Origin of the sequence: uncultured Kriegella sp. (assembly GCF_963975415.1) — a bacterium.
Lineage (GTDB): Bacteria > Bacteroidota > Bacteroidia > Flavobacteriales > Flavobacteriaceae > Kriegella.
The window spans coordinates 57,672-115,342 of record NZ_CAXBGN010000012.1; the positions used below are offsets into that span (position 1 = coordinate 57,672).

The 57,671-nt window shown below is 40.2% G+C and carries 50 protein-coding genes and 1 tRNA gene (2 of these 51 cut by a window edge); 36 read left to right on the forward strand and 15 right to left on the reverse strand.

Annotated elements, in window-relative coordinates; all coding sequences use genetic code 11:
- From AACZ88_RS20065 to AACZ88_RS20105, 9 genes are all read right to left on the reverse strand, one after another.
- A protein-coding gene (locus AACZ88_RS20065) for a glucoamylase family protein (protein WP_339714371.1) crosses the window boundary here: on the reverse strand, nucleotides 1–771 show its 5' portion. It extends 621 nt beyond the left edge of the window; only the first 771 of its 1,392 coding nucleotides appear in the window; the start codon lies at nucleotides 769–771; the stop codon falls past the left edge of the window.
- A gap of 99 nt (nucleotides 772–870) precedes the next feature.
- Nucleotides 871–2,673: a LamG-like jellyroll fold domain-containing protein gene (locus AACZ88_RS20070; RefSeq protein WP_339714374.1), complete on the reverse strand. Its 1,803-nt coding sequence runs from the start codon at nucleotides 2,671–2,673 to the stop codon at nucleotides 871–873.
- Nucleotides 2,674–2,691: 18 nt separating this feature from the next.
- Nucleotides 2,692–4,230, reverse strand: coding sequence for a RagB/SusD family nutrient uptake outer membrane protein (locus AACZ88_RS20075; RefSeq protein WP_339714377.1), 1,539 nt, complete (start codon nucleotides 4,228–4,230; stop codon nucleotides 2,692–2,694).
- 11 nt (nucleotides 4,231–4,241) lie between these two features.
- Nucleotides 4,242–7,277: a TonB-dependent receptor gene (locus AACZ88_RS20080; protein WP_339714380.1), complete on the reverse strand. Its 3,036-nt coding sequence runs from the start codon at nucleotides 7,275–7,277 to the stop codon at nucleotides 4,242–4,244.
- 263 nt (nucleotides 7,278–7,540) lie between these two features.
- Complete coding sequence (locus AACZ88_RS20085; protein ID WP_339714382.1) at nucleotides 7,541–10,297, reverse strand: Two component regulator three Y domain-containing protein; 2,757 nt, start codon at nucleotides 10,295–10,297, stop codon at nucleotides 7,541–7,543.
- 141 nt (nucleotides 10,298–10,438) lie between these two features.
- A complete protein-coding gene (locus tag AACZ88_RS20090; RefSeq protein ID WP_339714384.1) occupies nucleotides 10,439–11,506 on the reverse strand; it encodes an aminoglycoside phosphotransferase family protein in 1,068 nt (355 codons plus the stop codon).
- A 21-nt stretch (nucleotides 11,507–11,527) separates the two neighbouring features.
- Nucleotides 11,528–12,415 (reverse strand): sugar phosphate nucleotidyltransferase, encoded by an 888-nt coding sequence (locus AACZ88_RS20095; RefSeq protein WP_339714386.1) that lies wholly within the window; start codon nucleotides 12,413–12,415, stop codon nucleotides 11,528–11,530.
- 185 nt (nucleotides 12,416–12,600) lie between these two features.
- Nucleotides 12,601–13,470: a PIG-L family deacetylase gene (locus AACZ88_RS20100; protein ID WP_339714389.1), complete on the reverse strand. Its 870-nt coding sequence runs from the start codon at nucleotides 13,468–13,470 to the stop codon at nucleotides 12,601–12,603.
- 154 nt (nucleotides 13,471–13,624) lie between these two features.
- Nucleotides 13,625–14,821, reverse strand: coding sequence for a hypothetical protein (locus AACZ88_RS20105; protein WP_339714392.1), 1,197 nt, complete (start codon nucleotides 14,819–14,821; stop codon nucleotides 13,625–13,627).
- 224 nt (nucleotides 14,822–15,045) lie between these two features.
- Here AACZ88_RS20105 and AACZ88_RS20110 point away from each other — a divergent pair, with 224 nt between their 5' ends.
- From AACZ88_RS20110 to AACZ88_RS20130, 5 genes are all read left to right on the forward strand, one after another.
- A complete protein-coding gene (locus tag AACZ88_RS20110; protein ID WP_339714394.1) occupies nucleotides 15,046–16,323 on the forward strand; it encodes an NAD(P)/FAD-dependent oxidoreductase in 1,278 nt (425 codons plus the stop codon).
- Between the two features lie 242 nt (nucleotides 16,324–16,565).
- Nucleotides 16,566–19,214 carry a HEAT repeat domain-containing protein gene (locus AACZ88_RS20115; RefSeq protein WP_339714396.1) on the forward strand — a complete coding sequence of 883 codons (2,649 nt, stop codon included), beginning with the start codon at nucleotides 16,566–16,568 and terminating at the stop codon, nucleotides 19,212–19,214.
- Between the two features lie 281 nt (nucleotides 19,215–19,495).
- Nucleotides 19,496–20,653, forward strand: a complete 1,158-nt coding sequence (locus tag AACZ88_RS20120) for a homogentisate 1,2-dioxygenase (protein ID WP_339714399.1) — start codon at nucleotides 19,496–19,498, stop codon at nucleotides 20,651–20,653.
- Between the two features lie 194 nt (nucleotides 20,654–20,847).
- Nucleotides 20,848–21,399, forward strand: coding sequence for a nitroreductase (locus AACZ88_RS20125; RefSeq protein ID WP_339714402.1), 552 nt, complete (start codon nucleotides 20,848–20,850; stop codon nucleotides 21,397–21,399).
- Nucleotides 21,400–21,479: 80 nt separating this feature from the next.
- Nucleotides 21,480–21,662, forward strand: a complete 183-nt coding sequence (locus AACZ88_RS20130) for a hypothetical protein (RefSeq protein WP_339714404.1) — start codon at nucleotides 21,480–21,482, stop codon at nucleotides 21,660–21,662.
- A gap of 220 nt (nucleotides 21,663–21,882) precedes the next feature.
- On the opposite strand, the gene AACZ88_RS20135 is transcribed toward AACZ88_RS20130, so the two are convergent.
- Nucleotides 21,883–22,398: a DUF456 domain-containing protein gene (locus tag AACZ88_RS20135; RefSeq protein WP_339714406.1), complete on the reverse strand. Its 516-nt coding sequence runs from the start codon at nucleotides 22,396–22,398 to the stop codon at nucleotides 21,883–21,885.
- A 147-nt stretch (nucleotides 22,399–22,545) separates the two neighbouring features.
- On the opposite strand from AACZ88_RS20135, the gene AACZ88_RS20140 reads away from it, so the two are divergent.
- The 17 genes from AACZ88_RS20140 (at nucleotide 22,546) to AACZ88_RS20220 (ending at nucleotide 37,759) form a co-directional block, all read left to right on the forward strand.
- The gene (locus AACZ88_RS20140) at nucleotides 22,546–22,839 is read left to right on the forward strand and encodes a hypothetical protein (RefSeq protein WP_339714408.1); all 294 of its coding nucleotides are present in this window, start codon (nucleotides 22,546–22,548) and stop codon (nucleotides 22,837–22,839) included.
- Nucleotides 22,840–22,944: 105 nt separating this feature from the next.
- The gene (locus AACZ88_RS20145; protein ID WP_339714410.1) at nucleotides 22,945–23,310 is read left to right on the forward strand and encodes a BlaI/MecI/CopY family transcriptional regulator; all 366 of its coding nucleotides are present in this window, start codon (nucleotides 22,945–22,947) and stop codon (nucleotides 23,308–23,310) included.
- On the forward strand, nucleotides 23,307–25,253 hold the full coding sequence (locus AACZ88_RS20150) for a TonB family protein (RefSeq protein ID WP_339714413.1): 1,947 nt from the start codon (nucleotides 23,307–23,309) through the stop codon (nucleotides 25,251–25,253). The genes AACZ88_RS20145 and AACZ88_RS20150 overlap by 4 nt, the downstream gene beginning before the upstream one ends.
- Before the next feature lie 130 nt (nucleotides 25,254–25,383).
- Nucleotides 25,384–26,538, forward strand: coding sequence for a tetratricopeptide repeat protein (locus AACZ88_RS20155; protein ID WP_339714415.1), 1,155 nt, complete (start codon nucleotides 25,384–25,386; stop codon nucleotides 26,536–26,538).
- A gap of 416 nt (nucleotides 26,539–26,954) precedes the next feature.
- The gene (locus tag AACZ88_RS20160; RefSeq protein WP_339714418.1) at nucleotides 26,955–27,431 is read left to right on the forward strand and encodes a hypothetical protein; all 477 of its coding nucleotides are present in this window, start codon (nucleotides 26,955–26,957) and stop codon (nucleotides 27,429–27,431) included.
- A 123-nt stretch (nucleotides 27,432–27,554) separates the two neighbouring features.
- Nucleotides 27,555–28,109, forward strand: a complete 555-nt coding sequence (ruvC, locus tag AACZ88_RS20165; protein WP_339714421.1) for a crossover junction endodeoxyribonuclease RuvC — start codon at nucleotides 27,555–27,557, stop codon at nucleotides 28,107–28,109.
- 112 nt (nucleotides 28,110–28,221) lie between these two features.
- Entirely contained in the window at nucleotides 28,222–28,599 is a 378-nt protein-coding gene (locus tag AACZ88_RS20170) for a four helix bundle protein (protein WP_339714424.1), read from the forward strand.
- A 37-nt stretch (nucleotides 28,600–28,636) separates the two neighbouring features.
- On the forward strand, nucleotides 28,637–29,797 hold the full coding sequence (gene hemW / locus AACZ88_RS20175) for a radical SAM family heme chaperone HemW (protein ID WP_339714426.1): 1,161 nt from the start codon (nucleotides 28,637–28,639) through the stop codon (nucleotides 29,795–29,797).
- Between the two features lie 16 nt (nucleotides 29,798–29,813).
- On the forward strand, nucleotides 29,814–30,566 hold the full coding sequence (locus AACZ88_RS20180) for a cyclase family protein (protein WP_339714429.1): 753 nt from the start codon (nucleotides 29,814–29,816) through the stop codon (nucleotides 30,564–30,566).
- A gap of 39 nt (nucleotides 30,567–30,605) precedes the next feature.
- Nucleotides 30,606–30,965 (forward strand): DUF4260 domain-containing protein, encoded by a 360-nt coding sequence (locus AACZ88_RS20185; protein ID WP_339714431.1) that lies wholly within the window; start codon nucleotides 30,606–30,608, stop codon nucleotides 30,963–30,965.
- Nucleotides 30,958–31,587 (forward strand): DUF4230 domain-containing protein, encoded by a 630-nt coding sequence (locus tag AACZ88_RS20190; protein ID WP_339714434.1) that lies wholly within the window; start codon nucleotides 30,958–30,960, stop codon nucleotides 31,585–31,587. Before AACZ88_RS20185 ends, AACZ88_RS20190 begins: the two co-directional genes overlap by 8 nt.
- Nucleotides 31,588–31,665: 78 nt before the next feature.
- Nucleotides 31,666–31,989, forward strand: coding sequence for a Dabb family protein (locus AACZ88_RS20195; RefSeq protein WP_339714437.1), 324 nt, complete (start codon nucleotides 31,666–31,668; stop codon nucleotides 31,987–31,989).
- Nucleotides 31,990–32,000: 11 nt separating this feature from the next.
- Nucleotides 32,001–32,555, forward strand: coding sequence for a GNAT family N-acetyltransferase (locus AACZ88_RS20200; RefSeq protein ID WP_339714440.1), 555 nt, complete (start codon nucleotides 32,001–32,003; stop codon nucleotides 32,553–32,555).
- Complete coding sequence (locus AACZ88_RS20205; protein ID WP_339714443.1) at nucleotides 32,545–32,901, forward strand: MmcQ/YjbR family DNA-binding protein; 357 nt, start codon at nucleotides 32,545–32,547, stop codon at nucleotides 32,899–32,901. Before AACZ88_RS20200 ends, AACZ88_RS20205 begins: the two co-directional genes overlap by 11 nt.
- Nucleotides 32,902–32,948: 47 nt before the next feature.
- Entirely contained in the window at nucleotides 32,949–34,718 is a 1,770-nt protein-coding gene (locus tag AACZ88_RS20210) for a DNA mismatch repair protein MutS (protein WP_339714446.1), read from the forward strand.
- A 104-nt stretch (nucleotides 34,719–34,822) separates the two neighbouring features.
- The gene (locus AACZ88_RS20215) at nucleotides 34,823–35,824 is read left to right on the forward strand and encodes a metal-dependent hydrolase (protein ID WP_339714449.1); all 1,002 of its coding nucleotides are present in this window, start codon (nucleotides 34,823–34,825) and stop codon (nucleotides 35,822–35,824) included.
- Between the two features lie 111 nt (nucleotides 35,825–35,935).
- Nucleotides 35,936–37,759 (forward strand): DUF5060 domain-containing protein, encoded by a 1,824-nt coding sequence (locus AACZ88_RS20220; RefSeq protein ID WP_339714451.1) that lies wholly within the window; start codon nucleotides 35,936–35,938, stop codon nucleotides 37,757–37,759.
- 79 nt (nucleotides 37,760–37,838) lie between these two features.
- Here the strand turns inward: AACZ88_RS20220 and AACZ88_RS20225 are convergent, their stop codons facing one another.
- The 3 genes from AACZ88_RS20225 to AACZ88_RS20235 form a co-directional block, all read right to left on the reverse strand.
- Nucleotides 37,839–38,939, reverse strand: coding sequence for a DUF4407 domain-containing protein (locus AACZ88_RS20225; RefSeq protein ID WP_339714453.1), 1,101 nt, complete (start codon nucleotides 38,937–38,939; stop codon nucleotides 37,839–37,841).
- Nucleotides 38,940–39,130: 191 nt separating this feature from the next.
- Complete coding sequence (locus AACZ88_RS20230; protein ID WP_339714456.1) at nucleotides 39,131–41,791, reverse strand: M56 family metallopeptidase; 2,661 nt, start codon at nucleotides 41,789–41,791, stop codon at nucleotides 39,131–39,133.
- Between the two features lies 1 nt (nucleotide 41,792).
- On the reverse strand, nucleotides 41,793–42,158 hold the full coding sequence (locus AACZ88_RS20235; RefSeq protein WP_339714459.1) for a BlaI/MecI/CopY family transcriptional regulator: 366 nt from the start codon (nucleotides 42,156–42,158) through the stop codon (nucleotides 41,793–41,795).
- A 307-nt stretch (nucleotides 42,159–42,465) separates the two neighbouring features.
- Between AACZ88_RS20235 and AACZ88_RS20240 the strand changes: the two genes are divergently transcribed.
- A complete protein-coding gene (locus tag AACZ88_RS20240; RefSeq protein ID WP_339714462.1) occupies nucleotides 42,466–43,044 on the forward strand; it encodes a PhnA domain-containing protein in 579 nt (192 codons plus the stop codon).
- Nucleotides 43,045–43,090: 46 nt separating this feature from the next.
- On the opposite strand, the gene AACZ88_RS20245 is transcribed toward AACZ88_RS20240, so the two are convergent.
- Together AACZ88_RS20245 and AACZ88_RS20250 are read right to left on the reverse strand one after the other, a co-directional pair.
- Nucleotides 43,091–43,381: a hypothetical protein gene (locus tag AACZ88_RS20245; protein WP_339714464.1), complete on the reverse strand. Its 291-nt coding sequence runs from the start codon at nucleotides 43,379–43,381 to the stop codon at nucleotides 43,091–43,093.
- 90 nt (nucleotides 43,382–43,471) lie between these two features.
- Nucleotides 43,472–44,860 carry a dipeptidase gene (locus AACZ88_RS20250; protein ID WP_339714466.1) on the reverse strand — a complete coding sequence of 463 codons (1,389 nt, stop codon included), beginning with the start codon at nucleotides 44,858–44,860 and terminating at the stop codon, nucleotides 43,472–43,474.
- A gap of 372 nt (nucleotides 44,861–45,232) precedes the next feature.
- On the opposite strand from AACZ88_RS20250, the gene AACZ88_RS20255 reads away from it, so the two are divergent.
- The 13 genes from AACZ88_RS20255 to AACZ88_RS20315 all read left to right on the forward strand — a co-directional run.
- A tRNA-Leu gene (locus AACZ88_RS20255) sits at nucleotides 45,233–45,314 on the forward strand.
- A gap of 184 nt (nucleotides 45,315–45,498) precedes the next feature.
- Nucleotides 45,499–47,187 carry a hypothetical protein gene (locus tag AACZ88_RS20260; RefSeq protein WP_339714468.1) on the forward strand — a complete coding sequence of 563 codons (1,689 nt, stop codon included), beginning with the start codon at nucleotides 45,499–45,501 and terminating at the stop codon, nucleotides 47,185–47,187.
- An 839-nt stretch (nucleotides 47,188–48,026) separates the two neighbouring features.
- On the forward strand, nucleotides 48,027–48,371 hold the full coding sequence (ssb, locus tag AACZ88_RS20265; protein WP_339714470.1) for a single-stranded DNA-binding protein: 345 nt from the start codon (nucleotides 48,027–48,029) through the stop codon (nucleotides 48,369–48,371).
- An 80-nt stretch (nucleotides 48,372–48,451) separates the two neighbouring features.
- The gene (locus tag AACZ88_RS20270) at nucleotides 48,452–48,832 is read left to right on the forward strand and encodes a DUF6876 family protein (protein ID WP_339714473.1); all 381 of its coding nucleotides are present in this window, start codon (nucleotides 48,452–48,454) and stop codon (nucleotides 48,830–48,832) included.
- Nucleotides 48,833–48,843: 11 nt separating this feature from the next.
- Nucleotides 48,844–49,041 carry a hypothetical protein gene (locus tag AACZ88_RS20275; protein WP_339714476.1) on the forward strand — a complete coding sequence of 66 codons (198 nt, stop codon included), beginning with the start codon at nucleotides 48,844–48,846 and terminating at the stop codon, nucleotides 49,039–49,041.
- Nucleotides 49,042–49,471: 430 nt separating this feature from the next.
- Nucleotides 49,472–49,852: a BfmA/BtgA family mobilization protein gene (locus AACZ88_RS20280; RefSeq protein ID WP_339714479.1), complete on the forward strand. Its 381-nt coding sequence runs from the start codon at nucleotides 49,472–49,474 to the stop codon at nucleotides 49,850–49,852.
- Between the two features lie 11 nt (nucleotides 49,853–49,863).
- Nucleotides 49,864–50,895 (forward strand): MobB family relaxase, encoded by a 1,032-nt coding sequence (mobB, locus tag AACZ88_RS20285; protein ID WP_339714482.1) that lies wholly within the window; start codon nucleotides 49,864–49,866, stop codon nucleotides 50,893–50,895.
- 3 nt (nucleotides 50,896–50,898) lie between these two features.
- A complete protein-coding gene (locus AACZ88_RS20290; protein ID WP_339714485.1) occupies nucleotides 50,899–52,482 on the forward strand; it encodes a type IV secretion system DNA-binding domain-containing protein in 1,584 nt (527 codons plus the stop codon).
- A 150-nt stretch (nucleotides 52,483–52,632) separates the two neighbouring features.
- Nucleotides 52,633–53,250 (forward strand): recombinase family protein, encoded by a 618-nt coding sequence (locus AACZ88_RS20295; protein WP_291785916.1) that lies wholly within the window; start codon nucleotides 52,633–52,635, stop codon nucleotides 53,248–53,250.
- 123 nt (nucleotides 53,251–53,373) lie between these two features.
- Nucleotides 53,374–54,951, forward strand: a complete 1,578-nt coding sequence (locus AACZ88_RS20300) for a class I SAM-dependent DNA methyltransferase (protein ID WP_339714494.1) — start codon at nucleotides 53,374–53,376, stop codon at nucleotides 54,949–54,951.
- A 103-nt stretch (nucleotides 54,952–55,054) separates the two neighbouring features.
- Nucleotides 55,055–56,074 (forward strand): type IV toxin-antitoxin system AbiEi family antitoxin, encoded by a 1,020-nt coding sequence (locus tag AACZ88_RS20305; protein ID WP_339714497.1) that lies wholly within the window; start codon nucleotides 55,055–55,057, stop codon nucleotides 56,072–56,074.
- Nucleotides 56,049–56,906: a nucleotidyl transferase AbiEii/AbiGii toxin family protein gene (locus AACZ88_RS20310; protein ID WP_339714500.1), complete on the forward strand. Its 858-nt coding sequence runs from the start codon at nucleotides 56,049–56,051 to the stop codon at nucleotides 56,904–56,906. The genes AACZ88_RS20305 and AACZ88_RS20310 overlap by 26 nt, the downstream gene beginning before the upstream one ends.
- Nucleotides 56,907–57,671, forward strand: the 5' portion of a protein-coding gene (locus tag AACZ88_RS20315; RefSeq protein WP_339714503.1) for a restriction endonuclease subunit S. It continues 354 nt past the right edge of the window; only the first 765 of its 1,119 coding nucleotides appear in the window; the start codon lies at nucleotides 56,907–56,909; its stop codon lies beyond the right edge, outside the window.

Genomic DNA, 57,671 nt, shown 5'->3' on the forward strand with positions numbered 1-57,671 from the left:
CCATCCCTTTTCATAAACCGATTTTTTTATGGGATGTGTGGGAGAGGCAGCCGCTAAAATATACATGATGAGTGCTTCGTTATATCCGCCCACTGGGAAGTTCATATCCCACCCATAGTTTGGCGACCAATGCCAGTATAGTACATCTTCTCCTCCTTTGGTGTACCAATCCCATTCTACTTCCTCCCAAAGTTTTTGTATGTTCTCAGCCAGTAGTTTTTCGCGTTCATTACCGTTTTTGAAATATTCACGAACGGTCAGAAGTCCCTGTATTAAAAAGGCCGATTCGACTAAATCGCCACCGTTGTCTTTTTCACTAAATGGCGCAGTTTTTCCTGTTGGCATGAGCCAATGTGGCCATGCGCCATGGAAACGGTCGGCTTTTGATAAAAATTGGACGGCCCTTTCGTAACGTTCAAGGGCCTGTTTTTGCGTTATGAAGCCCCGTTCAATACCAACGAGAATAGCCATAAGCCCGAAGCCGGATCCTCCAATGGTAATGATGTCTTTGTCATGGCTAGGATAAATATTATCCATATGTAACCGTTCCCGAGCTAGTCCGGAGACCGGTTCGGCCCCGTCCCAGAAATAGTCAAAAGTTTCGCGCTGTATTTTGTCCAATAGTTGCGTATCTGTCATCAATGTTTTTGACGGATTTTCGGCGGAATCGGCAACTTTTTTATCTGAGGTTTTGCGATTTTTGCACCCTGTTATGGAGGAAGCAACGATCAACAAAACCAAACTCAAAGCTATCTTAACTGTTTTCTTCATTTTGTGATTTTTAGCGATGATGTAGGGCCATGGGCAATGAGCACAAATTCTGTAATCTATTAGTACTCTGGTCATGCCGATTATATCTGAATCATACACTTAGTTCGTGTTCATAATGGCCTGAACTTCGGCCTGCGATAATTCTTTGTTGTACAACCTTAACTCGTCTATAAAACTTAAATCGGATAGATGTCCCCATTGGCTAAACCTGGGTGCACCAGAGCCAATGGAAAGTAAGTCGGCGCCAGTCCAGTCGATTCCCGAAAAAGTTCCTTCCGATACGACATCGCCGTTAATGTAGACTGCAGCTTTGGTATCAGAGATCGTAAAGGCCAAGTGTACCCAATCAGTGACCGTTGTGGGGTCAAGGGCGGCTGAATCACCACCATCGAACCAAGATTCCCCATCTCCGGTTCCTACATTTAATTTAAACACTTGTCGTGTGGCATTGCCTTCCCTAAAGAATCTGAAGCCGCTGGTACGTAGGTTTTGAACATCAGGATAGTTTTCATTTTCAGTGTCCTCTGGCCCCAGCACTAAAATACCTGCACGATCGGGATCGGCACTCATTTTATACCATAAGGTAGCACTAAACGCATCGGTCGTAATTGAGCCGACTTCATTAGCGGGAAAAGTCAGATAAGAATCTGCTGCTCCGGCAAAGGCATTAGTGCCGGATGCACTTTCCCCTGCAAAACCGAGGCTGCCAACGGTCGTTAGTTCGGTGTCTCTAAAGCGTTCTGTATAATCACCGTCAAAAGGCATATAAAACATTTCCCCATCAAAGGTGGGTGGATAGGAGGAAACAAATAAACCCGAATCATCTGACATGATTTGTTGTACCTCTTGTTGCGTAATCGCCCGATTGAAAATACGCAGTTCATCCATAAAACTGCTATCAGACCAATGGTTCCATTGGGTGAAATTCGGGGCGCCCGACATAATGGAGAGCACATTGCAATCGGCCCAGTCAATACCAGAAAAAGCTCCTTGGCTGACTACTTGTCCATCGATATAAACGACAACCTCGGCTCCGGATATGGAGAAAGCCATATTTACCCATTCGTCTGTGGCGGGGTCAACATCGGCAGCCTCCCCGCCATCAAACCAATTACCTTCGGTGCCGGATCCAGCATTGAGCTTGAAACGTTGTTTTCCTCCCGCATTTTCCCTGAAAAATCGAAATCCTTTAGAAAGATCGTTATTCGTGCCGTCGATTAAGGGCGGACTCATGACCAAAATTCCGGCACGGTCGGGTACGGCGTTGATCTTGACCCAAAAAATGGCACTGAATTCAGGAGATTGCAATCCGTTGGTCGGAAAAGTCAAATACGAATCTGTAGCCCCGGCATAGGCACTTGAGCCATTTAAGGCATCGTCGGTGAAACTCGGGGCGCCGGTTACCGCAGCGGTCTGGAAACTGATAAGGTCTGTATAATTTCCGTCAAAGGGAAGGTAAAAGATTTCTCCGTCATACTTTTTAATGTAAGGTGGTTCCTTGGCGAAATTTACGGTTGAGGTAGTTACTTTGCCATCTAGGTCAGTAGCTGTGACCGTAAGTTCATGCGCGCCATCGGCAAGTTTGTCATATACTAAATCGTCTACTAAAACACGACGGTAATCTTTAAATCCTCCATCGTAGCTGCCGATATTCTTGCCATCTAAAGTAACATTTATAGAGCCTACCTCAATGTCATCGGTTACTTCGAAATCAACGGTAAGAGAGGTTATTGTTTCGAGTACTTTTATTGTGCTGCCTTCGGTTGGGGCGTTTATTTTTACCTGTGGCGCCGAGGCATCCGCACCCGGAGTAACTTCCGTTATAGGGTCAATGCCCTGATCACAACTATAGTAAAGTAGGGCTGCCATCAAAACAAACAGGATATTCTTAAAGTTTTTCATCTTTTGAGTATTAGTTAGTTAATTGCCAAGTATGGGGAATTGATCTATTTGAGGCTGCGGATAGGGGAGAAAGGCTTTACTTTCCGAGAATGTTCTGCCGTCATAGCTCAATTCTCCCAACCTTCCCAAACGCAGCATGTCGTAGTAGCGTTTTCCCCACTCCATACCAAGTTCAGCAAATTTTTCGTCCACTATATCGTCTAGTGTCACGCTTGTCAAAGCGGGCATATTTGCCCTTGACCTCACCAGGTTAACGGCTTGAACTGCGGTCATAGCAGAGCCTGAAGCACCCTGTGTCAAGGCCTCTGCATACATTAATAAGATTTCCCCATACCTGATAAGATTGTAGTTTTTGTTGCTGCCATAGTCCGTTCTGCCAGATATCAATTGATTTGAGGGTAAATAGTGCTTGCCACTTGCAAAAAATGCTCGGGCATAGTCGTTTATAACATCACCATCACGTGTTGTATTGGAGACGAAACTTGGTACGGTCGCATAGGCGGGGTCGGTCTGAAGTTCTGCGATACCCCTGTCGGTAAACAATACGGAAGTCTCTAAACGTACTGTTTCTCCGCGATCCAACATAAATTTGATAAACTTTAAACTAGGTTCGTAAAACCCCCACCCACTAGCCGATCCATCGATGGCCGGTGTCCAATTTTGTGGGCCATAAGGAGCGTATAAATGGGCAAAGCGATCGCCTTCTCCTTGGTTGAAATCAGAATATTGCAAGTCTAGAATACTTTCATCGCTTAGTTTTCCGGGTGTCTTAAAGAGCTCATAAAAATCGGGGAAAAGGCTAAACCTGCCCGAATTGATAATTTGTCCCGAAGCGTCGGCTACTTCTTGATAATTGCCCAGTTCTTGGTTGGCCAATGCTTTAATGGCCAAAGCGGTATACCGCGTAACGCCTCCAGGAAGATCTGCACGTTCGTTGGGGCGCATATCAGGGAGTAAAGGAATAGCTTCGTCCATTTGGGTGGAAATGTGCTGCATTACCTCACTTTTGGTGGGCAACGTTTCCACTTCTAAAAGCAGCTCGGTATTGGAAGATTCCGAAATAAAAACATTACCGTAGACCTGTGAAATTTGAAGGAGCATCATAGCCCTGAGTACTTTGATCTCGGCGATATATTGATTGCCTAAAGCAACATTGGCTTCATTGGCGAACTCTTGAAACCTACCAATCTGTTCCATGGCGGTATGCGCTGATATGATATCGGCATAGATGTTTTCCCAAAGTGAGTTGACCATCCAATGGTCTTTGCTGTAGTTGAATTTATCCATTTCGGTAAATTCCGGCTGGTCTCCGAGTCCGCCGGAATTGACATCATCACCGCGAACGGATATAATGAGGGGCTGCTCCCAACCTCTAGAATAAAAGGCTTCGTAGGCCCCAACTGCCGAAAGCTGCATTCCAGAGGCATCGGTAAAATCGGTTCCTCCGGCAAAATTATTGTTCAATTCAGGTTCGTCCAATTTATCGGTGCACCCTATAATGGCCAGTGTCGATATGATCAACACAAAACAGACCTTAGTTTTCTCAAAAAGTTTCATAGTTTTCTTTTTTATATTTTAATATTTACTCCGATGGTATATACCGCAGGTATAGGGTAAGTCTCATTATCAATACCATTGGGTACTTCGGGGCTAAAGCCATTGTAATTGAAAATAGTCAGTGGTTTTTCCGCTGTAATGTAGATGCGGGTTCTAGGGATTCCGTTTTGGTCTCCTTTTTTATTAAGGGTATACCCAAGGGTGATATTCTGTATTCTGAAAAAATCACCATCTTCAATAAAGAAATCGCTCAATCTTTGGTTCCAGCCTTTTCGTATTCCTGCCGAGGAAGGATAGCTGTTGCTCGTGCCTTCGCCATGCCATCGGTTAACGGCAAAGTCGCGGTCCCAGTTGGTGTCGTTGGTGAATATGACCTCACCGCGCTTCCGGTTCAGTATTTTATTTCCTCCTTGTCCCAATGCGGCAGCAGAAAAATCCCATCCTTTGTAATCGAATCCTAGATTAAACCCGAAGGAATAGGAAGGCAGGTATGAGCCCAACACCACTCTGTCATCATCGGTGATGCCATCGATACCATCTTGGTCCTTGAACTTAAGGTCACCCGGAACGATAGGTCTGTTTGCAGCAATTTCTATCTGGGCCGCGGGATCGGCGGCAATTTCTGCTTCATTTTGGTATACTCCCGCAACTTCGCGCCCGTAAAATGCGAAAATAGGTTGGCCTACTATTGACCGCTGTCTGAACTCTGCCGAACCTGCATCGATATGGGGTGCACCATTAAGGTCTAGAACTTCATTATGAAGCGTGGCAAGATTTCCTCCGACGTTGTAGCTAAAATCTTCGGAAACTTGTTTGGTCCAATTTAGGGCCAATTCAAAACCGGAATTCCGAATTTCACCCACATTTTGTCTTGTAGCATCGGGAATCAGCGGTACTTCAACGGGTATAACGGCATCTTTGGTATCCCTGACATAATAATCGGCTTCCAAAGATAAATTGTTATTAAAAAGACGCGCGGAAATACCTGCGTTCACCTCTTCGGTAACTTCCCATTTCAGAGCCGTAAAATTACTACTGGTATTGACTCCGCTGAACATGGTGTCACCAAAAGCGGTAGTTACTACACTCGAGGTAATCGACCCTTCACTTGAGGGAACTTTATCGTTCCCCAATTTACCCCAGCTTCCACGTAACTTTAAAAAATCGAAGACGCCATTGGCTTCCATGAAGTTCTCTTCCGATAGCACCCAACCTACACCTACCGTAGGGAAATAACCCCATTTTTCCTGGTATTTGTTGGTTCCGTCTGCCCGATACGTACCGTAGAGTAGATACCTGTTGTCATAGTTATAGGAGACTCTTCCGAAAAAGGATAGACCGTATTCCCTACGACCATCGTCGCCAACATCATCTTGTACAATGGTCTGTGCTTGATCCAGATAGTAAGCTTCTTCGCCGGATAATGGGAAATTCAATCCCTTGGCTTCCAATTGCTCATAGGACTCGTCTCGGAAGGATGTTCCTCCCAAAAGTGTAAGGTTGTGTTTTCCGAAGGCTTCGATATAAGTCAGGGTATTGTCCCAGATTTGATTTGAATACGTTTCGTTTCTTTTGATCAGCTCAGAATTTTCACGTTGAAACCCATTTCCTATGAAGTAGGGGAGCCGAACTTCCCTCCGCTCAACTGTTTCGAAATTGTGGTTGTACGCCGTTTTAAAATTTAATTTGTTGGGAATAATATGCACTTCGGCATAAAAATTAGCCAAGACATTTCTAATCTTCGATCGAAGTTCGCTGTTGTCCATTATAGGAAACGGATTTTGACCGCCGCGATACCCTAAATCTTGTGCATTGGCATAATTTGTTGGGAAGACATTAGGGTCTTGGGCAAGCTGTTCGTCAAAAACCGGAAGAATGGGAACGGCAAAATAAGCACGGCGCCAAGCAGAGTTTTCAGCATCGAACCGGGTAGCATTACTTATCACCACGTTTCCACCAATAGTCAAACCCTCATTTACCTTAAAATCTATTTTACTTCTCAGGTTGAATCGTTCATACTCGTTCTTCATTTTTAAAATACCTTCTTGGCCAAAATAATTGGCCCCAATGGCATAGGTTGCATTTTCGCTCCCTCCCGTGACCCCTATACTGTGATTTTGAATTAGGGCAGGTCTCGTTATTTCATTGTACCAATCTGTATTCACATTAGGTACATTAGGGTTGATGCGACTTCTACCATACCGTTGCATCGCATTTTGAATAAATTGATTGTCGGGTTCGGATCCCGATTCGAGGGCAAGGGTTGTGAATTGCTCCGAATTTGCCAGTTTCAACACATTTTGTGCCACTTGATAACCAGAGTAACCATCATAGGTTATTTCCGGTTTTTTATTGTAAGCCCCTGATTTTGTTTCAATAAGTACTACGCCATTCGCGGCACGTACGCCATATATTGCCGCTGCAGAGGCATCTTTCAATACCGAAATGGAAGTGATATCCGCGGTATTTAAGAAATCAATGTCATCGAAGAACATTCCGTCAACGACATACAAAGGTCCTGAGGCATCTGAATCATAGGATCCGATTCCGCGTACACGTATGGTGGGTGATTGACCGGGGCCACCACTGTTTACGACCTGCAAGCCTGCCACCTTACCTTGTAAGGCTTGCATTGCTTGTCCCGTTGGTGTGGCGGCCAATTCCTCTGCTTTTACGGTAGTGATTGAAGATGTCAAATCTTTTGACTTCATTTCGCCATAGCCAATAACAACCACTTCGTCGAGTGCTTGGGCATCGGCTACTAGCGTAATGGTTAAGGTCGTTTGCCCTTCGATCGGAATTTCTTGGGAAGTGTACCCAATATAGCTAATCGCAAGGGTACCTCCGGACGGTACATTGTCTAGGGTGAAATTACCGTCAAAATCGGTTTGGGTTCCTGTAGTAGTGCCTTTTACTATAACCGAAGCTCCTGGTAATGGACCTTGGTTATCCGATACGGTTCCAGAAACCGATATGCCGTCTTGAGCATAAATGGTTATTTGGAGCAGTAAGAAGCATATCGGTAAAAAAATGTTTCTTATTTTCATAATTGTTCAATAATTGAGTTATAATTTTATTGAGTTGTTAGATGTGATAGCAAGATATTAAATAGGGAGGGTGAAGTAGTTGCTGTAGCCTACATAAAAATTACATCAGCTTATTCATCTATTCAAACTGCCTATAGACGGGACTTTGCAGTAGTACATCTGCCCGTTCCTTTTAAATTTTTAACAAAGTGATGTAGTAATGATGTAGTCGTATAAAGCTATGGAAATGAGATAAGTGGGCTGCTTGTGAGAGTTGGGTCCGCCTATTTGAACTTAATTAGGAAGTTTGATAGGTTTTGCGAGCTGTCAATACCTAGTTTTTTCCTTAAGCGATAGCGATGTATTTCGACGCCTCTTATGGTGATGGCCATGAGTGGTGCAATTTCTTTACTAGACAGGTTCATCTTGAGATAGGCACAGAGCTTCAGGTCTTTTGGTGTTAAGTTTGGGAATTGGCTTAACAGATTTTCAAAAAAATCGTCATGGAGCTCTTTAAAATTCAATTCAAAATTCTTCCAATCCTTATCTTCATTAATAGAGCCTTCCAGCTTTTTCATAAAGGAACGATAGCGTTGTTGGCTACCAAATTTATCTTTGTTCATTAGCAATATGTTCTTTAGCTCGAGGATCAATTGGTTTTTTTTGGCCATGTTCATGGTAGTACTTGCCAACTCTTTTTGTTTTAACCTTATTTCCTTGGCTAGTTTTTCCTTTTCAAGATTGGCTATATGTTCGGCCCGTTCACGCTCTAGTTGTTGTTTTAGTTTGTTGTGCCGACGTTCCAACTTTCGTCGATTGTATAGCCTTACCAGTAAAATCAAACCAACAAATGCCAAGAAATAAACTACAAGACTCACTTTTGAGAGGTACCAGGGCGGAGTAATTTCAAATGAGACCAGCTTGGGAGACGACTTTTTGTTGTTCATGCCAACAGTGAAAATGCTTAAGAGATAGTCGCCATGAGGAAGATTCTGAAAGGTTATGGCTCCCTTGTCAAGGTAGGATGACTGTGTTTTTGCTCCTGATAGTTCATAGTAATATCGCGGCCGAATAAGGCTGGGAGCCGCTATCTGCAAAACGATGTCTTGCGAACGGCCAAAGGGTATTTCAATATGTTCGACATTAATGTCATACGAGTGTTCTTTATCTTTAAAATATTGGAGGGTTGGAGTAGGAAGGGAAAATCTATCAAGTGTTTCGTTAAGCTGTGAAAGGTTAATTCGGGCAAAACCGTCGCTCAATGTCAAATAATATATCGAATCGTTCAATGCAAATATATTCTTGGCATCAGGAACTAACCGCTCTTGTAAATTGGGTTCCGATATAAAAATGGTATTGTCTTTTAAATCAGTAAAACTTATTTCTTTGTCACCTTCATTATCATTAAACCAAAAGAAATCACCATTGTGGCTTATAAGCTCTTCAAAATTATAGGGTTCGAATTCTTTGAAAATCGCTATTTTTTTTAAAATAGGGTCATACTTGTACCAAGTACCCTCACTTTGAACCACAATTTGGTTTTTTATATTATAAAGTTTTATGTTGTAGTCATTTGGAATTACATCTGGCCCAAATTCTTGAGTTTCGATGATTTCATCATAAGTTTCGTTCAACTTGAATCTGAACAAACCTTTATACGGATGCGCACCCCATAAGACGTAATCATCTTCGAAACACAGTTGTTTTACAGGAAAGGAAATTTTTTTTATTCGGTCTACGCGCCAAGACGTGTTACTGTCCCTTGTGTATTTGGCTATTCCGGTATAGGTGCCTTGTAAAAAAGTATTCTGTTGTTCGGGTACCCTTACCCACTGATAACCCCCAGCTATTGGAGAAATTTTCTCCAAAACATCCCCACGTACTTTAAAGGTTCCCGTATTATGACCAGCGAGCAAATCACCATCCATAGTTTCCAAATCCCATACGTGGCCTTGCGAACCTTCGACAAAGCGCAAAGCATTGTTTTCAAAGAAATAAATTCCCGTATTACTGCCTAAATATAGCACGCTATCGTTTATGGCCATATCGTAAACTGTTCCTAAAGCGCCACTATGATCTGTGAAATAGCTCAAGGGTGTGTTTATTCTGATGCGGTCTAAACCGTTGTCAAGACCGACCCATAATTGCTCTTTAAATTGGGTCATTGATAATACTGTGTTGTTTTGCAGTCCGGTCTCGCGATTCAGATTTTTTGTTTTTTTGTTTTTTTGATGGTATAGATATATACCATTTTTGATAGTGCCAAAAGCAATTTCGCCAGAGTCAAGTGGGAGCATCTTATTGAGTTGGTATTGTCTAAGAACATTGTTTATTTCTTCGTCCCATACGGTAAATTTACCATCCTTTAACAGAAAACAACCATGCAGTTTTGTTCCAACGAGCAGCCCGTCTTGAAAGGGTATAACGTCGATCACGGCCTTATTGGTTAATAGGGCGTTGTCATTCACTGGCACAAGTTTTTCGTTTTGGAACCGAAAAAGTCCAATATTGCTTGCAGATACCAACACTTCATTATTGTGAATCGTGACATTTGTGATTACCTGATCTGTATCCCAAACTGTGATTCTGTTATTTTTATAGTGATAAATGGTGGAAAACGATCTGAATATAATGGCATCACCAAAGGGTACTATTTGCCAGAACTCCTCATTCGTAAATTCGTGATCTTCGATGAGGTGGGTAAGGGAAGTATACTCGAATAGTCCGACCTGGTTTTTTGTCCAATAACCAAATTCTTCATACGATCCTGTATATATTTTGTTTCCAATTGAGACTACTGATCTGACGATGGTATTGTTGGGTAGCCGATTCAAAATCCATTCTTCACCGTTGTAATACAGGAGGCCTTGGCTATTGGCTACAAAAAGCTCCCCGTTTTGATTAACAGTTACGCCCCAGTTTTGACTCGCGGCGTTGTATTCGAATATTTTATGGTTGTAAATGGGAGGCAATAAATCTTGACCCCATAATGAAGATGTGACGGAAACAAAGAAAAAAATACAACCCAGATAAAATTTCATCAAACAAAAATGGTGGATTTATGTAATACAATATCCAAAGAAGATACAAAAAACAATTTTGCTCCTTTTCAAAAATAAAAAACTGAAGATCCAAAAATTTCCGGTATATGGCCGACTTTCGTGAAAAGGTAGGTTAAACCGCTATTTTCCTCTGGCAGTTAACTTTCGCGATACTGTTTCCTCCATATACGTCACTTTGTCCAAGGCTTTCTTTGAGAAATCGAACAAGCTCAAACACCTGTCTAAATTCTGATTCTCATAGGCAACTTTGTAATATACGTTTCCCATAAGGTAGTCTGTGAGCGCTCTCAAGCCGTGAATAAATGGCATAAATACTGCTCCTAAGGGCAATGTATTTATTTCTTCTTGAGTTAAAAAGGGCTCAACACCGGCGATTCCATCAACGAAGGCCTCGAACAATGTATTTTCAAAAGTTATTTTTTCGAATTGCTGCTCATCTTCAGGAGCTGTATTGACAATGGTACGTACAGCATCCCCGAAATCATAATAGAAATATCCCTTCATAATGGTGTCCAAGTCAATCAGGCAAAGCGCTTGATTCCCTTCTTTTTTAAAGAGGATGTTGTTGAGTTTGGTGTCATTATGACATATGCGGACGGGAATCTTTCTTTTTGAAAATTCGAGCAACAAAGGCAACGTTTCTTGGGCGAAGATGATAGCTTTTTCAGCCGTATTTTTCCTTTCCTCAGCGGTAGTCAACAAGGCGGATTCGAATTGATTCTTTCGAAGGCTTAAATCATGAAATTTAGGAATTGTATCAACAAATTCATCATAAGGTGCTTTTTCCAACAGCTGATGAAATTTACCTACTATGGTTCCCGCTCCTGAAGCTATTTTGGCCTGTGTTGTCGTGTCATAGGCGGTTGTGCCGTCGATATAGGTCATCAGCCGCCAATAATTCTCATCAATTTTGGTAAAAGTGCTTCCTTCTGCGGTTTCGACCAAGGTAATACGCGTGTATACCTGATCTTGTAAAAAATCAAGTGCGGTACCAATGTTCTTCATTAGACCCGTGACGTTTTCAAAAACAATATGGTTGACCCGCTGTAGAATAAAAAGGGGAGTCTCCTCGGCCATGACCAAAAACGTATCGTTTATAAAACCTTGGTTTATAGGTCTAAATGAATAGTCTTTTTTCTCAATTATAAAATGACCGAGAATTATATGTAAGTCCTGAGTGGTTTTCAATAGATTCGAATATGCGCTACGTTAATTCCACAAAGGTGTCTTGTAGCCGTTATTTTGGGTCATTTCTTGCAATTGATCAACAGCAAATTGACGATCTTCGGAGTACGTGACCCCAAACCAGTTGCTGTTTGCAGGTACAACACGCACATTTGCTTTGTCTTCTGCATACATATCTTGAATGACGATTGGTAGATACAATTCGGAGTTTTTGATTCGATCTTCATCTTTTAAAAACACCTCAAATTCATTTTCTACGTAATCAAAGAACGATGGGCGGCATACCCAAAAATTCATACTTACCAATTCTTCACCGCTAAACTCGAGCCCGGTATCGGTGTCTTTAACGACATTGCCTTGCTTTTCTAGCTTTAGTCGCTCATCTACCGATATAAAATTGTTGTCTCCGTCCATTTTACAAACTCCTCTGGAAACAGATCCGTATTCTGAAAGGGTATCTTTTAAGGTGTAACCCATTAAAGCAAATTCGGTATCATCGGTACTATTTTTTATGAAATTTGAAGCTGCTTCGAAGGCGCTCTTTCCATAATAATCATCGGCGTTTATAACTGCAAAAGGACCTTTGATGACATTGCGCGCCGACCAAACTGCATGTGCGGTGCCCCATGGTTTTTCACGTTGGCCTTCAAAGGTGGAAGATGCCGGTAAATCTGTAAGTTCTTGCGATACTACATCGAACTTCACACCCTCTGGTAATCTGCCGGCCATGTGTTCTTTTAAAAAATCAATATTTGCCTTTTGTGTAATGACTACGATGTGGTCAAATCCGTTCTCAATGGCATCATACATACTGAATTCCATTAAAAACTCACCTTGAGGACCAAGATCATCAAATTGCTTTAACTTGCCATACCTGCTACCTCTTCCGGCAGCCATTAAAAGTAGTGTCATAATTTTGATTTTAAAGGGGCAAAAATAGGTTTTTGAAGTTAAAAAACCAGTTTCTAGTGTTTTACTTGTGTAAAGTTTTCCATTTACCGATGATATCAGTGCCGTAAAAGAGTGCTCAAGTATGGGTTAATGCTTGATGAAACTCATTAGTTTTCTGTAAGAGAAGAAATCTTTAGCGAAAAAAGCTATGGATTTAACATTGGAAACAATCTTTTGAGTTCTTCCTCCGAGGGTTGCTTTCCATATTCACAAATTTCAAATCCTTCCACATGTTGCACTTCCGCCCCTTTCTGACCATACCATTTTTCTAGGGTTTTCAGCGCCGCTTCATTGGGTGCATCTTTACGCCAATTAGCTAACATTTTTAATCTGGCATCAGTTGTTTTGGGAACTTTATCCAAGGCACCCGACGTCCAGGGCAACCATTCGAAAAATTGCGATTCGTGCGCTGCCATCGCATAAATCTTCTGGTCGAATACTTTGTCAATATTGATGACAATATCAGGTTCGAACGGATTAGGTTTTTGAAAATGATCGGCCGAATACATAAAAACCGGGTTCGCTTTTAATGGAGGTACATCTTTTGCTATGTTGGGCACGATGACCATATAGGCCGCATCTTGGATCAATACGCCAGTATATCTGTGGTCTGGGTGGTAGTCGTTGGGTCTAGGGGCAATGACGATATCAGCTTGCCACTTTCTTATTTCCCGAATTACTTTTAACCTGTTTTCCAAGGTGGGCATCAATTCCCCATCGTGATTGTCGAGTACAGTATAGGTCACCCCAAATCGTTTGCCGGCCTCTTGGGCCTCTGCCAAGCGTATTTTGGCAAGTTCGTCGCCTCCCTTTATATGGTGTCCGGCATCTCCGTTGGTGAGCGATACGAATTTTACGTTATGGCCCATTTGTGAAAACAATATCGCGGTGCCTCCCGCATCGATATCGCAATCATCAGGGTGGGCTCCAAAAACAATGATGTTTAGTTTGTCTTCTTGTGACAAACCAAAAGAGGCAAATAGTAGTAGACAGAATAACAAAGGAGTGCGTATCATTACGGCATTTGGTTTTATGACGATTTCGTTATCTCAGGAGTCCTAATCTCTTGTTGGTTTAGACTATCCTCGAAAAGGTCATTTTATTTCGTATGAATTTACATTTTTTTGCGCAAAATAATAGTCAGCTTTTCGCTTAATTCGGAACAAGGGTTCAATTGCTTTGTGAAGTCCAGAATTTGTCATTTTCAGGAATATTTTTTTGTTTTCCGAATTTAAGAGGGTTAAAGCCCATTTTGGCAAAGAGGTACCAAACCGTCGAGGATACGGCTGGCGCCGTGTCAGCGTGGTCCCATAAAAGATTGGCACCGTAAGTGCTGCCGTAATTTGTGGTGTATGGGATGCCTTTTGCATCTTCCGTTATTGAACTGTTGATAAACGTTTTCTCTAGTTCCCTTATCAGCGCATTGGCTTTCTCGTTATTGCCTATTTCACTGTAGGCGGCTGCCATTTGCCCTGTTCCTTCTAGCCAGACCACATCTTTGTCCTCGTCAAAACAGTATCCAGAAACAGATTGTCCCGTTAGGGTCGACCATTGCGTTGTGAAAAACAGCGCCTCCGTTCTTTCAAGATTTATTTTGGGAAAATCCTCAAAAATCATTTGAGCCAGTGCATGTAAGTCAAGGGCATGCAAGTAGGTCGGGTTTTCGGGCCAGGAGGTAAATATACTCTTGGTTTCATGCCATCGATTCTTGAATAAATAAGAAAGAATATTGCTATGAAAATTATCAAACCCCTTTACGGCGTTGAATGCGGTAATAATGCCTTCGGTAACTTTTGGTATTGGGCTACCATCCTCATTTTGACCTCCCCACAGGCCTCCATCATCGTCTTGCAATGTACGGATCCAGTCTTCAAGGTTTCTTGCCAACCCTTGATATTTCTTGTTTCCCGTTGTTTGATGATAGTTGTTAAGGGCAATAAGTAACCAAGCATTATCACCCATCCAAGGGCGACTTCCATTTTTGCCGTTTTTATCACGAAATTGATAAAATCCGCCAGTACCGTTGCGTAATTCGCTATCTACCTTATTTTGGAAGAAGTCAAAAATACGTTCGGCCTTTTCGGTTTCCCCATTTTCAATGAACAGTAGGGCGGCAAGTGCATTGTCGTACAAAGAGACAAAATCGGAATGTTCCGTACTTGCCAGCAGACCATTGGGTAGCTGCATTTTTGCCAACCAATGGTATGATTCATTTTGCATCAAAGGTGACGCTCTTTCAATTTCTTCGGGTTGGTCGTTAACGGGAGTAGCCATGGGTTCGATGGAATGATTTTCAACAATGGCTTCTTTGGAACATGAAACAGAAAAAAACGTTATGGTAATGGCTAAAAGCAGGGTGGGGCGCATAAGTAATTGTGGTTTGGGGGGTCACAGCAATTTTTTAAAGCTAAGTACAAACTTGCGACTGCAGCCTGTTTTTACGATGAAAGGGTGGCAAGTACGGTAAGTTTCCTCCCGAAGACAATTAATCGTTTTTCTATGTTTTTAATCTATTGTTGTCTCTTCTGAATTCTTCGATTAAAGTTGCCGAAAAAGGGTTGAGATTGATTAATTTTGATTAAAATTTCTTCATGAATGTTCCTCACACCGACAAAAAAAGAGTTGTAATTATTGGGGGTGGATTTGCCGGGATTTCCTTGGCTAAAAAGCTTGGAAATCTTGATGTCCAGGTAGTGGTCATCGACCGGCATAATTACCACACGTTTCAACCTTTATTGTACCAGGTTTCGACCGGGGGGTTGGAACCCGATTCTATTGGGTATCCCATTCGTAAAATATTAAAACGGCTTAAAAATTTTCATTTTAGATTGGCGACCGTTGAAAGTGTTGATCCCCAAACACGTGAAATAGTTACTGATATAGGAAGTTTAACTTTCGATTATTTGGTCATGGCTACCGGAACGCGTACAAACTTTTTCGGAAATCAATCGATTCAAGATTATGCCATGCCGATGAAGAGTGTTCCCCAGGCCTTAAATATTAGAAGTTTGATGCTTCAGAACTTTGAGGATGCCGACGATAGCGAAGATCTGAACGAGCGAAAGGCGCTTTTGAATTTTTGTATTGTTGGGGGTGGCCCTACAGGCGTAGAATTGGCTGGGGCGTTTGCCGAATTGAAGCGAAATGTATTTCCCAAGGATTACAGGCACCTCAATATCGATGAAATGGAGATACACCTGTTCGAGGGTAGTGATCGATTATTGCCTCCCATGAGCCATCATGCCTCGAAGAAAGCGGCGGAGTTTCTTGAAAATTTAGGGGTGAAAGTCCATTTGAAAAGCATGGTCAAAGATTTTGACGGGAAACTATTGGAGCTTAGCACCGGGGAAACAATTGAAACTAAAAATTTTATTTGGACAGCAGGTGTTACAGGAGCCGCTATACCTGGTTTTGATACCTCCATTTTAATAGATCGGCTGAACCGCTACAAGGTGAACGAGTACAATCAGGTTGAAGGCTATGAAGGCATTTTTGCCATAGGAGACATTGCTTATATGGTTACCGACGATTACCCTAACGGGCACCCGCAAGTGGCTCAGCCAGCGATACAACAAGGCGAGCTATTGGCTGATAATTTAGAAAGGCTTCTTGAAGACAAGCCGATGAAAGTTTTTAAATATAATGATAAGGGAACTATGGCGACCGTTGGAAGAAATAAGGCAGTGGTGGACTTGCCAAAGCTTAAGTTCGGTGGATTTTTTGCATGGTTTATTTGGATGTTCGTTCATCTGATGGCGCTGGTAGGTTTTCGTAATAAAGTAATCGTGTTTTTTAACTGGGTCTATAATTATATAAATTATGATAAGGCTGCTCGTTTGATTGTCAGACCTTTTAAGCCGAAAAAGTGAGTTTTAAAGAGCTAATTATAGTGCTGGTGCCTTGCTGACAGTTCGATATTAAAAACCCTTAAAATTTGACTTCTCGATAGTATTTGGCAGTCTTTGCCGTGAAAATATTTCGAATAGGTATTCTAAAATTCGTTTATTTGCAATCCAAATAATAAATAGCTCTTATCCAAATTTAACCTAACGATCCTAGTTTTAAGGGTAGTGGCATAAATTTGTTCGTAAATAACAATAGTAGTTCAATTATGATTAAAAGATTCGGATTTTTTTTAGTGCTCGCCCTGGTTTTTGTGAGCTGTAAAGATGAACAGGTAAAATGTGTACCAAGTACTGTGGTTGTTGAATACCCTACAGATTCTGTGATAAATGCATTGAACTGGCCCAAAGATTTGGTGGTCAAAGGTTTTTCAGGGCCAGAACTTACTCCGAGTCCGGCTTGTATGGCTGTCGCCCCTTCAGGCGAAGTTTTTGTCGGGGTCGATATGATGGGCTCTCTGGGAAAAGAGATGGGAAAGGGCTTCATTAAGCGATTGGTTGATTGTAACCACGACGGAATCATGGATTCGTATACCGAGTTTGCGCAGTTGGACAACCCGAGGGGAATCTTACCCGTGGGTGATCAGGTCTTTGTGCTTCATACCACCTTTTCCGAAGGTACTAAGAAAGCCGATAATATGGATCTTGTGGTTTTTGATGATGTGGATAAAGATGGTATTGCCGATGGCCCTGCCAAAGTCTTGATTAAGAATGTCAGTAATTCAAAGTATTTACAAGATCGAGGTACCGACCATGCTACGAATGGTATTCAGATGGGAATTGACGGATGGATCTATATTGCCGTTGGAGATTTTGGATTCCATAATGCCACGGCCAGCGATGGAACAAAACTGACCCAATTGGGCGGAGGCATTTTACGAATACGCCCCGATGGAACGGGAATGGAAGTATATACCCATGGTTTGCGTAATATTTATGACGTGGCCATCGATCCCTTTATGAATATATTTACACGAGGGAACACCAACGACGGAGGTGGTTGGAATGTTCGGTTTATTCATCAAATACAATCCGCGGAATATGGGTACCCAGTACTTTTTAAACATTTTACGGAAGAGACTTTGCCGGCGTTGATCGATGTTGGCGGTGGATCGGGAACCGGGGCCCTTTTTATGAACGATAGTCGGTGGCCCGAAAAATATAATAATGTACCTATGATGGCCGATTGGGGCAGAAACCAATTGTATATACACCGTGTTGCCGAAGATGGGCCAAGTTTTACCCAAAGCGAAGAACAATTTATTCAATTACCACAGATAACCGATGTCGATGTCGATGCTTCCGGTACGATGTATCTTTCTGCATGGGATGGTGCCGGTTATTCCGGAAATCCTGATAAGGGCTATGTGGTAAGGGTTACCCCAAAAGGATTTTCGTATGAACCCTTTATCGATATTGAGGATGCTTCGATCAACGAATTGGTCGGTTTATTGAAAGCCAAAAACGCAAAGTCCCGTTTGAGTGCCCAATATGAATTATTACAACGCTCTGAAAGTGGATCAGCTTCAAAAGTGCTGCAGTTGGCACAAGATAGCGAACAATCTTTGGAAGTGCGTGCTGCTGCAATTTTTACTTATGCGCAACTTGCCGGCGAGACCGGTATAGAAAGTTTGGTAAGCCTTACCGAAGACACGGCGGTTCAACGTTTTGCATTACGTTCATTGGCAGATTTTAAGACAATGGCGGCAAAAGCCCCGATTCAGCCCTTTCTAAAGGGCTTAAAGTCTAGCGCTCCCGAAGTGCAGGCGGCAGCCATAATCGGTTTAGGGCGTTTGGGCAATGCCTTCGCAGCCAAAGAATTGTTGCAATTCAAGGTGCCGGATTCATTTGTGGCTCCGAAAATCAATACGGAAGGTCCGCATGCAACGCCGAATGCTGAAATTGTACTGCCACATTTGGCTGTAAAGGCATTGGTTGAATTAAATGCAGTAGACGAGTGCATTGCTGCATTGGGAACAGACCAAGAAGCGATGGCACTTTGGGCCATGCGTTATATGCATAGCCCAAAAGTAGTGGGCGCCCTTATTGAAGCTTCAGACAAATCTAATGATGAAGCATTCAATAAAAAGGTGATCCATACATTGGCACGAATCTATCACAAAGAAGCGCCCTACGATACCTCATGGTGGTGGAGTACCAGGCCCGATACCCATGGTCCGTACTATAAGACCGTTGAATGGGAGCAGTCACCGGTGATTCGGTCTTTCTTGGTGGGTCAGTTCAAGAAGATGGTTAGAAGTGATAAGCAGTTTTTTGCTGAGCTGAATAGTAAATATCGGTTAGGTATCGATGCTTTTGGAGAAGTAAAAGTTGAAAAGCCGAAGGAAGATATGCCTGTAGTTGATTTTGAAAAAATTAAAAATAAAAAGGGACAGATTGGTGAGGCGTCAATAGAAGATGTGATGTTGGCGTTGGCCAAGATTAAGGGGGATCCATCAAAAGGAGCCGAGCTCTTTAATGGTCAAGGTTGTGTTGCCTGTCATAGTATTTCTAAAGACCAAGTGATGAAAGGCCCTTTTATGGGGCAAATCGGGTCTATTATGAATAGGGAACAGATTGCAGAATCTATTTTAAAACCGAATGCATCGATTTCCCAAGGATTTTCAACGGTGCAGATTAGCACTAAAGATGGTGATAATTATGTAGGCTTCGTAACCAGTGAATCGGCGAATGATTTGACCATTCGAAATATTGTGGGAACTGCCACGGACTTGAAAAAATCGGATATCGCTGAGCGAAAGGAACTGGAAACCTCGATGATGCCGGCAGGTTTGGCGAACTCGCTAAGCTATGAGGAAATGGCCTCATTGGTAGCCTTTTTAGCACAACAGAAATAGGTTTTCCTTAATTTTAAATTAATCCAAAAACCTTTAGTATATTTGTGCGTTGTGTTGTGTCCCCACACGGGGATTGTGTAGGACAATCAAAAATTGTCCACCAATGAAAGGCTTTCCTTATGGGAGGCTTTTTTTGTGCCCGCCTGTTCCATAGTTCGGTATGATAATACCATTTATCATCAAATACCTAATCTGATGTTTGTTTGAACTTTTATTAGTCCTTGAGCTATTCTTTTAAAATAGTTGTAAATTTAAGGGAGAACAAAAAGTAATTCATCACTATGCCTTTATATCATACCTTGGGCAAAATACCCCCTAAAAGACATACCATTTTCAAGAAAGAAGACGGTACGCTCCATTACGAGCAATTGTTCGGAACAATAGGCTTCGATGGCATGTCTTCTTTAATGTACCATTTATATCGACCTACGCAGGTAAGGGATGTTGGTATGACTTTGGATGTCTCTCCAAAACCAGCTGTGGCGCATAACATCAAATCGAGATTGTTGCAAGGTTTTAGAATCAAGCCTGAAGACGATTATCTCGAAAGTCGAAAAATTGTGTTGTTCAATAACGATGTCCATATTGCACTTGCCGCCCCAAGAACATCGATGGGCGATTACTTTTATAAAAATACCGATGCCGATGAACTTTTATTTGTTCACAAAGGTTCTGGAACCTTAAAAACACTATTTGGTGAAATACCTTTTGAATATGGCGATTATATCCTTATTCCCCGTGGGGTGATTTATCAGATAGAATTTGATGCCAAAGAGAATCGTTTGTTGGTGACCGAATCGTACCATCCGATTTATACGCCTAAACGCTATCGCAATTGGTTCGGGCAGCATTTGGAACATTCGCCCTATTGTGAGCGCGATTTTAAACTGCCACAAAATTTACGTACATACGACCAAAAGGGCAAATTTTTGATAAAAGTTAAAAAACAGGGGCAATTGCATCATCTCGTGTATGCTTCCCATCCTTTCGATGTGGTGGGCTGGGATGGTTATAACTATCCATATGCTTTCTCCATTCACGATTTTGAGCCTATAACCGGGCGTGTACATCAACCGCCACCAGTGCATCAGACCTTTGAGACCAGTGCCTTTGTCGTATGTTCGTTTTGTCCGAGGTTGTACGATTATCATCCGCAGTCAATTCCGGCACCCTACAATCATTCGAATATTGACTCCGATGAGGTTTTATACTATGTCGATGGTGATTTTATGAGTCGAAAGAATATAGATCAAGGTTATATTTCGTTGCACCCTGCGGGTATTCCACATGGGCCGCACCCGGGTACATATGAGGCGAGTATCGGTAAGGCCAAGACCGAAGAGTTGGCGGTCATGATCGATACCTTTAAACCGCTGCAACTGACACAGGCAGCTTTAGATATCGACGACGGTAAATACTATCAAAGCTGGTTGGAATAAAAACAGTGGACAGTAAGTAAAAAGTCAATATTGGTGAAGTGAATTATCTTTTATATAAAAAAACGGTTTACGGTGGCGGTATGTCGTCTTTAATAGTATTCCACTTCCCTTATTTTTTCTTCTAATCTACTTGTTTTAGTGGAACCGGTAAAATGACTAATTTTGGTTTTTGAACAAAAAAAATCTAGCGAAAAATGATTTTCGACCTTATAAAAAATAGACGTTCCGTTTTTCCGGTACAGTATAACAACAAACCTATCGCAAAATCGGATATTGAGAAGATTCTGGAGGCTGCGAATTGGGCCCCGAGTCATAAAAAAACAGAACCATGGCGGTTTAAAGTACTTCAGGGCGAAGCACAGGCCAAGTTGGGTATGTTTTTGTCATTAAAATATATGGAGAACGACGCTAGCCCCAAAGAATTCAAGGTTAAAAAACTGATGGAAAACCCAAAACGAGCAGGTGCCATTATTGCGGTTTGTATGCAGCGTGATCCTAATGAATCTGTACCCGAATGGGAGGAAATAGCAGCTACTGCCATGGCCGTACAGAATATGTGGCTTTGTTGTACCGAAATGGGAATCGGCAGTTATTGGAGTTCACCCGGACTCATTAAATTCATGAATGAATTTTTTGATCTAAATGATGGTGAAATGTGTCTGGGGTTCTTTTATATGGGCTATTCTGATGAAGAGATTACAGAGCAGACCCGTACTCCAATAGAAAACAAGGTTGTTTGGATGTAATACTTTTTTGCCCCTTCCCTTTTCGAAGGGTGGTATAGTAGGTCCATCTTATAAAAGTAATTGCAACGGAATTCTAAACCATGGCAATTCGATTTCTGATCCGTCTGTATTTCCTATCTGATGATTGGCCCATGAATGGCCGCATTCATATTCGTAGGAAGCAGGGCAATAAAAAAGAATATCTAGAACCATCCCGTTGCGATTGGATAGGGGGGGGCAATAGAAAAATCGAGGCCATAAACTCCAGAATTCCTGTGATGTAAACGATTGCCAGTTTATAGGGTGTAAATTGGTAACAGCAATGCCATTCTTCAGGAAAAAATAAAATGGTTCATGGCTGTAAACAATATCATGGTCGACATGGTTATTCGCGCTGCACTTTTGCGAGAATAGTGCTTTGGGCCGCATTTAAATACCTGAAAGGATATTGCAGAAAATACGATGAGAACGGGTAGCGGTTTCATGACGACCTGATTAAAGGCTTTAGTTGAAATATGGGAACAAGGCGTATTTATAATCCCATGCCTTCGAAATGAACAATCCTAAAAAAATAAGGGCAACCATAAATTTCAAAAACGTACCGGTAATAAAGCCTAAAAATGAGCCGAATGCAGCTTTTGCTGCCGTTTTTTTATCCGACTTGTTAAGAAGTTCTCCAACAAATGCACCGATAAAGGGCCAGATAATGATTCCGAAAGGTCCGAAAACAGGAAAGATCAAGGCGATTAACAGTCCGATAGTGGTACCTATTATGCCTGATTTGCTCCCTCCAAATTTTTTTGTTCCTACTGCTGGAATAATATAGTCGAGTGCAAATACCATCAGGGCAATGCCCCCCGTGATGCCTAAAAGCAGCCAATCGTCAGGCACCGCATTGGTAAAGTACAACATCAAAAGGCCGATCCAACTTATGGGCGGACCTGGTAGAATGGGGAGAAAGCTGCCTAGAATTCCTGCGAGCATTAGCAGAAAGCCAAAAATCAGTAAAACGATATCCATTCGATATTTTTTCTGTTAGACGGGGTTTGCATGAATATGTTACAGCCTTAAAAGGCTTTCATTGAAATTTTATAACTAAAAAATTAGTTTAAACTAAAAAATTAGTTATATTAGTAGTGTCAATTTATAATTTTAAGCTAAATTATCATGATACAAAAAACGAATAGCGCCTGGAAGGCATCTTATTTAATAGTGCTGATAACTGCAATAGGAAGCTTGGTGTTTATTTCCAATGAAGCTCAAGAAAGTAAATTGCATACGAAGGCCATTGAAGCTATGGCCTTAGATGAGGTGGTGGTCGTAAGTTATGTTGATGTTAAGGCACCAGCGGAGGTAGTGCCCTTGAATGAAGTGGTTATAGTTGGTTATTTAAAAAACCCTATTATTGATGTTAAAGAGAGGGAGAATGAATCTTCAATTATAAAACCTAATTTGGAATAAGCAGGGAGATTCGGGCTGGCAAAAAGAATTAAAAATCAACCTTTGTACCCGATAGTATTAGAGTGAGTATAAAAAAAGGTTTCCTGCCTTTTAAAAGTATAAGATATGAAACAACTAACAAAAGCAGAAGAAGAGGTTATGCAGGTCTTATGGCAATTGGAGAAATGTAATGTGGCCGCCATTATTAACGAATTGCCCGAGCCCAAACCGGCCTATAATACGGTTTCGACCATTGTCCGCATTTTAGAGGACAAGGGTTTTGTCGACCACCAACAAGAGGGGCGGGGATACTTGTACTTTCCGTTGGTCAAAAAATCAGATTATAGCAACCAGTCCATCAACAAATTGGTCGACGGCTATTTTCAAGGATCCTTTAAAAGTATGGTTTCCTTTTTTATGAAAAAGAACGATATGAGCCTTTCTGAATTGGAATCGATTTTAAAGGATATCAAAAAAGAAGACAAACCATGACACCATATATAATAGAAGCCATCGCCATTCAATTGGTGTTCCTTGTCATTTACGACCTGTTCTTAAAACGGGAGACCTTCTTTCAATGGAACCGTTTGTATCTAATTGGCACCTATACGTTGTCGCTAGTACTGCCGTGGGTAAAAATCGAGGCATTAAAAACTACCGTGCCCGAAGAATACGATGTGTACCCCAAGTTTCTTTGGAATTTGGATGAGGTTGTCGTAGGCCCTACTACCACCGAAGGTTTCTTGAGTAACCTATCATGGAGTGAAATACTTCTTTTTGTTGGGATGGCCATTGCAGCCCTATTGTTCACCCATAAATTGTATAAAATTCAACAATTGCGAAGCAAGGGCAAGATTCAATATTTTCCGAATTTTACGCGTATCGTAGTACAGAATAGCCATTTGGCCTTTTCGTTCTTCAGATCCATTTTTATGGGCGATAAGGTACTCGAAAAAGAGCACGAAAGCATTATTCGCCATGAGTTGGTGCATATCGAACAAAAACATTCATGGGACCTGATTTTTTTTGAACTGATGCGTATCGGTAGTTGGTTCAACCCGCTGGTCTATATCTATCAAAGTCGAATTTCAGAACTGCACGAGTTCATCGCCGATGCAGAAGTTGCAAAAACCGATAAAAAGGAGTCTTATCAGCTGCTTTTATCTGAAGTCTTTCAGACGGAACACATTTCGTTCGTCAATCAATTTTTTAAATCATCATTAATCAAAAAACGAATAGTCATGTTACAAAAATCAAAATCAAAAGGCATTTGGAAGTTAAAGTATTTGGTTTTGGTGCCTATGCTTATGGGTATCTTATTTTATACTTCTTGTGAGACGGAGGAAAAAGAGGTTCAAGAACTTATTGAGGTCGTCGAAGATATAGACGTACCCTTTGCCGTAATCGACGAGGTTCCGATTTTCCCTGGATGTGAGGACGCTGAAGATCCTCGGGACTGTTTTAATAAAATGATACAAAAGCATATCAGCAAGAATTTCCGATATCCTGAAGAAGCTGCAATAAATGGTGTTCAGGGGCGAGTAAGTACTATGTTCGTCATTCAGAAAGATGGCAGTATTGGAGGGGTAAGGATGCGAGGACCGGATGAGGAACTTGAAAATGAGGCGGCGAGAATTATCTCCAAATTACCTCAAATGACTCCGGGCAAGCAAAAAGGTAAAGCCGTTCGCGTTCCGTTTTCCATTCCGATAACCTTTAAATTGACCGGAGGGGAGGAAAGTGCGGCAAAGGCAAATGATGCTGGTTTTGAGGAAGGTGTAGACGTGCCTTTTTCAGTTATAGAAGAGGTGCCTATATTTCCGGGTTGTGAAAATGCAGTCGATAAAAGGGCTTGTTTTAATCAAAAGATTCAGCGGCATATCAGTAAGAATTTCCGATATCCTGTAGAAGCTCAAGAGCAGGGTATTCAAGGTCGGGTAAGCATTCTGTTCGTTATTGAAGAAGATGGTAGTATCGGAGGAGTAAGAATGCGTGGGCCAGACAAGTTACTTGAAGATGAGGCAGCAAGAATTATCGCCAAATTACCGCAAATGACCCCAGGTAAACAAAAGGGCAATGCTGTTCGGGTGCCATTTTCTATTCCTATGACATTTAAATTGCAGGGTCCCAATGAAAATGAGACTTCGGAGGCGAATATTCGCAAAATTAACTCCGGTAAGATGCAAATCTTGGGCTATAGAAACGAGAATGGGGAAAATGCGGTGTATGGAACAATTACCGACGGTTCACAAGGGTTGCCTGGGGTGAATGTTTCCATTCAAGGAAGCTCGAAAGGTGCTGTTTCCGATTTCGATGGCAATTTTGCCATTGAAGCCCAAAAAGGAGATGTCATCGCCTTTCAGTATGTCGGCCTTCCCACGGCCAAACTTACCGTAACGGATCAACATAAGTATCGTGTTGAGACGGTAAGATAGCTTTTGGACTTTATTGAGAATTGAATTGACATCCTCAGCGCAGTCAAAGGAAAAGTAATCAATGGTTCTAAAGGTAGTTGGATAACGGATTAATACGGTTATGTCGAATACTATAAAAATCTCTTTAAAATTGAAGGTAAAGATTTTGAGAAAATTCATGTTTTTTACGGCGATATTCCTAATTTTTAAAGTCGCGGCCCAAACTTCGGTTTTTGTCACTGCCGATAGTCTTTATGCCTTGGGAGATTATACTCGGGCTATAAATACCTATGCTAAAGTCGGTTCGCAACAATCTGCCTTACAGATAGCCCGTGCCTATAATGCCGTGGGTAATTTTGATAAGTCGGTAGCGCAGTATGAAGGTATTCTTAAAGAACACCCGACATTGCAGATTGCCAGTTTTGAATTGGCGAAACTGTATCTTAAAACCAAACAGGCAGCAAAAGGTAAGTCGCTTTTTGAAAAGTTGTCTGAAGAAAATAACGGTAATCCAGAGTATCTTTATTATTTGGGGGAAGCGTTACAATTGCTTAAAAAAACAGATGAAAGTATTCTCGCTTATCAAAAAGCCGTAAGATTAGATACCACACACCTTCGTAGCTTGTTCCAATTGGGTAAATATTATGTGGCCCAAAGAGAGAAAGATTCCGTTTTGACCTATGTCGACATGGGACTGGAATTTTATGAAAAAGATGTTGCTCTCATAAACCTGAAGGCCTTGGCGTATTATAATAACGATGAATTTGGTAAAGCAGCACCTTGGTTTGAGCGATTGCTGGAGCTAGGTGAAACAAAAGAATATATTTATGCCAAGCTTGCCAATTGCCAGTACCATATGTGGGAATTTGAAAAAGCAAAGACTAACTATCATGTGTTATTGGAAATCGACGATTCGAATCCCGATTACTACTTCAATTTGGGCCATGTATTTTTTAAAGATCGGATGTTGGATAGCGCCCAGTATTATATAAAACTTTCAAAGGAAGTACAAGAGGTCAACTTCGCAAGGGAATATGAAAGTCTGGCACAGATTGCCTCCGTACAGGAAAAACCAAAGAAGGCGCTCAATTACTACATGTTGGCATTCAAGGAAGATCCCGATAATATGAGGGTCTTTTATCAGGTGTGTTTTCTTTCCGATCAACATCTCAAAGACCCTAAGGTAAAACTGGAGTATTATGAACGTTTTATCACAAAATTCGGAACCCAACAACGCTACTTTTCTGAAACGGTTTTAAAACGTATCAAAGAACTGAAACAAGAAATCCACTTCGCGAGCAATTGAAATGGTTTTTTTTGGCCTGTTTCTCTTTTAAATCGGATTTAATCGTTTAATCCTGGGATTTTATTTTAAAAGCAACCCTCCGTCCTGATTTAGGGTCAGGGCACCTCCCTTCGAAAAAGGAAGGAGCTATGCTTTGATAAAAATTTCCGTAGCTGTCCTTTTACTACAGAATGTTTGATTTATGGGCTCCCTTCTTTTTAATCGAGGGGTAGGCTTTCCCCCCGACAAGATCGGGGAGTTAAATTCTTAAGTCTTTATTTAACGCAAATAATTTACCAATCGGGTAGAATGTTCGATTGCTAGCTACATATGTTCGTTGCTAACATATTGATTCATAAGATATACGATTTTGCATTGGTTCCGTAACAGTCAAAGTCCCACAAAAAAATCGTAATTTCCGTGCAATTTTAGCGGTTATGCGAAAGTTTTTGATTTTACTAATGTTATGTGGTTTCACGTCCTGCGATTTTTTCGAATCAAAGGATGCCAAGACCCAAAAACTGGTGAACCAAGAAATGCTGAATATTGATTGGAACGATGTTGATCAGTACCCTTTATTCAGCGAATGTGATGAAACGGTAACCAAAGTCTTGCAAAAAAAATGCTTTGAAGAGACCTTGTTTCTGCATATTTTAAGTACGCTTCAAAAATATGAGTTTACGGTCGATAATGAGGTTAAAGACACCGTGTATGTTGAATTTATTTCCGAAAGTAATGGGGGTATAACCGTTTTGAATATTTCAAACAGTGAGATTTTTGGTGCGAGAACCTCTGAATTCAATGAGAAAATAGAACAAAGCCTAAATAGTCTTCCTCAATTGGAGCCAGCTTTGAAAAGGGGCATCCCGATACGCTCAAAATTCAGGATACCGATTGTAATCAATCCGAAATAATCGATTCTCAGTAGAGTTAAGTGTAGTTGTCGTGATGGCGGCATCACTTGATTCAAGTTTGAATTCAAAAGCAGAATATTTAGTGTTTCTAACACTTAACAACTAACAGCTAAAAACTAACAATTGTCCACAGAAAAAATCATATTAGGTATTGATCCCGGTACAACTATAATGGGTTTCGGTCTTATCAAGGTAGTTAACAAAAAAATGCAATTTGTTCAGATGAATGAACTGTTGCTACAAAAGTACGACGATCCCTATACCAAACTTAAGCTTATATTCGAACGAACCTTAGAGCTGATAGACACGTATCACCCCGATGAAATTGCAATCGAGGCCCCATTCTTTGGGAAAAATGTGCAATCGATGTTAAAATTGGGCAGGGCTCAAGGCGTTGCCATGGCAGCTGGACTCTCACGACAGATTCCGATAACGGAGTACCTTCCAAAAAAAATAAAAATGGCCATCACCGGTAATGGAAATGCAAGTAAGGAACAGGTGGCGAAAATGCTTCAAAATATGTTGGGGTTGAAATCGCTTCCTAAAAATTTGGATAGTACCGATGGCCTTGCCGCCGCCGTATGTCATTTCTATAATGAAGGACGGGTCGAGGTTGGAAAAAGCTATTCCGGCTGGGACGCTTTTGTAAAGCAGAACGGGAAAAGGGTGAAGAAGTGATCAGGAAGCAGTGAACAGTAAAAAGTGAACAGTAAACAGTGAACAGTGAACAGTGAACAGTGGTCAGTTTGCTGTTATAGTGTTGACAAGAGAATGATAAACTAAAAGAGCAGTGGACAAGAAGTATACATTTCAGAACTTATTGGCTTATCAAAAATCGGTTGATTTGGCAATGCAAATATTTGATATTACATCTGTATTTCCAAAGGAAGAAAAATACGCTTTGACAGATCAAATACGCCGATCATCTCGAAGTGTGTCCGCCAATATTGCAGAATCGTATGCTAAACGACTTTATCCGAAACATTTCATCAACAAACTTACAGATAGTGACGGAGAAAATTTAGAAACCCAATCTTGGCTTGAATTTTCTTTTAAATGCAAGTATATTGATGAAGCAATATATGGGAAACTTCTCGCTCAGAGCAAAGAAGTAGGCAAATTGATATTTTACATGATTAATAACCCCGAGAAATTTGGCTCAAAATAAAACTGTTCACTAATAACTATTTACTGATGACTTTTCGATGAGCGGTATCTACATCCATATTCCTTTTTGCAAACAGGCCTGTCATTATTGTGACTTCCATTTTTCGACGACTATGGGGAAAAAAGAGGCCATGGTTTTGGCATTGCAAAACGAGTTGGAGTTGCGAAAAAACGAGTTTGAAAACGAAGTGGTGGAAACCATTTATTTTGGTGGGGGAACACCGTCAGTTCTTGATTTGCATGAAATCAAAGCCATAATTGCTGCGGTTTATGAAAATTATAGAGTCGCTGAAAACCCCGAAATTACCTTGGAGGCAAACCCCGACGATTTGATTTTTACGGATACCGGGCGTAGCCAAGCTTTCAATGTCTTTGGTGCGTATCGAAATTTGGGAATCAACCGTTTAAGTATCGGTATCCAGTCATTTTTTGAAGAAGACCTGAAATTCATGAACCGTGCGCATAATGCTATCGAAGCGGTAAATTGCCTGAAGGAAGCAACGAAATACTTTGATAACATTTCCATTGATTTGATTTATGGAGTTCCCGGTATGACCAACGACCGCTGGGAACAAAATATTGAAAAAGCCCTGTCTTTTGATCTTTCGCATATTTCGAGCTATGCATTGACCGTTGAGCCTAACACGGCACTGGCCAGTTTTATAAAAAAAGGGAACGTAGTTCCTCTAGACGATGAAAAGGCCCAATCGCACTACGATATTTTGACAAGCCGTCTGGCCAAGGCAGGCTACGTTTGTTATGAAATTTCAAACTTTGGTAAACCAAACTATTTTTCGAAGAATAATACGGCTTATTGGCAGGGAAAAAAATATATGGGAATCGGCCCTTCGGCCCATTCCTATGATGGGAAGAACCGTGGATGGAATGTTCGAAACAATATCAAATACATAAAAGAAATCACCGATGGACAACTTCCCATGGAAGTGGAAACCCTTTCCCGAACCGACCGTTATAACGAATACATCATGACCGGGCTTCGAACCATTTGGGGCGTTTCTTTACTACGCGTTGAAAATGACTTCGGTAAAAATAGCCTTGAATACCTACATCAACAGACAAGAAAATATATTGAGCAAGACTTATTATATATTCAAGATGGCACGCTGTTGGTGACTAAAAAGGGAAAGTTTTTGACAGACGGAATCGCAGCCGACCTTTTTATGGTAAATTTATACTGAAACAAGTTCAGCGTAAATGATAGCAACAATAAAATATCGCAGCAAAAACCATCGAATTGACCTGTCAAAACCGTTAGATATTTCAATGCCGATGCGGGGAGATGAGGCCAATGTCAATGCTTGGTATGTACCGTCGCCAAAAATAGAACCCCACAAAGAAGGTGATTTTGTCGGTAAGGTTTCAGAAGGTGCGGCCATTAATTTTAATGATATTTGGTTTAATCCCCATGCGCATGGTACGCATACCGAATGTGTGGGGCATATTACCGAAGACTTCCACTCCATCAACATAAATTTGAATCGTTTTTTCTTTTATGCAGAACTCATCACCATTGCGCCCGAACGCTACCAGGGCGATTTAATCATTTCCCCGAAACAGTTGCAGTATGCCTTGGGGAATAAAAAAAGGGAGGCCGTAGTTATACGAACCCTTCCGAACTTAAAAGATAAATTAACGAGGCAATACGGTCATACCAACCCTCCTTATTTGCTGGGAACTGCAGCTCAACTTTTAGTTGACAAGGGGGTCGAACACTTACTCGTTGATTTGCCCTCGGTTGATAAAGAGAAAGATGATGGGGCATTATGGGCGCATAAAGCTTTTTGGGATGTCGAAGGCACTATGCGTAAAAATGCTACGATTACAGAGTTTATTTTTGTTGCCAATTCAATACAAGACGGCACCTATTTTTTGAATCTTCAAGTGGCCCCCTTTGAGAACGACGCGAGCCCCAGTAGACCTGTTTTATATGCTTTGGAAGACCAATGAATACCATTTTTAATTGCTTAAAATTTTAATAAACAAATCATGGGTGCAATTTTGAAATTGGAGGAGTTTATGATGTTCATGTTGGGAATATACCTGTTCGGCTTGCTAGAATATGAATGGTGGTGGTTCTTAGTTTTAATACTTGCCCCAGATATCGGCATGGTGGGCTATTTTTTAGGCAATACTATCGGAGCTTCGGTCTACAATCTCTTTCATCACAAAGGGGTGGCCATTCTAATGTATCTTGTAGGGGTATATCTTTCCGTATCTTTGCTCCAGTTGATCGGGGTCATTCTTTTTGCCCATTCCGCCTTGGATAGGACTTTGGGGTACGGACTTAAATATGATAAAGGATTTAAATATACCCATTTGGGTGAAATAGGAAATTCGGATGGATAGCATACCATTACTTATTATTGGGCTTATTCTCGGGGCCGTTCTCATGTACTGGTTGTTCTCGAGATTTCGTATAAAACAAAGCAAAGAGCGTACAGATCAGCAATCGATTGTTTTGCTGGAAAAAATCAGGAGTGTCTGCAAGTTAATATCTGTCGAGGGCGATTTTGCCGAAATCTATACATACGAGAATACCAAAAACGATTTTACAAACCTTTTCAGAAGTAAAAAAAAGGCCTTGTTGGTAATCAATGCCAAGGTGCATATCGGTTATGATTTTAAAAAGGTAAAAGTGCATGCCGATAAAGAGAAACGAAAAATTATTTTGGCCTATATGCCGAAGCCCGAGGTAATTTCGATCGAACCGGAAATTCAGTATTATGATATAAAAAGCGGAATGTTCAATTTTTTTTCTTCGGAAGATATTACCACTTTGAATAAAGAAGGCAAACAGCATATACTTAATAAAATTCCCCAAAGCGGTTTGATGGAAACGGCACGAAAGGATGCCTGGCAGGCCGTAATGATGATAGAAAAAATAGTGGAGACTATTGGTTGGAAATTAGATTATACAGCGCTTGAGGTGAGCGAAGAGCGCGAGAAACTTTTGGAAGAGAATTCTTGATAAAAACTGAAAAGAGGCGTAGTATTTTTATATTTTTGAAAATGACCCTATTAAACCCTGGTCGAAATTAAATAGAGCATGAGAGAATTTGATCCAACATTTGCCCATACAGTATTCTTCTGGTTACATAATCCAGAGCGTCAAGAAGACAGAAAAACGTTCGAAACTTCGCTACAGAAGTTTTTGAACAGTTCGAAATATGCCAAAACAAATTTTATCGGTACACCGCCCCAGGCGAGTAGAGACGTTGTCGACGGCTCTTTTACCTATTCGTTGATGGTCACTTTTGAATCTGCGGAGGCACAGCAAAAATATCAAGAAGAAGACGTACACAATACCTTTATAGAAGAATCAAGCAAGCTTTGGAGCAAAGTCATTGTCTATGATTCCCAGACCATTTAAAGCCGCTGTTTATGGTTGTTTTTAGAACTGCGACTCCTTCCGATATTGAAGGTATAGCGGGCCTCCATGTTACGAGCTGGCAGCAAAACTATAGGGGAGCATTTAGTGATGCGTTTCTTGATGCCGAAGCTTTAATTGAGCGACGGCTTGTTTGGCAAGAGCGTCTTACTTCTATCGAGCCGCGGCAGTTTATCAGCGTGGCCGAACATGAAGGTGCTATCGTTGGTTTTGTCTGTGCGTATTTAAATCATAGTCGGGAATATGGCACGCTGTTAGATAATTTACATGTAGCTTCTGAGATGAAGGGTATGGGCATTGGCAAAAGTTTAATGGCGTTGGTAGCAAATGAAAGCGAAGAGCGGTATCCGAATTCAGGTTTGTATTTATGGGTTTTGGAGCAAAATAAAAAGGCCCACGAATTTTATACGCACTTGAACGGTGAAAAAATCGAAACGGTTTCAGGAAACGATATTGGTGATCGTACGATATTAAAATCACGCTATTTTTGGAGCGATATAAAAACATTGCTGAAGAGGGTGAAAAAAGAATATAAGGGTGAACATTGAAGATTTCAGGGAATATTGCATTGCGAAAAAAGGGGCGGCCGAGGACTTTCCTTTTGACTCCGGTACGCTGGTGTTCAAGGTCATGGGCAAAATGTTTGCCTTGGCACCTTTGGAACGTATGCCCTTAAAGGTCAATCTCAAATGCAATCCTGAGCGAGCTATTGAATTACGTGAGTTGTATGACGGAGATATCACTCCCGGTTATCATATGAGTAAAAATCATTGGAATACACTGATGTTGGAGAACCTTTCGCCCAAATTGGTCAAAGAATTAATAGATCATTCCTACGACTTGGTTGTTGCCGGGCTGACCAAAAAGCTCCGTGCCCAATTAGATGCGCTTTAGAACGATGTAAACAGTGCTAGTTTAGCGCAACAACAATGAATTCCTAAATGAATAATCTTCACTCCTTTTATAACGATAAAATAACTTTATACGAATCTCAATTGGCTGTACTAAAAAAGCAATTGTTTGCCTCTAGCATGATTCGTTTGATTGTTTTTTGTATTGCGGCTTTCGCTATATACTTTTTTTTTGGTAGTCCTAAGCTAGTTTTGGGTATCGTTATTTTGGCAATAATACTTTTTTTGGCATTGGTTTCCAGACATACCAATTTGCAGTATAAAAGAGACAAATTATTGGCGCTTATTAAAATCAATTCCACCGAAATTCAGGTTTTAGACCGTAATTATCACCATCTTGCCACCGGCACTGAATTTAAGGATCCTGAACATTATTTCAGTCAAGATATCGACCTGTTCGGCAAGGGTTCTTTTTTCCAGTATTGTAATCGTACGGCATTGCCACAGGGTAGCGAAACTTTGGCTGCCTTGCTAAAAGAAAATGCCCTAACAGCCATTGATCAAAAGCAGCAGGCCATAATGGAACTGGCTAAAATGCCCGACTGGCGCCAGAATTTTAGCGCCATTGCATCTTTGGTCAAGACTGAAACGCCTTATACTGTCATTATCAAATGGATGAAGCAATACGAGTCTTTTGTTCCGGCGATAATGAAATTTCTGCCCATGCTGTTTTCTATCGCATCTGTGATTATAATAACAGGATATTTTATGGGTTGGATGCCTGGGTTGGTCCTGATCGGATGGTTTTTTCTTGGATTGGTCATTAGTGGAAGATTTCTCAAGAAAATAAATAAGCTGTCGAACGATACGGCTAAAATTCAAACTACTTTTCAGCAATACAAACAATTGATCGAAAAGTTGGAGGATACTGATTTTCAATGTGATTTGCTTGCCCAAAGGAGACGAACGATAGTTCAGGAAAATGGCAAGGCTTCTAGCGTTCTACATCAATTTTCCCGCCATTTAAGCGCCTTGGATCAACGTAATAATATCTTGATCGCCTTTTTTGCAAATGCCTTTTTACTGCGTGATTTGCAGCTTAGTTTTGCTATCGAAAAATGGGTCGGACAACACGGGAATGATATTGAGGCATGGTTCGAAACGATTGCCTTTTTTGATGCTTACAACAGCCTTGGAAATTTTGGTTACAACCATCCTGATTATACATATCCTCGTTTGGTCGAGTCTGGGGTGGTGTTAAAGTCGGAGGCTGCCGGGCACCCCTTATTGGACCCCCAAAAGAGTATTCTGAATGATGTCGAGATTGATGACGAACAGTTCTTTATTATTACTGGGGCAAATATGGCCGGTAAGAGTACATTTTTAAGAACCGTTTCCCTGCAAATAGTAATGGCGAATATGGGGCTTCCGGTATGTGCTTCCCATACGGAGTATCATCCTATAAAATTGATTACTAGTATGCGAACCACAGATTCCCTGACCGATGATGAATCGTATTTCTTTTCAGAGTTGAAACGATTGAAGTACATCGTAGACGAAATTCAAAATGACCGCTATTTTATTGTGTTGGATGAAATTCTAAAAGGAACAAATAGTACCGATAAGGCAAAAGGTTCGCGAAAGTTTGTAGAGCGTTTGGTGGCCTCGAAATCAACGGGAATCATCGCGACCCACGATTTAAGTCTCTGTGAAGTCGTCGAAGAGTTGCCCCAGGTCAAAAACTATTATTTCGACGCCGAGATTATTGACCATGAATTGCATTTTGATTACAAATTCAAAAAAGGCATTTGCCAAAATATGAATGCTTCCTTTTTGCTAAAGAAGATGGGGATTGTTTGAAACCGTGGTTGATAAGACAGGCGGCTTCCTTCGTTCCACATAATGGCGTCATTCAGAATGTAGCGAAGGAATCCGTGAAAGGCGCGACATAAATTTAAAAATTAATGGATTCATTAACTCAAATAGTATTAGGTGCTGCGGTTGGCGAGGCTGTTTTAGGGAAAAAAGTGGGCAATAAGGCCATGCTTTATGGCGCAATTGCGGGTACTATCCCAGACCTAGATGTATTGTCCCGCTATTTTACCGATACGGTCACGGCCATTGAGTGGCATAGAGGTTTTAGCCATTCCATTTTCTTTGCTATACTTTTTGCCCCTCTTTTTGGATGGCTGATTTCAAAACTGGAACGTAAACAGGATGCTACATGGAAAGATTGGTCATGGTTGATGTTTTGGGGGCTTTTTACGCACCCACTTTTAGATGCCTTTACTACTTGGGGTACACAATTGTTCTGGCCCTTCGATTTGCGATTGGCGTTTCAGAGTATCTTCGTTATCGATCCCTTGTATACCCTCCCTTTTTTGACACTGCTGATAATGTCCATGGTAAAGAAGAGAACCAACCCGAAGCGCGAACGCTACAATCGGTTAGGGTTGTCGATCAGTACGGGATATTTAGCGGCAACGGTGGTTCTAAAGGGAATGGCCTACCAACGGTTTGAAATGGCTTTAGAGGCACAGGGTATTGCTTATTCCGATATTGATACACGGCCCACACCTTTCAATACAATGCTCTGGACGGCCAATGTTGATACCGAAAATGCTTACCTTATCGCAAATTTCTCCTTCTTCGATAAAGAACCTATTTCATTTCAGGTATATCCGAAAAATCACCAATTATTAGGAGAACTGGCTGCAAACGACAAAGTGAAACGTTTGAAGGTCATTACCGGTGGATGGTTTACGATAACCAAAAGCGACGGTACACTCTTTTTTAACGACCTCCGGTTCGGGCCGATCAGTTTAGATCCCAATGAGTCAAAGTTCGCCTTTAGTTATAAACTCGTTGAAAAGGGGGAAAAGGTGGAAGTAGAAGAAATGCCCAAAATGAGGGGTGATGCAAAAAAACTGTTGCGCGAACTATGGCAGCGTATGTGGGGCAATTGAGTGCACCTTGATTTCTAAAAGTCGGCTGTCTTGAGTAAAGGAATAAAGAAGTATCTTGTTGGTGTTTAGTCTTTTTGTAGCGAACCGGTCATAATGAAACCATAGAAAATCATGAAAGAATTCAGCATATATGTTCTGGTACTTTTGCTCGTTTCCTGTGAGGGGAAAGAAAAGGAAGTCGTGCTCGAAACCTATCAGCAATGGCATACGGTGACCTTGCCATTTAATGGGCCTGAAACCAAGGAGAATGCGGATGATAATCCGTTTTTAAACTATAAGTTATCCGTTGAGTTTAAACATAAGAACAGCCAATACACCATTCGTGGTTTTTATGCGGCCGATGGCGATGCTGCCGAAACGAGTTCAGATTCCGGGAGCGTATGGCAAGTGCGGTTTACTCCTGATAAAGTAGGTGAATGGTCTTATGCTGCGTCGCTATATCATGGTGATTCTATCGCTTTAAGTACCGATTATAGTTCAGCGCAAGCAATCCATTTAAAAAATGCTTCGGGTAAATTTCAGGTTGTTCCTTCCAATAAAGAGAAACCTGATTTTCGTGGTCAGGGACGTTTGGTGCATAAAAACGGCCATTTTCATTTTAAGGATGCCAGCACCTATTGGATCAAGGGAGGAGCGGACAGTCCCGAGAATTTTTTGGCTTATGAAGATTTTGACGGAACCTATCGAATGCAAAGTTCGAATGACGACGGTGAAGCCAAAACGGACAACAGCATTCATAAGTATATCCCCCACCTAAACGATTGGCAAGTGGGAGACCCTACGTGGCAGAACGGAAAGGGAAAAGCGATTATCGGCGCGGTGAACTACTTGGCTTCGAAAGGCATGAACGCCGTCTATTTTTTAACATTGAATATTCTGGGCGATGGAAAAGATGTTTGGCCGTATCGAACGCCCGATGATTTTACCCGATTCGATGTCAGTAAATTGGAACAGTGGGAGATCGTTTTTCAACACATGCAATCTAAGGGCATTTTATTACATCTCGTACTTCAGGAAACAGAGAACGAAACCATGCTGGATCGAGGCGATACAGGGGCGTTACGACAACTTTACATAAACGAATTGATAGCGCGTTTCGGGCATCACCTTGCTTTGAACTATAATTTGGGAGAGGAAAATGGTTTTGCCGATTTTACGCCGATTGCCCAAAATGATGCGCAGCGCAGGGCGATGACCACATTTATAAAGAAAAGCGACCCCTATAATCATCCTGTTTTGCTGCATACCCATTCCCATGATCCCGCACGGGGAAATATTTTAGATTCCATTGTCGGGTTCGAAGAATTGGACGGGTTGTCATTACAGGTCGATAAACGCGAAGGAGCGGCTGAAGTCGTTGAAACTTGGAAGCGAAAGGCACGTGATGCGGGGCACGAATGGATGATTACCATGGATGAAATCGGCATGTGGCATACCGGTGCGGTTTCCGATTCGTTAGATGCCAATCACGACACCTTACGACGTTATGTTCTTTGGGGAACGCTCCTATCTGGAGCAGCTGGTGTGGAATGGTATTTCGGGGCAAATAACCGTTATCACGATCTTAATACGGAAGACTGGCGTTCACGTGACCGACTATGGGAATTAACGGATTATGCACTTGCATTTTTCAGGGATAATCTCCCTTACTGGGAAATGGAACCCGAACATGGTCTAGTTAATTTAAAGGATGCGTATTGTTTCCGGAAGCAAAACGAAGTTTATACCGTTTACATGCCTGATATTGGGAAATATACGATTGATTTGACAGAAGCAAATGGTGAATTCGCACTGTTATGGTTCGATCCTTTACAAGGTGGGGAATTACAGGAAGGATCTATCAAGGCCTTAAATGGCGGAAGCGTCCAAGATTTGGGCAATCCCCCGAAAACGGAAGCGGATCAAGATTGGGTTGCGCTTCTTAAGAAAAAGTAATTTTCCTTTTTTAATAATGTATTTGGTCGGGTACCTTATTCAGACGCTAACTTTATGGTTTCCGGTCGGTGCAGATAGACTACAAGCCTTTGACCTGAATTTCATAGAATTTATCGGCCTGCTTTTTCAAGAGTTCTTCGGCCTTTTGTTTTTTATAGGCATATACCAAATCTTCTTTGGCGATTTCGTTATATATCTTTTCATTTAAAGCTGTATCCGTAGCCAGAAGTTGTTCACGTTGGAATACTTTTTGGGTAACCCACGTTTTAAGAACACTTTCGGCATCTTCTTCCTTAAGGTCATATTCTCCTTTTGGTGCCAACAATTTGACAATAATCGGGGAAGTCTCGATGGCTAAAAACAACAGAAAAATAAAGAAGGATGGAAACCAAGGTAATTCGCCTAACGCGGTAATTCGGGCCATGAGTCCGTCAAAACCGTCGATAACAGGTTGGGCGTTTTTGACTTCCTCGGTATAAGTGGAATTCAACAAAGCGATTTGACTTTCAATTCCGATAATTTTTTGGTTGTTGGTCTCCCTCAAGCCCTCCAACTGGGCTAAGGAAGCGTCGTGTTTCTCTCTTTTTTCGGCATAAACCGGACCTTTTCCTAATAAAAAGGTGCCTTCCCGCCCTTCGGCTTCGGCAATATAGGTGTCGTAAAGTGCATTCGTTTCTGCTTCTTTGACGGCAATTTCGTTTTTTAATGAAGTAATGTCTTGTTGTAGTTTTTCGACTTCAGGGGTGTACTGTAGTGCCAATTGCTGCTTGTTGGCCAGGGTCATTTCATTTTTCTGATCAAGTAATACCTGATTTATTTCCTTTTCGAATATTTTAAGTTCCAAAGGTTTCGAGATGACGACAGCGATAATCACCGCTAAAATGATTCGTGGTGTAGCTTGCAGCAGCTCATTACCAAAACTGTTGCGCTTTTTAATTGTGGAAACAATAAAACGATCGAGATTAAAGATCAAAAGTCCCCAAATCAATCCGAAGAAAATAGCGGGATAAATAGTATCAAAAATCGTAAATAGGGCATAGCTGCTGGCAATAAAGGCCATAACGGCCGTAAAGAAAACGGTGGCTCCGATACCTACGTATTTGTTTTGCTCTCCTTGCGAGCAGGTGTCAAGAATAGACGTGTCCGCCCCGGAACAGCGGATGAAAAAACGTTGTAACATGATGTTCTGATTTGATTGATGATGAACATATGTGACGTTTTTTAAGAAGATTTGTTACACTAAAATGGAGATAGTTAGTTGAAATATTTAGTTATTGCGAGACACGAAGCAATCTGTTTGTCGGAAACAAAATGTTTTAGATTGCTTCGTGCCTCGCAATGAAGTATGCCAAGACACTTTACGTACCGTATTTAATTGGTCGATTTTTCAATAGGCTTTGACATTAAACCAGCCTCCACTGCCAAGTCAACATAATTGTCATAGTCGACCATCGTTTCTTTGTACAGTTTTTGAAGATTGGTGATTGTTCCTTTCTTGTGCTGCGTATAGTTGTTTACAGCTTTGCTGTAGGTGTTGGCTTTTGTATCAAATTCTTTAAAAGCATTTAAGAGTTTTTTGGAATGTTTTTCCGGGTTGGGAGTTTTATATGGTGGCGGTGGCGGTGGAATGGCCTGGCTTTCTTTCCCATCGGGAACTGCAACTGGCGGGGGAGGTGGTGGAAGGGTTTGGCTTGACTTGTTTGGGGCAATTGGGGAAGCCGGTTTTTTGGGCGGCTCAGGGCATTCGGGAAATGGTTGTGCCTCCTTTTTTTGTGTCTGGGTCATTTGGCCATAAATATGCTCCAATGTTTTAAGATCATGTAGTGGAACCACCCTTTTTTCTTGGGGTTGAGCATTGTATTTTTTGGCAAGGGTGTTGAATTCCTTAATTTGATCTTTGGTAGCGCCATTTTGGGTCGGGGGAGGAGACGAATTTTCTGGTCCTCTAATGTCAATTTGTGCTACGCCATATTCGTTAAGTAAATTTTCAACGGTAGCTATGGTCGCTTTCGGAGCGGATTTATCTGCTACGATTATAGCACGAACGGACTTTTGTCGCTCTTCTTTTGAAAGATGCGTGTTGAATTTCATCAAGAACGAATCTAATTTTTCGATTGTGACAAGCTCAGATCCAACGAGTAGTTGGCCATTTTTGTTTATTAGAATTTTGATGAAATCAATAGCTCCTTGGAGATTTTCAAGAGGTGCATTGCATTCGGGAAACGGTTGGGCTTCCTTTTTTTGTATTTCGGTCATACGGCCGTAAATATGCTCCAATGTTTTAAGATCTTGTAATGGAACGACTCTTTTGTCTTGGGGTTGTGCATTGTATTTTTTGGCAAGGGTGTTGAATTTCTTAAGTTGATCTTGGGTGGCACCTTTTTGATTTGTTTCGTAAGTGTCAAATAGTTGACCTTTCGATCCCTTAACTTCAATAACAGTTGGATCTGGTAATTTCGCCCATTTCTGCACCTTATATTTTTGTATTTCTGAAGTGGATAATTTTTGATAAACAAGATTCAATCTAGCCTCTAAAATTCTCAATTCCGAATGATTGCCCCCTAAGCTTTGAATATAATCTTTTCTTGCTTTGTTATATTGGATAAGGAGTTGGTTATAGGTATTAACGTTTGCCTTAAGATAAGCTTCGTCAAATGCGCTTTTAGTGTATAAGTGTACTTGATAGTCTTGGGGAAATCTTAGGCTACGTGCATTTTTATGAACGAAACTTGAAAAATAATGGCTAAAGTCAGAAGGTTTTTTGTTGTTCAAAAAAGTATTGTCGGTTACCTTTCCGTCAATCCAGATAGCACAATATTCCTTGTTTTTCCATTGATCTAATAGATGTTGTGAAGGAGCTTGTGGTTTTGTATCTGTGAGATTAATCGGTGCCAGTTTAATTATATTGTAATTGGTGACCGAAGCCTTCTGTTCTTCCGTCATCAAATCGTAAATGGCTACAATACGTTCATAGCTATCGCCACGTATCATTTTTACTTCGGCCCTTTGATAATTCTCTATAAACGTAATGTATTCTTTCATCATCGCTTCCGTTGCTCCATTCGCTCGTTTTTGTTGGGACAAAATAGAAGTATTCACGTCTGATTTTTTGGTCTTGATTTTCGTATCGCTAAACCCATAGACCAATAGGGCAAGCAACGGTAATAGGAGGAAGCTTCTGAATAATACCGATTTTTTTGAGGTGTGTGTTTTCATGACTTTAAAACGTTTTTTGACCTGCCCCACGGGATTTCGCCCAAAAGTGAACGATTTCCCGAAAAGGCTAAGTCTGATTGATGAATTTGATGAATATATAATGGCGTTCGCCAATGATTGATGATGATGTTCGGTAAAGGACAATAGTAGCTTCTGGTAGTTATTTGTGTTGGTACTCGAGGCAAGTACGGCCTGGTCGGCCAGAAATTCATGATTAAGCTTGATATGGTATTTGGCCCAATAGACCAGCGGATTAAACCAAAGCAATACTTGTAGCAGTTCAATAACAAGTACATCGATACTGTGTAGTTGTTTCGCATGCGTTTCTTCGTGAACCATGACCTCTTCCGGAATTCGATCTGTCTCGAATTGCTGTTTGTTTAAAAAGATATATCGGAAAAAAGTATGGGGAATGACCGCTTTTTGAAGCAGTACATGTATGAACTCATTGATTTTTATTTTAGGATTGATACGTATGTTTTCTCCAATACTCCATAAATTCTTTATGAACTTGAAAGCGAATACGATAACCCCAAGGCCATAGATAGACCATAAAATAAATGGCCAATACTGGAATGAAATGTCTTGATTTACGGTAACCGGTGAGGCGACTTCGAAAGACATGGGTTGAAAAACTTCCAACGGAGCCGTTACATATTCGGTAAAAGTGATAAAGGGAATACCCAATGCCAGTAATACCGAACCCAACAGAAAGTAGCGTTTAAAGTGGTGCATGTGCTCCTTTTCCAGAAAAATCTGATAGAACAGTAAGAAGGCTGCCAGACAGAGACTCGATTTTAGAAGGTGAAGTATCATGTTATTTCTTTTTCAATTCGTTATCGATCAGTTTTTTTAATTCCTCCAATTCGGTTTTACTGAGGTCCGTTTCTTGTGTAAAAAAAGAAGCAAATTGCCCCGGACTGTCGTTAAAAAAGTTTTTGATGAGTCCGTTAACATGTTTTGAGAAGTAATCCTTTTTTTTGACCAAGGGGTAATATTCCCGCAACCGCCCTAAACTTTGGTAAGCCACAAAACCTTTGTCGGTCATGCGCTTTAAAAGGGTCGCCACTGTAGTGGTTGCAGGCTTGGGTTCGGGGTAGGCTTCAAGCAGGTCTTTCATAAAGGCCTTTTTCCGTTTCCATAGGATGTTCATAAGCTCTTCTTCTGATTTTGACAACTGCATTCCCTTTGAGTTTAGAAGTTTGTTCTACGAATGTAGAGTAAATATTTTAATTCTACAAATGTAGAGTGAAATAAATTATTTTATATTGCTTTTTCTTCGGATGCCGACCAAGGTGAATAGGGCGCGTTAGGGATAGCAGTGAAAAGCCCGCAATGGCTTTTCGGCCTGAGGACTTGTAACGGATAGCCCGACCCGACTTTTGAAGGGTAACGCCCTAGAAATTAGTTTTAGTGGTACTGTTTTTAGTATTGCGGTTTATTTTATGAGGGAAAGTCCTAAGTTTGCAACTCTTAAAATTATATGAGCAATGCAGGTACTTGAACAATTGACGAATAGAAGTGGTGGAAAATGTGAGCTTTGTGGTGCTACCGATAACTTAAGTGTTTATGAAGTGCCGCCAGTTTCTACAGGAGGTGTCGATGGCAGCCTTTTAGGATGTGCTACTTGCATCGGTCAAATTGAAGATCCCGATACTACAGATGCAAATCACTGGCGTTGTTTGAACGATAGTATGTGGAGCGAATATGCCCCGGTTCAGGCGGTTGCCTGGCGTATGTTATCGCGTTTAAAGGCTGAAGGGTGGCCCCAAGATTTGCTCGATATGCTGTACTTGAGCGATGAAACCCTGCAATGGGCAAAAGCTACTGGAGAGGGCGTTGCCGAAAGTGAAAAAATTATTCATCGTGATGTGAACGGCGTTATTTTGGAAAATGGCGATAATGTGGTGTTGATCAAAGACCTAAAAGTAAAAGGGTCTAGTATGGTCGCCAAACAAGGAACGGCCGTACGCCGAATATCTTTAGATCGCGAAAATGCCGAATACATTGAAGGAAAGGTCGACGGTCAGCAAATTGTGATTATCACCAAATACGTTAAGAAGACCTAAGGTTTTTTTGAATTCAAGGACTTAATCGAATCACTGTTGCTGTTTTTTATTTAATTATCGATGCGTAGTTGATAATGATAAAAAGTAGTAGAGCCACAGCAGCCATACACAAAATAAATATAAGGGTCGACTGCTTTGCGTTCAGATAATTGGCATAGCTTGTACCCATTTTAATCTTATTAAGGTCATCTGGTGAGGCTTGTGGAAAATTGTATTCGGTATGTGGGTTGTTTTCGTCAGAATGGATATTCTCCCTATGATTTACCCTGAATTTTTTTCTGCCCAACAATGCCTTGTTCTGCCTGACCCTATTGACCATGTCGTAACTATGGCTCATAACGTATCATTTTAGAGGATAACTTAAAGATACTGATTTTTGCTGGATTTTTAAGAAATGCTTTGTGCCGGATTACGAGCTGTTTTAGGATTATGGTTGTAGCGCAACAAAATTCTCATAAAAATAAGGGATGGTCTCGATGCCCTTTAAGTAGTTCCAAATACCAAAATGTTCGTTGGGGGAGTGTATGGCATCACTATCGAGGCCGAAGCCCATCAAAATGGTCTTGCTTTCCAATTCTTTTTCAAAAAGGGCAACAATAGGAATACTACCGCCGCCTCGTTGTGGTACGGGTGGTTTTCCAAAAGTTGTTTCATAGGCCTTAGCCGCAGCTTGGTAGCCAATATGATCGATAGGTGTAACATAGGCTTGTCCCCCATGGTGGGGGGTTACCTTGACGGTCACTCCTTCAGGAGCGATATTTTCAAAATGGGTCTTGAACAATTGGGTGATTTCCTTCCAGTCTTGATTTGGCACCAAGCGCATTGATATTTTGGCATACGCTTTTGCCCCGATCACGGTTTTTGCGCCTTCGCCGGTATAGCCGCCCCAAATTCCGTTGACATCAAGGGTAGGGCGAATGGAGTTACGCTCATTGGTGGTATAGCCCTTTTCGCCATACACGGCTTGAATGTTCAAGGCTCTTTTATATGCTTCTAAATGGAATGGAGCCTTTGCCATTTCGGTACGTTCTTCTTGTGAAAGCTCTTCGACCCGGTCATAAAACCCCGGAATTGTGATATGGTTGTTTTCGTCATGTAGCGAAGCGATCATTTTTGCCAAAATATTGATGGGGTTGGCAACGGCACCACCGTAGAGTCCCGAATGAAGATCGCGGTTCGGGCCGGTCACTTCGACCTCGACATAACTTAACCCGCGTAGACCCGTGGTTATCGAAGGCACGTCATTGGCAATCATGCCGGTATCGGAAATTAGAATGACGTCATTTTTTAGTTTTTCTCTATTTTCTGCTACAAACAAGCCCAAGTTTTCGCTACCGACCTCTTCTTCACCTTCTATCATGAATTTGACATTACAGGGCAACTGTTCTGTTTTGATCATAAATTCCAAGGCCTTTACGTGCATGTACATCTGGCCTTTATCATCACAGGCGCCACGGGCGAAAATGGCCCCACCAGGGTGAAGTTCTGTTTCCTTGATGACAGGTTCGAACGGCGGTGAGTTCCATAGGTCTAGGGGGTCTGGGGGCTGTACGTCGTAATGGCCGTATACGAGCACCGTTGGCAGATCGGGATTAATAATTTTTTCACCATATACGATAGGGTAGCCGTTGGTCTCATGAATTTCGACGGAATCACAACCCGCCTCTTCCAAAGCTAGTTTTACGGCATCGGCGGTGTTTAATACATCTTGGGTAAAGGCTGGGTCGGCACTTACGGAGGGTATTTTTAACAAGGTGATAAGTTCTGAAATAAATCGGTCTTTGTGTGTGTTGAGGTATTCGTTAATATGTTGCATAAAAATAGCTTTGTATCGTATCTAAAAATACAAATAACGGTACAAATCTTATTGAATTGTTGTGAAAATTAAAAATTCACTGTTGGCCTGCCTTCTTTAATTCCGACATCTAAAGAAGACTATTTGCCAAAGCGTTATTGATAGGCTGGTCGTGGAATGAAACGACAAAAAAATCAATAATTTTTTTAATGCCAGAGTATTTCAGAAATGATTTTTTGCCTTATATTTGCATCCCATTAAATAATGGGTGGTGGTAAATGGGGTTTAGCCCAAAATGCGACCGAGTACATATTGAGATGCAGGCGTGGTGGAATTGGTAGACACGCTAGACTTAGGACTTAGACAAGTAAAAGTCGAAAAAGATTCTAAAATGCAGGTGTGGTGGAATTGGTAGACACGCCAGACTTAGGATCTGGTGCCGCAAGGTGTGGGAGTTCGAGTCTCCCCACCTGTACAAAAGCCGAAGAGAAATCTTCGGCTTTTTTTTGTTTGAAATCGAACCGAAAAAAAGGACAGGTACAACATAGGTAAAACATTTTGGTATTTTCGCATTAATATTTAAGTTGATACCAAATAGCGCATTTTGATTTCAAATACTATTTTCACGAGTATTAAATAATTAATTTTATGAGGCGCATATGATTAGAACTGTTCAAAGACTTGAATTCGAAAATGTTTTTCCCGAGGAGGAACCAAAACCTATATTAGATTATTTAAGCCAGGTATCTTCTTCAACCCTACTTGGAATCATAGGATTTACGACCACCGTTCCACAACCTAATTTTGATAATTTTATTTCTGACCCCGACGTTAGTTGGGATATAATTCAAAGAGTCACTAAATATGGTAAGGAAAATCAGATTCCTGAAAAACCTGAAGTTATTTCAAGAGAAGCCAGTTTAAGGCTTTCCGAAACTATCTTGGCCAATCGCAAGAGTTTGTTGGACGACAATCCTAACGACGACAAAACGGCTGATGAGCTAAATATCTTAAAGGCATTCTTGGTAATTAATAAAGAGGTCAATACCAAGCAATACTTCGGCGATGCACAAGAGAATATTGATAGGATGGCAGATATGCTCATTACGATGGCATTTTCTTCTGCGGACATTGGCATCTATTCTAACACGGACTTGGAATTTGGAAAATTGGTATATGTTACTTTGATAAAGTTTGAACACCTCCTTCAGTTTTTGGGATCAAAAGCAGAATATAAATATTTACGGAATGCGCTCTGTGAAATATTTGGGGAAGACGATACCGAAGATTTGAAAAAACAAGTCAAACTGCTCTTTGCCACTCTTCTAAATTTAAAACTCAATAATAGCTACAAACTCCGATTAGAAGAAAAAGATAAATTACGTTTTCTTAAAACTTTGGCTTCAGCTGAAATAGAAGAGTCGACAGATTTTACAAATCTTAAAAATTATCCTATCTATGAAATTGATCATCAGACTTTTTCTATCATCGACTTTTTCTTTGTAGTAGATAAGTTTTTTAAGAGTGTTCGTTTCATACTTAAAGATGCATATAACAAGCACCATAATTTAAAACCAACGGACGGTAGGTTCTTTAGTTTTTACAACACTGAATTTTCTGAGGAAGTTCTAATGAAAATTGTTCTTGACGACATCTTTCACTGGAAATATCTGGTCAAGAAACAGATTGAAAATACAAAAGACAATGAACCCGATTATTACGTACGTCATAACAACAGGGTTTATCTCTTCGAAAATAAGGACATTCTTGTAGCCGCAGGAATTAAAAGTTCATCCGATATAGCGGAAATAAAAAAGTTATTAAAAAAAAAGTTTCTTAAGGATGATAGCCGTGCATTAGGAATCGGGCAGTTGGTAAAATCTATCGAACAAATTGTGGAGGATAAGTTCCCTTACGATGAATATGTCAACCATAAAAAGAATATAACAATTTACCCTATACTATTAGTTAGCGATAGAATTTTTGAGATTTTAGGGATGAACTATATCTTGAATAAATGGTATTTGGAGCTGGTCAAGGAAAAACTTGGGGATAAATACAATCGTAATTTTATTAGAGATTTGACTTTTGTAGATATGGATACTTTAATTTATTGGCTACCACATCTAAAGGAAAAAGATTCTAATTTTAGAAAAATAATAGAAAAGCATCACCGCGGCATGAATTTTCAAAAGAAAATTAATAACCCTAATTTAAAAAATGGGCGTGAACAAGCTAATGCCTATTTCTATCACAAACTTTCCCCTGTAAGCAATCGATTTTCGGAATATAAATTTCCGAGAGAATTAATGGTAGATAAGTTCCGTGATGTATTATCTGAAGAATAAGATACTTCCAAATAACGTTAAAAAGGATTGACTTTCTCCGTAGTCCATTCAGCCCATTCCCCTACATTCCGCAATAAAAGCTTCATTTCTGGAAATGCGCTTCATTAAAAAGTCTTGGACACAACTTTAAAGCTTCCGATTTCCATTACGCTAGTCCTATTATTAAAAAACACTTCATTATCAATCTTCAACTTTAAAGTTAAGTCCGCCTAAATTCTAATTAATGATAGAGATACGTATTCATAAACCGTTTAGCACATTCCCCTACATTTCGCGAAAAGCTACACTACGGGAAAAGAGCTGCGCTACAATTATCTTGAACACAATCCCCAATTTTAGCTTTCCATTCCATTAATCCTTCCCGATTCTCTGGGAAGGAACATCTCATTCCCTAGCCAAAATCGGGAATAGAGTTCGCCTGATAGGAATTCAATTTAATGATTTGGTATCACTTCCTATGTTTTTATACTTCATATAAGCCTTTAAATAAACTTCTATACCCTCACTGCTTAACCTCTTTTTGACAGCAAAACAACAACATTCATTTTTGGACAGCGGCATAAACCGTTGCGCAAAGCTTCACTTTTTATACGCCTTACCAAAACTGAATATTGAATCACACTAAGCAACAAAAAAAGGTAACAGCGAGGGCGCTATGGGAAGTAAATCTAAAATAAATCTTATGAAATCTTACAAAAACATCAAAAAGTAAGCGACACCAAAAAAAACAAAAAAGGAAAACGCTCAAGATATAATAAGTAAATCACTTCAAAAAAATATAACAATAAACTGTCTGAATGGTTCAGATAGCATTTTAATTAATCTTTAAATATTTTATTATGAGTACTTTAAAAAATCACGTACAGTTAATCGGAAACGTTGGACAAGAGCCAACCATTACAAACCTTGAAAGCGGTAAAAAAGTAGCACGTTTTTCATTGGCAACAAACGAGTATTTCAAGGATGCCAAAGGGGAAAAACAAACTGATACCAATTGGCATACTGTTGTTGCTTGGGGAAAGACCGCTGAAATTATCGAAAAATTTGTAAGCAAGGGCAAAGAACTAGGTGTTACCGGGAAACTTAAAACCCGAACCTATACAACCGATGATGGCAATGAACGCTATGTAACAGAGGTTGAAGCAAATGAAATCCTATTACTTGGAAGTAAAAACGAAAAGTAGGATTCAAAAATTAAAGAGAGCGTAACCGTCTAAAGATGCGCCCTCTTTTTTTCATTATTCACACATTAAATATATTCACAATGAAAGTACAAGTTAACGAAATTAAAGAAGGATTACAACATTTTCACGGTACGGAAATGTTCTATTCTATTCCATTATTACGAACCCGATTTACGGACGGACTAAAATATTTGTCCGAGGTCGCAGAATGTTTTTGGCTGATTACGGACACATCCGTAATTGCAAAAAGTCTGATTAATAGAAGCGAATTTGTAACCATAGACTTTAGAAGATTGTCCAAAGAAAAACAGGATTTTACAGGTTATGAAGCTGAAATTATTTATACCGATGGCAACGATAATATTCTCGAAAAACACGGATATAGAGTAACCGATTTTCCGCTTGATGAACTGCGGTTATTTTTTGTAAATAATACGCTGATGTTACCAAGCGAATACTAAAATCCAGAGCTATGGTATATCTCAATTTTACAGACCTGAGCGAAGAAGCTCAAAACCGACTTTTAGAGAATTCTAAAATAGACGTTGAACGAAAATTTGGCGATAGTATTCGCAAATACGTAACCAAGAATTACACTTGTTTTGAAACGATGATTGAAGAAGAAGCCCTTCGGAATTTGTATTCCTATAAATTCATTTTCAATATCTAATTTTTTTGAAATAAGAAACAAGCACCTCTAAATTCTGGAGGTGCTTTTGTATGCAATTTATATCATATCAATAAAAAAACGTATCTTTATTTCGCTGGAAATACAGCACACAAATTAAAGTAGGGTTATCCACTTTTCGACTTTCGCCGATAACCATACACATCGAAAAATAACATATCGGAAAATTATTTTCCTAAAATGGCAATCAGCTTTTTGAGCTGGATTGTATGGATTTTCGTTCGCCTGTGGCGAACGAAAAGGAATAGCAAGAGGGTAACACGCTACGCGATGTTTCGGATTCCTTTTTGTTTTCAAATAACTGATTATCAGCTATTTGAATATATTTTAATATCCTGACAATCAACGATTTGCGACAAACGGGCTGAAAATGCCCATTTTTAGGGAAGATTTTGCGACAAATCGGCGAAATATGGACACATTTATAGGAATTAGATTCAAAAAGGAAACAGCAAAACGTTTTCAAGAATTTTCAAGAACACACTTCAAATCACATACTGAGGCGATGGCAGCGATGCTCGATTTTTTCTTCTACAACGAGATATCACCAAAGGAAAAATTGGGTCCGACCGGCCGGACAATCGAAGCTTCTATTAAGAAACGTATTAATGCGGTAATCGCTATAATGCGAGATATGGAAAAGACCCAGACCAAGCCGACGGTCGCGATGATAGAATCACTTTTTCAGACCGAAGCACCAACAAAGAAACCTTTGATTTTAGAAAAGAAATTCGTGGAAGAAAAGAAGGAAGTACGATTCAGAGAAAAGAGAAATACAACGAATGAACTTTAAATTTCTGAGCTATGTATATCACGATCACACCTCAAAAATTAGGCGGCACATACTCACAAAGTTCAGTGGATTTTGTGGGTTATCTGGAGAAAGAAAACCAAGGTCTGGAGCAAGAGAATATGGAACACTTTTTCAACCAATATGGCGATGAGATTTCAGCCGAAGAAGTGGTAAAAGATATCGATGGAAATGGTACTAAATTGAAAAAGACTGAACCGAAGTTTTATTCCATAACAGTAAGTCCTTCAAAATACGAATTGAACAGATTGCAGAATAGCAGCGAAGATTTAAAAAAGTATACTCGTGAGCTGATGAAGGATTATGTAGCGTCTTTCAATCGGGAAATTAATGGTCGACCGATTACCATCGATGATATAAAATATTATGCTAAAATTGAGCACGAAAGAACCTTTAAGGGAACTGATAAACAGATTCAAGAAAACCAACCCTACGCCACAAAAATACTTCAGCTCAAAAATGACATCCGTAAAATTGAGAGCGGAACACTAGAAGGAAATAGTAAGCGCAAGGAAAAGGAAATGGCAAAATTGGAACGTGAAGCACCACACCAACAGAACGGAAAACGAATCGTACAGGGAATGCCAAAAGCAGGAAACCAAAGTCATATTCATATTATTGTGAGCCGTAAGGATGCTTCCAATACGTTTAGCCTTTCGCCAGGAAGTAAACACAAAGCTTCGGAAGTGGAGATGCACGGTAATAAAGTAAAACGTGGTTTTGACCGTGATAATTTTTTTCAGAGAGCCGAAAAAACTTTTGATAAAACTTTCGGCTACCAAAGGAACTTCGCCGAAACCTATAAAGCAAGAAAGGATTTTATCAAAAACCCGAAAATCTATTTTGCTTCACTAATGAAACTGCCCACCAACGAAAAAGCGTTAGCGTTTAAAATAATGGGCAAAGCGGGCATCCCGATGATGCCGAGTATTCCAGTCACTCAAGCACAGCTGGCAATGAAAATATTTAATAGGCTTCGACGTGGTGCAGAAGTCGCCATCAAATCAAGTTCCATCGGAATCTAAATTATGCAATTGGACAATCTCTTTACGGTACTTTTAATTATTGGTTTAACCAGTACGGTTTTCTATGGAATGTTTCGGAAAAGTAAATATGCATTCCTTATCAATTTTCTGATGCTTGGTGTCCTTGTGTTTTATCTAAACGAACAAGCACAGTTACTTTTAATAGCACTTTATTTGGTCTGCCCTCTCACATTAATTAATACAGGACTATATGTTTTTTTGCACAAGACCGAAAGCCTAAAAAATGGCAACAGCAAATATCAGGTGAACTTCGCCACAACCAAAGGAAATTTCAAATTAGACAATATTAAACGTGGTGCATCTATCATTGGATCTGCCGGAAGTGGCAAGACTGAAAGCGTGGTTTATGGATTCCTGAAACACTTTAGGAAAGAAAGCTTTTGTGGTATCATCCATGACTACAAAGATTTTGAACTAACTGAAATGGCATATCCACTTTTCAAGGATGGCGATATCCCGTTTAAGGTCATTTCCTTTGATAGAATTATACATCGAGTAAATCCTATTGCACCTCGCTATTTAGAGAACGAGGAAAGCGTAAACGAAGTTTCAAGGGTGCTGATTGAAAACCTTTTAGAGCAACGGGAATCTGGAACGACTGGAACAACCAAATTTTTTAATGATGCTGCTGAAGGTTTAATAGGAGGATTAATTTGGAAATTAAAAACCGACTATTCCCAATTGTGCACTTTGCCACATTTAATAGCTGTTTATCAATATCTGGACACAGACAGCCTTATCCAGTTCTTGGAAACCAACACCACATCAAGAGCAATGGCAGATGCATTTATAAGTGGTAAGGATTCTGAACGGCAGACCGCAGGTGTAAAAAGCACCTTGGCCAATGCTCTAAAGCGAATTAGTACACAACGCATTTTTATGGCGTTGTCAGCAGACGAAGTACCTTTAAATATTAACAGTACTGAGAATCCCTGCGTGATTTCGATAGTGAACAATCCTAAATTTGAAACATCGTATTCGCCAGTTATTGCAACCATTATCCACACGATTACCAAACAAATGAGTGTGCGAAATAGTGAACCTTCATTTCTTTTAATGGAGGAAGCACCGACCATCCGGTTATTGAATATGCACCGTATTCCTGCAACACTTCGAAGCTATAATATTTCTACGGTTTATGTGATGCAGGATAAGATTCAGAACGATATGATGTATGGAGATAAGGCAAGTAAGGCAATTTTAAGCAATCTTTCTTATCAGTTTTTTGGAAAGGTCAATGACCCGGACACCGCCAAATATTACGAACGTTTTTTTGAGATTATTAAAGACCCGACCAAAAGTGTAAGCCGAGGGCATAATCTTGATTTTGATACGCGTATTACTACAGGGGAGAAGGAAATTCCAAAAATTAGGGCTGATGTATTCTTCCGATTGAAACAGGGGGAGTTCATTACTTATGCAGATGGGAGGGATAAAAAGGTCCAGTTTAAACTCCAACTCATTGAACGGGGTCTTCCACTGGATGTAAAGGCGTTTTCCAATAAAGATTTACACGATAATTTTGAACGGGTTTATAAAGAGGCGAGGGGTATTTTTAAGAATTGACTGTTTTTAGGCCTTTGACAAAAACGGAGTATAATTATATGACCGTTTTATTATACTTTAGTTTACACCCTTGTTTATTGATTTTAAAAAGTTTAAATTAACGTACTAATTTATTAGTATGTATTTTGACGTTTATTTAAACTTTGTGTTATGGTTTTTGGATATGCTAGGGTAAGTACCGCAGAACAGAATCTTGATCTGCAATTGGATGCCTTTTTAAAAGAAGGTATTGATGAAAAGAATATTTATACGGATAAAGTATCCAGTTCCCAAGAAGAACGTAAAAGTCTAAGTAAACTTCTGGAGTATGCACGGGAAGGCGATACTATCGTGGTGTGGAAATTAGACCGCTTGGCCAGAAGCCTTATTCATTTCACCAATTTCATCAATCAACTTAACGAAAAAGGTGTAAAGTTCCGCAGTATTACTGAACCTTTTCTGGATACTACCGACAAGTCCTCACATTCACAATTCATTGTAAATTTGTTTGCCGCTTTGGCGCAGTTAGAGCGTGACATTATTATTGAAAGGACGAAGGCGGGTTTGGCTTCTGCAAGGGCAAGGGGGAAAATACTTGGTGCCCCTACGGGAATCAGTAAAAAGAACCAGCAAAAAGCTATAATATGCGAACAGTACTTTAAAGAAGGTAAGCTGACCGTTTCTGAAATCTGCGAACGTGTTGCTATTTCTAGGGCGACCTATTACAAGTATTTAAGACATCGCGGACTTAATGGAAAGCTAAGGCCATACAAATCTGATAAAGAATAAATTTGGTTGAATTAAAAATAAATAATTAAGATTTGAGCTTGATAGCTATTAATCTAAAAAGGTTTGTTTATTTTGCTAGTTCCAAGACAAAATTCCCCCAACAAATAAGAGTTAATACCCTATATGGCAAAAGCAGATATTGATTTTGAAAAAGAGTTATGGGACGCCGCCAACGAACTTCGTGGTGCAGTCTCAGAAAACAACTATAAAAACTACATTTTACCACTTGTCTTTTTAAAGCATTTAAGCGAACGTTTTGAAGTAGTTCAAGAAGAACTTTCCAATGAACTTAATGAGCCATCATCATCCTATTTCACGACAGATGAAGATGAAAAGAAATACGTGTTATCTGATCCAGATGAATTTCGATCGCGAAATACATTTATGATTCCAGAGACAGCCTCGTGGCAGTATTTTAAGGACAATGCGGAGCAGGATAATATTAAAGTTATTATTGATGATGCCTTTGATGTCATCCAAGAATTATTAACTGCTTATAACCCACAACTAAACAACCTATTACCTCGAATATTTGTCAAGAGCGAATTATCAGCAAAGCAGACGGGAGGCATTATTAACCTATTATCTCACCCAAAATTCTCTGAAAAAGAAAATCCTGAAAGTGACATACTTGGTCGTATCTATGAATACTACATTGGTCGTTTTGCTATGGCAGAGGGTTCTGGTGCCGGTCAATTCTTTACACCGGGTAGTATTGTTCGTTTACTAGTTGAGATTTTAGAGCCTTACAAAGGTAGAATTTTTGACCCTGCCTGTGGTAGTGGCGGTATGTTTGTACAGAGCCTAAAGTTTATTAAAGAACATGGTGGCAATAAAAGTGATATTTCTATTTATGGTCAAGAGATGACCTCACAAACGTTGCGTTTGTGTCTAATGAATCTTTTATTACGAGACTTATCTTTTGATATCAAATTAGGTAACTCATTGTTAGACGATAAATTCCCAAGTCTTAAGGCAGATTATGTCATTGCGAACCCACCCTTTAATGTGAGTAATTGGCACCCTGAGGATCTTTCTGAAAAAGACCCCAGACTTTTTGGACCACGAGAAGAATTTACCACAGATGGTAGTGCCAATTACATGTGGATGCAAACGTTCTGGAACCATTTAAGCGATACCGGCACCGCTGGTATTGTAATGGCAAACGGAGCCATGACCTCTAATACAAAAGGAGAAAAGAATGTGCGCCAGTATATGGTTGATAAAGGCATGGTCGATTGTATTGTTCGTATGCCAGACAAGCTATTTCTAACCACCGGTATACCTGCGTGTTTGTTTATTCTAAGCAAAAACCGAGATGGTAAAGATGGTGAGCACCGTGAACGAATGAAAGAGGTTCTATTTATTGATGCCGCTAAAATGGGCACGATGGCAAGCCGCAAACTAAGAGTTTTCGAAGATGCCGATATTGATAAAATTGCGGATACCTATCATGATTGGAGAACTGCTGGAAAAACCTATGAAGACGTTGATGGCTTTTGTAAAGCCGCCACTTTAGAGGAAGTACAAAAACAAGATTATAAACTTACTCCCGGCATTTATGTTGGTACTGAAGCTGAAGAAGATGATGGTATCCCGTTTGAAGAAAAAATGGAGACTTTGAAAGCTACGTTATTAGAGCAGTTTGAGAAAGGAGAAACTTTTAAAAAACAAATTCTGGAGAATTTTGATAAGTATTAAATGATTTTGTTCATAAAAATTAATTGTTCATGTTTCATGAACATAGTTAAAAAATGAACAAATCTATAAAATCATCAATTTTGTTCACTACATTTGACTGTTCATGTTACGTGAACAAGCTAAAAAAATGAACATGTTATTAGATTTTGCATATTTTATGGAATTTATAGATAGACTTGAGTTAGATATTGAGGCTATCTATGAAAAGGCACCCGACTCGAATGAATTACCTGTTTATACATTAAACGGTAAAGAAGTAAGTGTCTATTTCAAAAATGAAATAAGACCACACAATGTGCCTATCCTTTTAAATCAGCCAGCAAATCACCCTTTATTAGTTGCTTCCAAATACATAACACCTAAAGCTAAAAAGCAATTAAAGAAAAATAAAATCAATTATTTAGATAGTTATGGCAATGCTTATATAGAAATACCACAACTTAAAATTTTCACAGAGCATGGTAATAGTAAACCTGTTATACCAGATACTACCAAAGTTTTCACACAAGCTGGTGCCCAATTAATTTTTCAATTATTAAATCGTCCTGAGGAAGTAAACGAAACTGTTCGCAGGTTGGCACACCTAAGTAACATTTCTGTAGGAAGTGTAAGTAAAATAATGAATGGCTTATTTGATGAAGGTTTTTTAGTGGAATGGAATAATGATAAAAAATATCAACTCATTCGTAAAGAAGAATTATTAGATAGATGGATTCCTATTCTTAATGAAAAAGTACTACCTAACTATAAAATTGGCACCTATTCATTTACTGGAAATCTTGAAGATCATTGGAAAGATAGATTTTTAAGACCTAACGTATGGTGGGGCGGCGAACCAGGAGCGGCGCTTTTAACCGATTATTTATACCCTGAAAAATATTCACTTTTCACAACCTTGTCTGCCAAAGAAATTATGACTGATTTAAAACTGGTACCCGACCCTAATGGCAAAATAACGCTGTATCAACCTTTTTGGGGAAATACAAGTATGGCATCTATAATGAAAGGTAAGAATAATGTAGATGCATTGATAATATATGCCCAACTAATACATTCTGGTGATCCTAGAAATATAGAAACCGCACAAATTATTTATAATGAGCACATCGCACAAAAGCTTTAAGATTTATTCTTTTTCCCAGCATACTGAGGTGTACCAAATTTTGGAACGCGTTTTTGCTTCTCACGGTATTAGTTATTACCTCATTGGCGCCAATGCGAGAGATGTAGCATTATATAAAGCGGGAGCAAAACCTAGTAGGGCAACGGCAGATATTGATTTTGCAGTAATGGTACCAGACCACGCCAGTTTTGAAGCCCTAAAAAAAGAAATAAAGCAACATGGTTTTGAAGATACCAAAGGACAAATGCCCTACCGATTGTTTCATGCCAAATCAAATACTGTTATAGACCTTTTGCCTTATGGTCTAATTGCGCAAGACGATACCGTATCATTTACAGAGAAGCAAATAGCACTATCTACTGTTGGCATGACCGAAGTTGCCTCAGCTACCGAAGTGTTTGAACACCCTGAAGGTTATAGTATACCGGTTAGCCCATCGCATGGTTTGGTTATTTTAAAGCTGATTGCATGGTCTGAGAAACCGTCTCGTACAAAAGACCTTGGTGACATTGCTGCATTACTTGAGGCAGCATGGCCACTTTACGAACCGGAACTATTTGTAGAAGACTCTGCATATGCAGATTTGTTCGATGCTGAAAATTTTGACATCAGTAACGCAGCTGCACAAGTTATGGGCAGAAAAATGCAAGAAGTACTTCAATTAAATGCCGCATTAAGAATTAAAATTTTAAATATGTTCGAAACTGAATTGGCAACCGAAACTGGTCCTATTACCATAGCTATTGCTACCGCAATGGACCGAAATATTGATTTTGCACAAAGTATTTTGAATGCAATACATAAAGGAATCACACACAAACATACGCTGTAAATGCCCGAAAACTGGAAAACATATAAGCTTGGAGAGATTCTTCAGATAAAGAATGGCAAAACAAAGCCAAAGAACAAAGGGATATATCCAATTTACGGAGGAAACGGTATACTAGGTTATGGTGACAAAACTAATTTGAATGAAGAGGCAATTTTAATTGGACGGGTAGGTGCGTATTGCGGCGCAGTATATTATGAAAATAGAGAACTATGGGTCTCGGATAATTCATTATTTGGAATAGCTAAAAATAAAAATAATTCTAAGTTTATTTATTATTTACTCAAAAAAGCAAATTTAAATCAATTTTCAACTGGCTCTAGTCAACCACTTTTAACTCAAGGAACTTTAAACTCGCTAGAATTCGAAATACCTGAGAATGACAGCGAACAACGCGCCATCGCCAACATCCTCTCTGCCATAGACGATAAAATAGAGAACAACCTTGCCATGAACAAAACGTTAGAAGACATGGCAATGACACTTTACAAACATTGGTTTGTAGATTTTGGGCAAGAATTAGAAAATACGCTTGCAGACTATGTGAATCTGAATCCAAGACTTTCAATTAAAAAAGGTGAATTAGCAAGCTATGTCAATATGAAAGCATTACCAACAGAGGGTATGTCTGTTTCGGAAGTTGATAAAGTTGTTGTAAAAGGAGGTGCTAAATTTCAAAATGGAGATACATTATTAGCTAGAATAACTCCTTGTTTAGAAAACGGAAAAACAGCTTATGTTGATTTTCTTGAGGAAAATGAAATTGGT

Excerpts from the sequence above, each read along its gene's own strand:
- AACZ88_RS20290 (WP_339714485.1), top strand. The coding sequence starts at position 50,899 with ATGCAATTGGACAATCTCTTTACGGTACTTTTAATTATTGGTTTAACC.
- AACZ88_RS20075 (WP_339714377.1), bottom strand. The coding sequence starts at position 4,230 with ATGAAACTTTTTGAGAAAACTAAGGTCTGTTTTGTGTTGATCATATCG.
- AACZ88_RS20120 (WP_339714399.1), top strand. The coding sequence starts at position 19,496 with ATGCCTTTATATCATACCTTGGGCAAAATACCCCCTAAAAGACATACC.
- AACZ88_RS20250 (WP_339714466.1), bottom strand. The coding sequence starts at position 44,860 with ATGCAACATATTAACGAATACCTCAACACACACAAAGACCGATTTATT.
- AACZ88_RS20150 (WP_339714413.1), top strand. The coding sequence starts at position 23,307 with ATGACACCATATATAATAGAAGCCATCGCCATTCAATTGGTGTTCCTT.
- AACZ88_RS20100 (WP_339714389.1), bottom strand. The coding sequence starts at position 13,470 with ATGATACGCACTCCTTTGTTATTCTGTCTACTACTATTTGCCTCTTTT.
- AACZ88_RS20180 (WP_339714429.1), top strand. The coding sequence starts at position 29,814 with ATGATAGCAACAATAAAATATCGCAGCAAAAACCATCGAATTGACCTG.
- mobB (WP_339714482.1), top strand. The coding sequence starts at position 49,864 with ATGTATATCACGATCACACCTCAAAAATTAGGCGGCACATACTCACAA.
- AACZ88_RS20105 (WP_339714392.1), bottom strand. The coding sequence starts at position 14,821 with ATGCGCCCCACCCTGCTTTTAGCCATTACCATAACGTTTTTTTCTGTT.
- AACZ88_RS20275 (WP_339714476.1), top strand. The coding sequence starts at position 48,844 with ATGGTATATCTCAATTTTACAGACCTGAGCGAAGAAGCTCAAAACCGA.
- AACZ88_RS20160 (WP_339714418.1), top strand. The coding sequence starts at position 26,955 with ATGCGAAAGTTTTTGATTTTACTAATGTTATGTGGTTTCACGTCCTGC.
- AACZ88_RS20070 (WP_339714374.1), bottom strand. The coding sequence starts at position 2,673 with ATGAAAAACTTTAAGAATATCCTGTTTGTTTTGATGGCAGCCCTACTT.
- AACZ88_RS20135 (WP_339714406.1), bottom strand. The coding sequence starts at position 22,398 with ATGGATATCGTTTTACTGATTTTTGGCTTTCTGCTAATGCTCGCAGGA.
- AACZ88_RS20220 (WP_339714451.1), top strand. The coding sequence starts at position 35,936 with ATGAAAGAATTCAGCATATATGTTCTGGTACTTTTGCTCGTTTCCTGT.
- AACZ88_RS20225 (WP_339714453.1), bottom strand. The coding sequence starts at position 38,939 with ATGTTACAACGTTTTTTCATCCGCTGTTCCGGGGCGGACACGTCTATT.
- AACZ88_RS20080 (WP_339714380.1), bottom strand. The coding sequence starts at position 7,277 with ATGAAAATAAGAAACATTTTTTTACCGATATGCTTCTTACTGCTCCAA.
- AACZ88_RS20300 (WP_339714494.1), top strand. The coding sequence starts at position 53,374 with ATGGCAAAAGCAGATATTGATTTTGAAAAAGAGTTATGGGACGCCGCC.
- AACZ88_RS20230 (WP_339714456.1), bottom strand. The coding sequence starts at position 41,791 with ATGATACTTCACCTTCTAAAATCGAGTCTCTGTCTGGCAGCCTTCTTA.
- AACZ88_RS20295 (WP_291785916.1), top strand. The coding sequence starts at position 52,633 with ATGGTTTTTGGATATGCTAGGGTAAGTACCGCAGAACAGAATCTTGAT.
- hemW (WP_339714426.1), top strand. The coding sequence starts at position 28,637 with ATGAGCGGTATCTACATCCATATTCCTTTTTGCAAACAGGCCTGTCAT.
- ssb (WP_339714470.1), top strand. The coding sequence starts at position 48,027 with ATGAGTACTTTAAAAAATCACGTACAGTTAATCGGAAACGTTGGACAA.
- AACZ88_RS20195 (WP_339714437.1), top strand. The coding sequence starts at position 31,666 with ATGAGAGAATTTGATCCAACATTTGCCCATACAGTATTCTTCTGGTTA.
- AACZ88_RS20270 (WP_339714473.1), top strand. The coding sequence starts at position 48,452 with ATGAAAGTACAAGTTAACGAAATTAAAGAAGGATTACAACATTTTCAC.
- AACZ88_RS20185 (WP_339714431.1), top strand. The coding sequence starts at position 30,606 with ATGGGTGCAATTTTGAAATTGGAGGAGTTTATGATGTTCATGTTGGGA.
- AACZ88_RS20210 (WP_339714446.1), top strand. The coding sequence starts at position 32,949 with ATGAATAATCTTCACTCCTTTTATAACGATAAAATAACTTTATACGAA.
- AACZ88_RS20115 (WP_339714396.1), top strand. The coding sequence starts at position 16,566 with ATGATTAAAAGATTCGGATTTTTTTTAGTGCTCGCCCTGGTTTTTGTG.
- AACZ88_RS20125 (WP_339714402.1), top strand. The coding sequence starts at position 20,848 with ATGATTTTCGACCTTATAAAAAATAGACGTTCCGTTTTTCCGGTACAG.
- AACZ88_RS20130 (WP_339714404.1), top strand. The coding sequence starts at position 21,480 with ATGGCAATTCGATTTCTGATCCGTCTGTATTTCCTATCTGATGATTGG.
- AACZ88_RS20305 (WP_339714497.1), top strand. The coding sequence starts at position 55,055 with ATGTTACGTGAACAAGCTAAAAAAATGAACATGTTATTAGATTTTGCA.
- AACZ88_RS20215 (WP_339714449.1), top strand. The coding sequence starts at position 34,823 with ATGGATTCATTAACTCAAATAGTATTAGGTGCTGCGGTTGGCGAGGCT.
- AACZ88_RS20095 (WP_339714386.1), bottom strand. The coding sequence starts at position 12,415 with ATGACACTACTTTTAATGGCTGCCGGAAGAGGTAGCAGGTATGGCAAG.
- AACZ88_RS20085 (WP_339714382.1), bottom strand. The coding sequence starts at position 10,297 with ATGAAATTTTATCTGGGTTGTATTTTTTTCTTTGTTTCCGTCACATCT.
- AACZ88_RS20140 (WP_339714408.1), top strand. The coding sequence starts at position 22,546 with ATGATACAAAAAACGAATAGCGCCTGGAAGGCATCTTATTTAATAGTG.
- AACZ88_RS20200 (WP_339714440.1), top strand. The coding sequence starts at position 32,001 with ATGGTTGTTTTTAGAACTGCGACTCCTTCCGATATTGAAGGTATAGCG.
- AACZ88_RS20190 (WP_339714434.1), top strand. The coding sequence starts at position 30,958 with ATGGATAGCATACCATTACTTATTATTGGGCTTATTCTCGGGGCCGTT.
- AACZ88_RS20240 (WP_339714462.1), top strand. The coding sequence starts at position 42,466 with ATGCAGGTACTTGAACAATTGACGAATAGAAGTGGTGGAAAATGTGAG.
- AACZ88_RS20310 (WP_339714500.1), top strand. The coding sequence starts at position 56,049 with ATGAGCACATCGCACAAAAGCTTTAAGATTTATTCTTTTTCCCAGCAT.
- AACZ88_RS20280 (WP_339714479.1), top strand. The coding sequence starts at position 49,472 with ATGGACACATTTATAGGAATTAGATTCAAAAAGGAAACAGCAAAACGT.
- AACZ88_RS20145 (WP_339714410.1), top strand. The coding sequence starts at position 22,945 with ATGAAACAACTAACAAAAGCAGAAGAAGAGGTTATGCAGGTCTTATGG.
- AACZ88_RS20260 (WP_339714468.1), top strand. The coding sequence starts at position 45,499 with ATGATTAGAACTGTTCAAAGACTTGAATTCGAAAATGTTTTTCCCGAG.
- AACZ88_RS20235 (WP_339714459.1), bottom strand. The coding sequence starts at position 42,158 with ATGCAGTTGTCAAAATCAGAAGAAGAGCTTATGAACATCCTATGGAAA.
- AACZ88_RS20110 (WP_339714394.1), top strand. The coding sequence starts at position 15,046 with ATGAATGTTCCTCACACCGACAAAAAAAGAGTTGTAATTATTGGGGGT.
- AACZ88_RS20245 (WP_339714464.1), bottom strand. The coding sequence starts at position 43,381 with ATGAGCCATAGTTACGACATGGTCAATAGGGTCAGGCAGAACAAGGCA.